The following is a 57,671-nucleotide window of genomic DNA, read 5'->3' as shown; positions in this document are numbered from 1 at the left end:
ACGATGCCGAACTGCAACTGGGTGGTCTGCAGATAATCGCCGTTGCGCGCGTTGTAGCCCAGGCCGAACAGCAGCGCGGCGGCATACGGGCGGTCGTCCGGGATCAGCTCGCGGCGGCTGAAATCGGTCGGAGTGAAGATGCCCTGGGCGAAGGTGGCGATCATGTTGCGCTGTTCGAAGCCTTCGGGCTGCAGCGCATCGAGATGGCGATTGACCCAGCGCGCGAGCCGCGGAATGCACGGGTCATCGGTGTAGTCGGCCAGGTTCGGCGACACCAGGGTGAGTTGCACGCCATTGCTGTAGCCCTGGTCCTGGCCGCCGAACAAATCGTTGTCCAGGCGCAGGTTGACGGTGGGCGGCAGGCGCGTGTGGCCGTTGGTGCAGGCCTCGCGGCCGTCGGCGCGGGCCTGGCCGCAGTGCACGAGAGCAGCGGCGAACAGGACGCAGAGCGGCAGTGCAGTGGAGCGCATGGGCGGGTTCGGCAGTCTGGGCCGCGGCGCGGGCGGGCGCGCAGCGGACGATTGGTAGGAGCGGCGGGACAACGGAGGCGGCCGCCTCGGCGGAGATCGGGCTCCCATTCCCGCGCGCGCTGGACCACGGCGGATCGGCGCCAAAGTTCGCACGGATCGTGGCGGTCGCGGCTTGCAGGACTGTGACGGATTGTCCCGCGAATGATACTTGAGTCGATCTTATGCGCGACGGCCGCATGACATCGGCTGGACGAGGCCCGTCGGCAGCGGCCAGGCGCGGCGCGGGTTTTGCCTCGTCACGGGATCGCGTGCGGCGCGCGAAATACCTCTCGGCGACGGCCTTCGGCCCGGAAAACGTATCCACCGACAGCCGGGCCACAAGCGACGCGGGTTACGAAATCGGCGGCAGCTCGTAATCGAACGAATAGAAATGCGCCCCGCCCTCGCGAATTTCGATCTTCATGCTGCCGGTCAAGCCGCTGAGCTCATCGCTGCCCGAATCGGGCACCACGGTCACGCTCAGATCCGGCGCGCCGCGATCCATCAGCCCGCGATGCAGCAGCAGGAAACTGCCGCTGCGCCCGGCCAGACGGCCTTCGACTTTTTCCAGCGCGACATAACCGGCCGAACCCTTGACCGGCGTCATCGCCGCGAGCATTTCGCCGCGGCTGGCGGCGTCCAGCTCGCCGTGGAATTGCTTGTCGATCGCCATGCGGCCGAACTTGCCTTCGGCTTCCTCGTGGACCGGCTGAGGGCTCAGCTTGACGTTGAACGGGCCTTCGATGTGCGGCATGGCGATGCTCCAAGCGGCGATGGGCGCGAGCAGCTCGCGCCAGGCGTTGCAGATTAGGCCTTAGTTTCCGTCTCGCCTAGCGCACAGCGCAGACGAGGCGGCGAGCAAAGCAGCTCCGCGACCGGCGAGGCGCCGCGGCTTGCAGATCGGCACCAGCGCCACCACGGCGCCGACTCACTGCGGCAACTTGCCGCAGCCCGGTGCGCGGCCTCGCCGCTAGCATCGTGCGCTTGTCCGCCGCCACGGCGGCCGCCCCTTGGTCTTCCAGTCGCGCCGCGTCCCGGCCGCTCGCGTCCGCGCGGCTACGACGCGGCACGGCCCGCTCTTATCGCCCCGCATGCACATACCGACTTCCCATTCGCTCCGTTCCATCGCGCCGGCCACTTTGCTGCTGAGCTGCGCGCTGCTGGCCTGCGCCGCATTCGACGCGGCCGCCGCTGACGCCACGAACGCAGCCGATACTTTTTCCGAATCCGCCGACGCCGACCCCGGCACCACCCTCGACGCCGTGCGCGTGCACGCGCAGCGCGACAGCACGCGCGACGCCTCGGTCGCCACCGCCAGCCGGCTGGGCCTGGACCCCGACGAACTGCCCGCCACCCTCGACGTGCTAGACCGCGACGACATCCAGGCGCGCGGTCTGCGCGACAGCGTCGAGGTGCTGCGCGCGATGCCCGGAGTGATGGCCGGCAACCTGCCCGGGCAACCGGGCGTGGCCTCGATGCGCGGCTTCGCCAGCGGCGCGGTGTCGTATTTGTTCGACGGCGTGCGCCTGACCAGCTCGGGGTTTTCCTCGCGCAACTGGGACAGCTTCAACTTCGAACGCGTCGAAGTGCTCAAGGGCCCGGCCTCGGTGCTGTACGGCGAAGGCGTGTTGGCCGGCGCGATCAACTTCGTGCCCAAGAGCGCGCAGCTGGACGGTCGCAGCGGCGAAGTCCTGCTCGGTTACGGCAGTCACGACAGCGCGCGACTGGGCCTGGACGGCAATCTGCCGTTGAGCGATACGCTGGCGGTGCGCGGCGTACTCAGCGCCAATCGCTCCGATGGCCACGTCGACGACACCGCGTCGCAGGCGCAGGCGTTCAGCGGCTCGCTGCTGTGGCAACCGCGCGACACGCTGTCGGCGCGGGTCGCGCTCGATTACCAGCGCGACGATTTCGACACCGCGTATTTCGGCGCGCCGCTGGTGCCGTTGGCGGTCGCGGCCGATCCCAGCGGTTTGGTCGATAACGACGCCGGCTTGGTCATCGACCGGGCCGCGCGCGACCGCAACTACAACGTCCGCGACGGCCGCATGGATTCGCGCTCGTACTGGCTGCGCACCCGCCTGGACTACCAATTGAGCGAGCAATGGTCGCTGCGCAACGAGGCCAGCGGCTTCGACGCGCGCCGGCGCTGGGACAACAGCGAGGACTTCAGCTACGACCCGGCCAGCGGCCTGCTCGCTCGCAGCAGCGCGCGCATCCATCACCGGCACAAGGTCTGGAACGAACGCCTGAGCCTGCGCCACGACGGCCGCCTGGGCGGTCGTCGGCATCTGTTCGCGGCCGGGATCGAATACAGCGATACCGATTTCTTCAACCTGCGCCGTTTCGGCCAGGCCGCGCCGGTCGACTTGCTCGCGCAGGACCGCGGCGAATTGCTCGCCGACAGCGCGGCCGCTTACCGCGACGGCCGCAACGACTTCAGCACCCGCGTGCGGGTCGCGGCGGTGTTCGTCGAAGACGCGTTGAACCTGAGCCCGCGCTGGCTGCTGGTCGGCGGCCTGCGTCACGAACGCATCGCGTTGAACCGGCGCAACCTGGATCTCGACAGCGGCCTGAGCAGCCGCTTCGATCGCGACTTCAGCCCGACCTCGTGGCGTCTTGGCAGCGTGTTCGACCTGCGTCCCGGCACTCAGTTGTACGCGCAGTACAGCAGCGCGGTGCTGCCGGTGAGTTCGCTGCTGACCATCAACCAGCGCAACAACGCCTTCGACCTGAGCCAGGGCGATTCGATCGAGGTCGGCATTCGCGCCGCATTGTTCGAGCAGCGCCTGCACCTGACCGCGGCCGCGTATCGCCTGCGCCAGGACGACATCCTGACCCGCGACCCCTTGCAGCCGCAGATCAGCGTACAGAACGGCCGCCAATCCTCGCGCGGGATCGAGTTCTCGCTGAGCGCGCAGGCGACCTCGCGCCTGCGCATCGACGCCAACGCCGCGCTGCTGTCGGCGCGCTTCGATCGCCTGATCGAGGCCGGCGGCGCCGATCGCGACGGCAATCGCCCGTCCAACGTGCCCGAGCGGACCGCCGGCGTGGACCTGTTCTACCGCGCCGACGGCTCGCCGCTGAGCCTGAGCCTCGGTCTGCGCCATGTCGGCGACTTCTACACCGACAACGCCAACCGCTATCGGGTGCGCGCCCACACCATCGCCGATGCCTCGGCCTCGCTCGATACCGACCACGGCCGCTACACCGCGCGGGTCCGCAACCTCACCGACGCGTTCTATGCCGATTGGTCCGGCTACAGCGCAAGCCAGGTCTACCTCGGCGCGCCGCGCTCGCTGGAACTGAGCTGGTCGAGGTCGTTCTGAGATGAGCGACGCCACCGCAAGCGAACGCCAGCAACTCGGCCGCGCGTCCTACCGCGCGGTGTGGCGCTGGCATTTCTACGCCGGGTTGTTCGTCGCGCCGCTGCTGCTGATCCTCGCGATCACCGGCGCGATCTATCTGTTCAACGATGAGATCGAAGACGCCGTACATGCTTCGCTGCGTTTCGCACCGCAACGCGAGGCCGACCTGCCGCTGTCGCGATTGATCGACGCCGCGCGGCGCGCGCATCCCGGCGCGGTGACCCGCATCAACCTGCCCTCCGATCCGCGGCGCACCGCGCAGGTGTTCGTGACGCCCGTGCACGGCGAACCACTGCGGGTGTTCGTCGATCCGGGCACCGCGCGGGTCCACGGGTCGTTCGTCTACACCCACACCCTGGTCGGATTCGCCGACACCATGCATGGTTCCTTGATGCTCGGCCGGGTCGGCGATGCGATCGTCGAGCTCGCCGCGTGCTGGGCGCTGCTGCTGATCGCGACCGGCCTGTACCTGTGGTGGCCGCGCGAGCGCGGCTGGCGCCATGCGCTGTGGCCGGACTGGCGCGCGCGCGGCCGGGTGTTCTGGCGCAGCCTGCATTCGAGCATCGGCGCCTGGGTCGCGGCGCTGATCGTGTTCCTGATCCTGACCGGCCTGCCCTGGGCCGGCGTGTGGGGCGATCTGTTGCGCGCGGGCACCCAGCAACTGGGCATCGGCTATCCGGCCGAACATCGCCATCACGGCCCGGCGGCGGCGAAACCGACGCCCACGGTGGCCGAGGCGATCGGCGAAACCCCGTGGACCTTACGCGATGCGCCGATGCCGGCCTCGATGCATGCACACCATGCGCATGATGGCGCGAGCGCGATCCGGTCCGATATCGGCATCGATGCGGTCGTGCGCGTACTGGCCGCGCAAGGACTGCGCGGCGATTACCGGCTGTCGCTGCCGCAATCCGACGAGGGCGTCTACACCGCGGTGGTGTATCCGAACCGGCCGCAAGGCCAATACACCGTGCATATCGATCGCTACAGCGGCGCGGTTATCGGACGCACCGGTTTCGCCGACTACGGCTGGGCCGCGCAGGCGGTCGAGCTGGGCGTGCAGTTGCACATGGGCAATTACTTCGGCCGCGCCAATCAGATCGTGATGCTGCTGCCATGCATCGGCATCGTGGTGCTGAGTGTCAGCGGCGTGTGGATGTGGTGGCGAAGGCGCCCGCGCGGTCGCCTGGGTGCGCCGTCGGGGCCGTCGCCGACGCAGTTGCGCACGATCGCGATCATCGCGCTGGGCTGCGGGGTGCTGTTCCCCTTGCTCGGGGCATCGCTGTTGCTGGTGGTTGCGATCGATCGTTGGGTGATTGCGAGGATTCCATGGTTGGCGGCGGCGACGCGCTGAATCTGTTGAGTCGAGGTTCTTTGCGAGGTCTTTTGTGAGAGGGGCTTCAGCCCCGACGCTCTTGGCTCGGTTCGCCGGAAAGCCGGAGCGGGTTTGCATGAAGGCTGCCACGATCCGAGAGCAAAGCGTCGGGGCTGAAGCCCCTCCCACAAAAGGCCTCGCGCAGGGACCTCACGCGAGAGACCTTCGATAGCGGCTTTCAGCCAACGGCCTGCGCGATAAAGCAACTACCGGCTTCGGTCCAGCGCACCGAAGCCGGTAGCGCCACCCGTCCGGCGGCGCCGGTGCATCCGGTCCGGCTTACTGAGCCCGGGCCGAAGCCTCGTCGCACCACGTCGTCGGCTGGGTCATCGCGCCCGACGGAGGGGCGGGTCGCGATGTCGCGGCGGCGAGTCGCGGCGCGGGACGCCGCTTGCTCGCCTGGTTTGCGGTGCCGCGCGAGGCGACACGCTGGGTCTTGGAGATCGGTCGCGCGCCACGCGGCTTGGCCTTGGCCTTTGCCACCGTTCGCGAGGGCGTTGCCTTGGCGGCGGGACGAACCTTGCACTGACCGAACGCAGCCGGTTGCGCGGCGCTCTGGGCCGAAGCACCCGCCTCGGATGCGGCCACCGCACCCGCGGCAGCGCCGGCCGACTGCGCGGCATGGGCTGCCGACGCATTCGATCCGGCCGCCGCCGCGGTCGCCGCTCCCGATCCACTCGCCCCTGATGCTGAGTTATTAGCGGCCGCTGCCGAGGCACCGGCCGAACGTTCGGCTGAAATCGCCGCGGCCGCGGTGCCTGCCGCGGCTGCGGCCGCAGCCGCCGGACCGGCCGAATGCGAGCCCGAGCTAGTCGCGCCCGACACCGGCGAAGACGACGCAGACGCGGCCGGCAACGAACCCGCCGCGGAAGCAGCCGCGCCCGCGCCAGGATCGCGCGCCGACGCCGCATCGACCGAGCCGCGATCAACCGAACCACGCTCGCTCGCCGCCACACTCGTGGTCACCGGCGCCGCGCGCGCCGCCGCCACCGCCGACGACCCGCCCCAACCCAGCCGCAGACCGATATTGAGCGAATGCGCGCGATCGTCGCTGCCGATGTCGCCACGGTATTCGATGAAGCCACTGCTGACCGGGCTCATGCGATACGCGAGGCCCAGACCGACGTTCCAGCGATTGCGTTCGGCCGCGAAGCCGCTCACGCCGAAGCCCGGCACGGTCGCGCCGGCGAAGGCATTGCGCGCGAACGGCTGATCGTCCTGCAGATCGTGCAGATAGCGGATATCGGCGGTCGGCGTGAGCTTGCGCGCGGCGCTGCCCGGCACGCCGGAGAAACGCACACCGATGCCGGCGGTGGTGGTGTCGAAGCTGCCGGTCGCCACGATCAGGTTCGCATCGCCCGCGCCCTGTTCAGTGAAAGTCACCGATTCGACCTTGTTGTAGTACACGCCGAGCAAGGGCTCAACGCGCACGCTCGCGCCGTCCCAGCGCCAGCCGGCTTCGAGCATGGCGTACACGCCGTCGTTGCTGAAATGCGCATCGCTACGGCGGTTGAACGTGCCCACCGAGATCTCGCGTTCGGCGTCGAAACTGGCGTAGCTGTAACCGGCCGCGCCCTGGGTCCAGAAGCCGCCGGGCGCATACAGCCAGTGGATGCCGACGTTGAACAGATCGCCGTCGACCTTGTCGTGGCGACGGTCGGTTTCCATCTTCGAATGAGCCATGCCGATGTGGCCGCCGAAACGGAAATGTTCGCCGGGCGAACCCTCCAGGCCGATCGCGATGCCGCCGACGGTGTTGTCGATGCCGTCCAGGCCGTCGCCGTCGAACTCGGCGCGGCCGCCGTACGCGGTCGCCCACACCGTGCCGAGCGTGCTTTCGTCCTCGGTGCCGGCATCGCGCGCGCGATCGAGTTGGCGCGCCACGCTGCGCTGCATCTGCTCGGCGTTGTAGCGTTGCGCGCTGGCGATCGAAGCGTAGGTCTCGCCGCTGAGCGTGTCGAACGCGCGCGGCGCCTGCGCGGCGCTGAGCCCGCGCGCGGCCGCGATCAGGGTCGGCAACTGGCCGGTGTCGGCGTCGGCGATCGCCTGCAGGGCGTTGGCCACCGATTGCTGATTACCGCTCAAGCCGGGGAACTGATTGAAGCGGATGCCGGTGCCGCCGGCATCGTGCTCGCTCAGGCGCAGAAACACGTCGTTGCCGATCGTCACCAGGCTCGCGTCGAGGAACGGCAACGCGGTCTGGCTGACGCCGCTGAACGCACCGCTCAAGGTTCCGGCATCGACGATGCGGTAGTCGGTCACCGGCGCGTAGCTGCCGGCTTGCGGAATCGCCACCACCTGGCCGCCGTTCAAGGTCGCCGTGCCGGCGACGATCACGCTGTCGGTCGCGCCCGCGCCGGTCTGGCGCAGCTGCAAACTGGCGCCGGGGTTCACGGTCAGGCTGGCGACATTGAGCGAAGCGCCGGCCGCCGCGGTGCCCGCCGCAGCGCCGCTGCCGCCGACGACACCGGATGGCGCGAGCACGCCGCCCAAGGTCAACGCACCGGCTAGCGCGCCATCGCCGATCAACGCGCCGCCCGCGGCGACGTTGGCATTGCCGCCGAGGTTGCCGTTGAGGACGAGGTTGCCGCCAATCGAAGTGCTGTCGAACGCGCCGGTCGCGCCGCTCGGCAGGATCAGGGTGCCGCCCGCGCCGACGCCCAGATTTTCGAAACCGCTCAAGGCCGCGCCCGGCAACGTGCCTTCGCCGCTGCCGATAACCGAAAACGTATCGCTGCCTGCACCGGCGTTGATCGCGCCGGTGATGCCGGCCAGTTGCGTCGGCGATGCGTTCAACACATCGTTGCCGCCGCCGAGATTGACCGCGCCGGCGACCGCGCCGGTCACGCTGAGGTTGTCTACCCCAGAGCTGAAGTTGGCGGTCGTGCCCGCGGCCGAGGCGAGGCCGGCGTTGATCGGATTGGCGACGTTGAGCGTGCCTCCCTGGATCGACAGACCGCCGGTGAAACCGAGCACCGCGCCGTTGAGGCCGAGCGCACCGGCACCGGTCTTGATCAAGGTGCCGCTGCCGGCGACCGTGCCGTTCAAATCCAGACCGTTGGCGCCGACGATGCTCAAGGCACTGCCGGCGCCGATATTGACCGCGTTGGCGAGCGCGAGCCCGGGCAGGCCGGCGCTCAGATTCGCAGTGCCACCGATGTTGAGCGCGCCGCTGCCGAGCGCGCCGGCATTGCCGAGCGACAAGGTGCCCGCGCCGAGATTGAAGCCGCCGCTGAAGCTGTTCGCCGCGCCCAGCGACAAGGTGCCGGTGCCGTTGAAGCCCAGACTGCCGGCGCCGCCGATCGTGCCGCCGAGGCTGAGATCGTTGCTGCCGCCGATGCCCAGTTGCGCGCCCGCGGCGAGGTTGATGCCGTTGCCGAGCGCGATGTCGGGCACGGTCGCGGTCAAGCCCGCGTTCGCGCCGACGTTGAGCGCGCCGCTGCCGAGCGCGAGGTTGTTGCCGACGCCGAGCGTGCCCGCGTTGAGCGCGACGCCGCCGGCGAAGGTATTGGCGCCGCTAAGGTTCAACGCACCGGTGCCACTCATCGCCAGGCCGCCCGCGCCGCCGATGCCACCGCCGAGCGACAGATCGTTGCCACCGTTGACGCCCAAGGTCACGCCGGCGCCGAGATTGACCGCATTGCCCAGCGCGATGCCCGGTGCGCTCGCATTGAGGTTCGCATTGCCGCCGACATTGAGCGCGCCGCTGCCGAGCGCGGTATTGGCGCCGACGCTCAGCGAACCGCCGCCGAGATTGAAGCCGCCGCTGAAGCTGTTGCTGCCGCCCAGGCTCAGGGTCGCCGGCCCGTTGAAACTCAAGCCGCCCGCGCCGGCGATCGCGCCGTTCAAACCCAGGTTGTTGGCGCCGCCGAGGTTCAAGGCCGCATTGAGATTGATCGCGTTGCCCAGGTTCACCCCCGCGCCCGCGTTGAGCGTGGCCGCGCCGTTGACCGCGAGCGCGCCGCTGCCGAGCGCGGTGTCGGTGCCGACGTTGAGCGTGCCGGCCTGCAGATCCAGCCCGCCGCTGAAGCTGTTGGCGCCGTTGAGCGACAACGCGCCCGCGCCGGTCTTGATCAGCGAACCGCCGCCGGCGATCGCGCCGCCCAGGCTCAGATCGGCCGCGCCGCCGAGCGACAGCCCCGCGCCCGCACCGAGATTGATCGCGTTGCCGAGATTGAGCGCCGCGCCGGTGCTGGCCAGGCTCGCATTGCCGGTGACGTTGAGCGCACCTGTGCCGAGCGAGGCGCTGCCGCCGAGCAGCAGATTGCCCGAACCCAACGACACGCCGCCGCCGAAGCTGTTGGCGCCGCCGAGCGTGAAGCTGCCTGGACCGTTGATCGACAAACCACCCGCGCCGCTGATCGCGCCGCCGAGATTGAGCGCATTCGCTCCGCCCAGGCCCAGGGTCGCGCCCGCGCCGAGGGTGACGTTGTTGGCCAGCGCGATGCCCGGCAGGCCCGCGCTCAAGCTAGCGCTGCCACTGACATTGAGTCCGCCCAGGCCCAGCGCGAGATTGTTGCCGACGCTCAAGCTGCCGCTGGCCAGATCGACACCGCCAGCGAAGCTGTTCGCACCGTTCAGCGCGAGCGTGCCGCTGCCGTTGAACGCCAGCCCACCCGCGCCGCTGATCAATCCGCCGAGCGCGATATCGTTGCCGCCGCCGATGCCGAGCCCGGCGTTGAGCACCACCGCGTTGCCGAGATTGACCCCGGCATTCGCATTCAAGGTCGCCGCGCCGTTGACCGTCAACGCGCCCAGCCCGAGCGAGGTGTTGGTGCCGACACTCAAGCCGCCGGCTTGCAGATTCAAGCCACCGGCGAAGCTGTTGGCGCCGCCAAGCGTCAGATTGGCCGCGCCGTTCTTGGTCAAACCGCCCAGACCGCTGAGCGTGCCGTTGAGCGCGAGATTGGCGCTGCCGCCGATGCCGAGCCCGGCGTTGAGGTTGAAGTTGTTGCTCAGGCTCACCGCCGCGTTCGCGTCCAGGTTGCCCGCGCCGCTGACCGTGACCGCGCCGCTGCCGAGCGCGGTGTTGTTGCCGACCACCAACGCGCCGCCGCCGAGATTGAATCCGCCGGTAAAGGTGTTGGCGCCGTTGAGGGTGAGGCCCGGCGCGCCGGCCAGACTGATGCCGCCCGCGCCGCTGATGCCGCCGTTGAGGGTCAACGCACCGCCGCCACCGCCGGCACCGAAGTTCAAGGTGTTGTTGAGCACGATCGCGTTGTTCAAGGCGACGCCGGCCGCGCCGGTCAGCGTACCCGCGCCATTGACCGTCAACGCGCCGGTGCCGAGCGCGCCGCTGTTGCCCAGATCGATCGAACCGGCCTGCAGGATGGTGCCGCCGCTGTAGTTGTTGCTGCCGGTCAGCGACAGCGCGCCACTGTTGAGAGTAAGACTGCCGGCGCCGCCGATATTGCCGCCGAGGGTCAACGCGCCCGCGCCGTTGAGCGTCAGCGCGCCGTTGAGCTGGACCTGATTGGTGAGCGTGCCGGTGAACGCGGTGTTGAGCGTCGCCGGTCCGCCGACCAGGAACAGACCGGTGCCGAGCGAATTCGCGTTGCCCAGGGTCAGGCCGCCGCCATTGAGCGCGAGACCGCCGCTGAAGTTGTTGTTGCCGAGCAGCGACAAAGTGCCCGCGCCGTTCTTGATCAGACCGCCGACGCCGCTGATCGTGCCGCCCAGACTCAGCGCGTTCGCGCCCTGCACGATCAGCCCGCCGGTCAGGTTCACGTTCTGCGCGAGCGTCAAACCAGGCAGCGAGGCCTCGATCGCGCCGCCGTTCGCGGTCAGCGGGCCCAAGCCAAACGACAGCGCGTTGTCGAAGATCGACAGGCCGCCGTTGAGCGTGGCGCCGCCGCTGACCACCGCGCCGCTCAAGGTCCAAGTGCCGCTGTTGACGGTGAGGTTTTCGAAATTGAGGTATTGCAGGCCGGAGATCGAACCGGTGCCGCTAGTGCCCGAACCCGGACCAGCGACGGTGTTCTGCAGCACCAGGGTATCGCTGCCGCCGATGCCGGCATCGACCGTGCCGGTCGCCGCGAAGGTAAGCAGACCAGGCGGCAAGGTTGGGGTCGGCACGCCGACCGGCGGCAGCGGGATCAGCGGATTGGCCAGCGAGGAGCCGGTGACCGCGACGAAGGTGTCGTTGCTCAGGGTGGTGCCGAGCGAAACGCTGCCGTTGATAGTGCCGGCGTTGACGAAGGTATTGCCGCCGCTGCCGGGGCTGGCGAAGGAAACCCGCCCGGTGATGGTGCCGGTGTTGGTGAAGTTGACGTTGCCGCCGCCGTAGATCGCCACCGCGATCGAGTTGGCCGGATCGAACAGACCCAGCGCGCTGACGCCGATCGTGCCCGAATTAGTGATGGTGGTGGTGCCACTGTTGGCGACCACCATCGCGGTGCCGCGCAGGCCGAAGGTGCCGTCGAAGGTGCCTTCGATCGAACCTTGGTTGTTGACGGTGACGTTGCCGTTGGTCGGCGCGATCAGATTGCCGATGGTCAGCGCGCGCGCCAGCACCAGCGAACCGGCGGCGTTGGCGTCGATCGCGCCGAGGTTGTTGAGGGTGATGTTGTTGCCGCCCAGGGTCATCGCGGTGCCGCCGGGCAGCGTGCTCATGATCGCGCCGGACTGCACGGTGACGTTGAGGTTGTTGGCGCCGCTCAGGAACGAATTGGGATTGGGCGGCAGCAGGATCGGCACGCCGGTGCAACTGACGTTGTCGCCGTCCACCGGCGCGGCCGGTGTGCAGGCCGCGGCGGCCTGGCCGCTGTAGAACTGCAGCGCGATCAGCAGCGGAATCGCTTGCGCGACGCCGAGGCTCAGGGGATGAAAGCGAAGACGACGTTGCGCGCGTGCGGGCATGACCGATTCTCCATTGGCCGATCAAGGACTCGGACGGGACGGTCGAAGGACGAGAACCTTCGGCCATGGCGGCATCGCGCCGCGTCGCGTCCGCGCAGCCGCGGCCAGGGCGATCAGGGCCCCGACATCCGACAGCGACGAGTGGTTTCGACAGCGTTACAAAGCGAGCCGGCTCGTGATTAGAAGAGAACGAAACCCCGATGCAAGTCTGGGCAATCGCTTAGCAATTTATTAGCGCGGAGCTTCCGTGCAACTCACAAACGATCACCCGAAGCTGAGCGCATTCATGGTGATGTACGAGGCTCACGCATGCTCACCAAGTGTCATGGGTCGCGTGAAAGATCGCGCCGTGTTTTCCAGCCTCTTGGTCTTTGCTGTCCCCCCCTTTGGAAAAGGGGGCTGGGGATCTGCTTTCGCATCGCCTACGTATTCCCAAGTCGTCATTCCCGCGAAGGCGGGAATCCAGTGACTTTAGCGAAGACCATCCTGTGCCGACGCGCTTGTTCGTTTCGCGGGCTGTCTGATACGTGGATCTTTCGCACGAAAAGCCCTGGATTCCCGCCTTCGCGGGAATGACGAACGTGAGCACGACCAGTAAGCGAACCTGGCACTGCAAACGAAAACGGCCCGGATGCTTGCGCATCCGGGCCTCGGGACAACTGGCCTACCAGTGAGTCGCAGCCGCGCCACAGCGCGTGCTGCGACCGCCGTCGCGATCAAACCAGAGTCAAAGTCACATCAATATTGCCGCGGGTCGCATTGGAATACGGGCAGACCACATGAGCCTTGTCGATCAACTCCTGCGCCTGCTCGCGCGGCAGGCCCGGCAGCGAGATCTTGAGTTCGACTTCGATGCCGAAGCCGGTCGGGATCTGGCCGATGCCGACGCTGCCGTCGACCGACGCGTCGGCCGGGAACGCGATCTTCTCGCGACCGGCGACGAACTTCAGCGCGCCGATGAAGCAGGCCGAGTAACCCGCCGCGAACAGCTGCTCGGGGTTGGTGCCTTCGCCGCCGGCGCCGCCAAGTTCGCGCGGCGTGGTCAGCTTGATGTCGAGAACGTTGTCGGACGAAACGGCGCGGCCGTCGCGGCCGCCGGTGACGTGAGCGTGGGCGGTGTAGAGGACTTTTTCGATGGACATGGCAATGCTCCGTGGACAGGGGATGGTGCGGGGATGAGGTGGGTTGCTACGTTGATGTTCGGTTACTTGTGTTTCAATATCTCGCTATTCAATAGCGCGCTATTTCAAAATGTGACTTCGACGCCGGTCGCGGCGAACGTCAGCCATTGCGGATCAGGTTCTCGCGCAGCGACTCCAGCTGCGTCTTCAACACCGTGAGCTGCTCGACCGTGCAGCCCTCCAGCGCGCACGACATGCCGGCCGGCACGCCCTGGGCCTTGGTCTTGAGCGCGCGCCCGGCCTTGCTCAGCTCGATGATGACCTGGCGCTCGTCGCTGGCCGCGCGGGTGCGGGTCAGCAGGCCTGCGGTTTCCAGGCGCTTGAGCAGCGGGGTCAGCGTGGCCGAGTCCAGGAACAGGCGCTCGCCGATCTCCGACACCGTGACCCGGTCGCGCTCCCACAGCACCATCATCACCAGGTACTGCGGATAGGTCAGGCCCAGCTTGGTAAGCAGCTTGCGGTACACCTTGTTCAAGGCCAGCGAGGCCGAATACAGGGCGAAACACAGCTGGTCGTCCAGCAGCAGGGTCGGCTGCGGCGGCTTGGCGGCGGTGGCGGCGGTCTTCTTCATGGCCCGAAATTTACATAGCGCGCTATTTAATAGCAAGCACTATTCGCAAGATCCTGCGGTCCACATCGTTCCACCCGTGCCGCGAATCCCCGGCGGCCCCCTGTAAGAGCGGCGCGAGCCGCGACCGCGCCACCCAACACCCCGCGCCCCTCACACCCAGGCCTGCACCCCATCCTCAAGGCGCCCCGACCGCACTCCCCGGCAAATACATCCGCCCAATCGCCAACGCCAACCGATACGGCTCGGGATCATTGCGATTGCTCAGCACCACCACCGTCAGCCGCCGCCGCGGCCAGCGCACGATCACATTGCGAAAGCCCATGGTCTCGCCCGAATGCCACAAGGTCTCGCCGGTGATGCGCCAGCCATAGCCGTATCCGACATCGGCCACGTCGGTCGGCGTGTGCGCGGTGAAGGCCAGCGCGCGCGATGCGTCGCTGAGCAGACGGTCGTCGTACAAGGCCGCATCCCACTTCGCCAGATCGTCGATCGACGAATAAATGCCACCGTCGCCAAGCACCGCGCTGGTCGAACTCTGATCGGTGCGCACCCACCGGCCCTGCTCATCGCTGTAACCGTAGGCGCGATGCGCCACCTCGGACACGCCGCGCTCATACGCCACCGTGTCGCGCATGCCCAGCGGGAGGAAGATGCGCTCGCGCAGGAAGCTGGCGAAGCTGCGCCCCGACGCGCGCTGCACGGTCAAGGCCAGCAGCGCGTAACCGCTGTTGCTGTAGCGATAGCCCTGCCCGGGCGCGAAGTAGGTTCGATCCTGGCCTTCGAGCACCTGCAGCACATCGAGGTCGTGCATCTGCCGCTGATCGGCGTCGAAGCTCGTCGGCATCACGTCTTCGTAATCGATCAGGCCGGACTGATGGCTGAGGATCTGCCGGATGGTGATCGCATCGGCGGCCTTGGGCAGCGACGGCAACCAGCGCTTGATCGGATCGTCCAGGCCGAGCGTCCCGTCCTGCGCCAGCAGCAGCACCGCCGCGGCGGTGAACTGCTTGCTCACCGAGGCCAGGCGGTAATTGGTCTGCGCGCTCGCGGCTTCGCCGGTCTCGACCACCGCCAAGCCGTACCCGCGCCGCAGCAGCGCGTGACCGTCGCGCAGGACCAATACGCTGGCGCCGGGGACCTGGCCCTGGTAGTCGCGCATCAAGGTATCGACTTCGCGTTGCAGCGCATCGGTCCCCTGCGCCTGTGGATGCGGCGTCATCGCGCAGGCGCTCAACAGCGCGCCGATACCCAAGCTCGCGATCAAGCGCCGCACCGGCCAATGCATGCCGCGTCCGCAGTTCATGCCGATAGTCAGGATCACGCTGCCACCTCATGCAAGGGGATGTCGTTGCGCCGGTCCACGCGGGCCGCGCTCACCGCACCGGGAAGTCGAACGCGGTCTCCGGCGTGGGCTCGGGCTTGTAGGTGTAATGCCACCACTCCAGCGGATAGTTCTCGAACCCTTCGCGCCGCATCGCCGCGCGCAGCCGTTCGCGGTTGCCGCGCTGGATCGCGTTGGCATGCGGCGAATCGGTATGCGCCAGCTCGTCGAAGTAGTCGAAGCCCGTGCCCATGTCCAACAATGCGTAGCGGCCGTCGCGCAGTTCCATCAGGCTCAGGTCCAGGGTCGCGCCGCGACTGTGGCCGGAGGTCGGCGAGATGTAATCGCCAAGCAAGACGCTTTTTTCGAGTTTGGGGTAGTAACGCGACTTCGTAGCCTGATCGCCGAGATCGCCGGCCCAGCGCACGAAATCCTGCACCGCGCGCACCGGCCGATAGCAATCGAAGATATGCAGGCGCAGTCCTTGCGGGCGCAATTCACGCTCGACCCGCGCCAGCGCCTGCGCGACCGACCGGTGCAGATAGCAACCGGCGGCCTCGTAGCCGATCACCGGCCGGCCGACGAAGTTGTCGCTGCCGGCGTAGCGGATCTCCAGCGACATGTCGGGCACCAGCGAGCGGATCTCGACCATGCCCGCGGCCGCCGCATCGCTCGCGGTGGACACGCGCGGGGCGACCGCTCGCGCCGCGGCCGTGGCGACCGGCGCGGATGCGGTGGCGTCATGGCCCTTCGGTGGCAGCGCATCCGGCGAGCGCACCGCGGCGACGCAACCGATCAGCACCAGCAGCGCGCAGGCTTCAACCGCAATCGCCGATACGCGCGAACGCCAGGTCCTCGTAGTCGTAGCTGAAGTCCGCATCCGGATCGACCTTGCTCATGACAAAAGTGGCGGTGGAGCCGCTGCCGGAAAAATCAATCCAGGCCTCGGTATCGACTTCCTCGGCGTCCCAGTCGACCAGCAGGCGCGGGCCGACCCGGACGATCTTACCGGTCAGCAGCGGCGACTTGCGTGCGGCGAATTGCACATCGCGGTCTCGCCCGCAGACCCGCACCTCGCCGAACCACGGGTCGCGGTAGACGCCAAGATACGCGGCCAGTTCCTTCGACTTGACCGGCTTGCGCGCAGACGTATCCGGCGCGCGATTGCGCGCGGGCGCCTGCGCCTCGCGCGAGATCGCATCCATGTACCAGGGCGCGTCGCGCGGCGAATCCGGCGCGGTGAAGTGCTGGGTCAACATCTGATCGAACACGCCGCGCGCATCGCCGGCATCGCCGTTGATCAACACCACGAAGCCGCTGCGCTTGTCCGGCAGCAGCGTCACCAGCGAGTACATGCCCATCAAGGTACCGGTATGCGAGACCTTGAATACACCGTCGGCATCGCTCAAACGCCACCCATAACCGTAGGCGGCGAAATGAGTGTTACTCCATTCGCGCTGGCGCTGCGACACGTTCATCGGCATCTGCGCGCGCCACAGCGCCGCGCGTTGCTCGGCCGACAGCCACGGCTTGCCGTCGACACCGGCGCGCTGCGGATCGAGCCAGGCACGCAGCCAGGTCGTCATATCGTTGAGGCTGCAGCGCACTCCGCCGGCCGGGTCCATGGTCGAAGCGTCGATGCGGGCCGGGTCGCGACGCACCGCGACATAACGTCCCTCGCGTTGCGAATGCGGTTGGGCCACGTCGCCGACCGCGTCGCGATCCCACGCGCCGATCTGGCAACGCGACAAACCCAGTGGTTCGAACACTTCCCGGCGCAGCACCGTCTCGTACGGCGCCCCGCCCGCGGCGGCGGCGACTTCGCCGGCGACGATATACAGCAAATTGTCGTAGTCGTAGCGCGAACGGAAGCTGTGGATCGGCTTGAGATAACGCAGCCCATGCAGGATATCGGCGCGGCTGAAACTGTTCGGCTCGGGCCACAGCATCAGATCGCCGGCGCCCGCGCGCAGGCCGCTGTTGTGGATCAGCAGGTCGCGCACCTGCATTTCGCGGCTGACCCAATCGTCGTGCATGCGGAAATCCGGCAGGTACTTCGTCACCGGATCGTCCCAGCGCAGCTTGCCGGCATCGACCAACCGCGCCAGCGCCGCGGTGGTCATCGACTTGGTGTTCGAGGCGATCTTGAACACCGTGTCGGGACCGATCTTTCCGCCCTCGCCCGCCACGAGTTCGCCGGAGGTGCGCCGATACACGACCTCACCGTTCTCGACCACGCCGATCGCGAAACCCGGCAGCCGATAGCGCGCCTGCACATGATCGACGATGCGGTCCAGCGCCGCCTCGCGCGTCTCCCGCGCCGACGACGATGGAACGGCGAAGGCACACGTCAAAAAAACCAGGGCCGTCCACCGCAGTGAGTCGCGTCGCATCGGTGGAGGCCCTGTCGAGGTAGAGAAAGCGCGGCCCTGCGTCACGGGGCCGCCAAGGGGTCGAGGGAACGGGTGCTCAGAAATCCACGGACACGGTCAACTGGGCGTAACGCGGCGACTGATAGCCGGTGCCGTACAGGTACTGCGGGTTCTTGAAGCCGATGTCCTGTTCGTACTCGTCGTCGACTTCGATCCTGCGCTGCTGGTTGAGCAGGTTGTACACCGCCAGCTTGACCCGCAGATTGGCCTGGGCGAATTGCTGCTGATAGCTCAGGCTGGCGCCCATGTCGAAGATCCACGGCGTGCGCCCGCCCGAACCGCGGCGGCGCAGCTCGTAGGTGCGCTCGGCGAAGTTGTCGGCCTGACAGTTCGCCACGCACACATAGAAGCTGTGGTAGCTGGTGCCGTCGAACGGGCTGCCCTTGCCGAAGGCGTTGATCGGCCGGCCCGACTGTGCGTTCAAGGTCGCGCCGACCGACCAGTTGTCGTTGATCGCATACGCGCCGCGCAGCTTGATCTGGTGACGGCGATCGTTCGGCAGCGGGCCGTCGCCGTTCAAGTTCACGAACGGATTGTCGAACGACTCGGTGCGCCCGGTGTTGTCGAAACCGAAGTCGGAATTCGACGGGCCTTCGGCGTTGCCCTCGCTCTTGGACCACGTGTACGACGCGTTGAACGCCCACTTGTCGTCCCAGGCGCGGTCGAGCATGAACTCCAGCGCGCGGTAGGTGCGCTTGGGCTTGACCCAGCCGCGCTCGCCGACATAGTTGCCGTCGGCGTCGTACAGGGCCCAACCGGCGCGCGAGGTGTCGATGTTGACGTAGCCGTCGTTGACGCCGTCGCAGTTGGTGTCGGTGTACAGCTTGACCGACTTGCCGGGATTGCCCATCACATAGCCGATCTCGCCGGGCGAGCCGTTGCACAGGATGCCGTTGGAGGTGATCTCCATGTCGTCGATGGCGTTGTGCAGGCGCCGGTAGATGCCGCGCACGCCCCACGACCAGGTCTCGTCGATCATCGACTGATAACCGAGGATGGCTTCGTCCTGATAGACCGGATCGATGTCGGCGTCGACTTCGCTGCGCAGGTCGCCGACGCTGCCATCGCCCTGGCTGTTGTCGACCGGGCCGATCTGCTGGCCGAGGATCGGCCGGTAATAGGTCGAACCGTTCTTCTCGAACGCTTCCAGCCCGGCCAGCGCGTAGTAGGTGCGCTCATCGAGGAAGGCGCCGGCCTGCTTGACGTTGATCTGGTTGACGATCGGCAGGTAATAGCGGCCCACGTTGCCGAAGATCTTGGAGCGGCCGTCGCCGTTGAAGTCCCAGGAGAAACCCAGGCGCGGCGCGAGCATGTCGTCGATCTTGATGTAGGTATTGCCCTCGCCGTCCTTGTTGTCGAAGCCTTCCATGCGCACGCCGACGTTGAGCATGAAGTCGGGAGTGATCTGCCAGTTGTCTTCGATGTAATACGCCGAGTTGATCGACTCGAACGTGCCGCTGACCTCCTGCTGACGCGCGCGCACGTAGGCGTTGACCCCGGCCGGCACCACCCCGCCGTTCTCGATGGTCGTGCCCGGCGTGGTCGAGTAGATCTGGAAGAACTTGCGCGACGGGCCGGGGTAGAAGCTCTCGTTGTCGGAGGTGTTGACCTCGCGGTCCAGGCCGAAGCGCAGCAGGTGATCGCCGAGCTGCCATTCGAAATCCAGGCGCGCGGCTTCGCGCTTGTCCAGGCCCTGTTCGATCAGCGCCGAGGACACGCAGCCGATCTGCGGCAGGCCCGACACCCGGCGATCCTGCACCGCATCGCATTCCAGGTCGTTCTGGCTGCTCTGGATGCGGTCGCGCTTGTTCTCGCCGTACAAGGCCTTCATCGAGAAGTTCTCGGTGAGGTAGCCGGTGTAGGTCAGCGCCCAGTTGGTGCCGCCGGCCTCGTTGAACTGGGTGTTGATGCGATTGCCGCGGCGGCCGTTGGCCAGGTCGAACTGGTAGTTGTCGGTGGTGGTTTCGTTCTTGTCGGAGAACGCCAGGAATTCGAGCAGATGCTTGTCGCTGATCTGCCAATCCAGCTTGGTGCCCCAGAACCCCTTGTCCGATTTGCCCTTGAAGAACGTGCTGCCGGCGTCGTTGGTGTTCTCGGGCTGGTAGTCGCGGAACTCGTACATCGCATAGAAGAACAGCTTGTCCTTCACGATCGGGCCGGACGCATGGACATTGAGATTGATGCGGTCGTACTGGTCGTGGCTGCGTATGCGGAACGGATCGCCGTCGCGGTCGTAGTGGTTTTCGCCCTTCGACTGCAGCGACTTGGGCTCCCATACCAGCTCGGCGCCGTACTTGAACTCGTTGCTGCCCGACTGGGTGACCGCGTTGATCACGCCGCCGGTGGTGCGGCCGAACTCGACCGAGTAACCGCCGGTCTTGACCTGGAATTCCTTGAAGAAGCCGAACGGCACCGAGGAGAACCCGACCCGCTTGTAGAAGTCGGTGACGTTGAGGCCGTTGATGTAGACCGCGTTCTCCGACACCGAGGAACCGCCGAAGGAAGCGCCGCCGTACTGGCCCTGGATCACGCCCGGCGCGAGCAAGGCCACCGACTGCGCGTCGCGGCCGACCGGGATGCGTTCGATCTCGGCCTTGGTCACGTTGGTCGCCGACTCGGTCGAGCGCACGTCCACCGGCGAGATCACCCGCGTGCCGATCACCTGCACCGCGCCGAGGTTGGTGGCGTCGCCGAGGTTGATGTTGGCTTCGTTGCCCAGGCTGACCACGACCTCGATCGGCGCGCCGACCGCGGCGCCGTCCTTGCTCGCCTGCAATTGGTAGGTGCCGATCGGCAGGAACGGGAAGCGGTAGTTGCCGTTCGCATCGGCCTTGACCGTGCGGGTGAAACCGGTGTCGACGCTGCGCACCGTCACTTCGGCGCCGGCGGCCACCCGACCGGCGAGCGAGCCGTCGGTGTTGGCGGCCAGCGCCGGCTGCACCGCCATCGAAGCAAGGCAGATCCCCATCGCCATGCACAGTGCGGACTTACCCAAGGTCTTGCCTTTCATTGCGTACTGCCTCCCCAGAATAGTGTTGAGCGCTGCCGCCGACGCTTAGTCCTTCGTCGTCAGCACCTGCGCGCTGTAGTCGTAATCCCATTGGTCGAAGTAGAGATTTCCCCCTTCCCACTCGACCTCGCCGCGTTGCGAGTCCACCGTTTCGGAACGTTCGTGCCGCTTGGCCGGAACGAACTGCCGGCCGTAGTCGTCGTTGTAGGCGATCCGATACGCATCGAATCCGCCGAAATAGAAATTCGCCAGTTGCGGATCGGGCGAATCGAAACGGCCGGTGGTCACGTCCACCGGCACCCAGCCGTACGGGGCCAGGTACATCCAGGCCCAGTCGTGCATGTTGGTGTAGCCGTTGTCGCCGAACACCCAACCCGACTGCCAGCGCGCCGGGATGCCGTTCAGACGCAACAAGGTCATCAGCAACAAGGTCTGCTGGCCGCAGTCGGCATGGCCGGCGTGCAAGGCGTAGTCGGAGATGTTGGAGATGGTCGAGTACTCGCGCGCGCCGGCCCACGGGATGCGGTCGACCGCGGCATAGAGTTTCTGCGCGATCCGATACGGATGGGTTTCGTCGCCGACCACTTCGCGCGAGAACTTGCGCAGCGCATCGGTGTAGACGATATGCGGCGGGCGTTCGCCCAGATGATCGCGGGTCGCGTCGTTGATCGGCGCGGGCACGACCTTGTCAGGATCGATCACGCGGTACTGGCCTAACACGGTGAGCTCGTAACTGGTTTCGAACCGGGTCGGCTGTCCGGCCTTGGCGACCTGCTGCAGATAGACGGTGCGCATCGCGGTCGACTCGGGCGCGATCGTATGCGCGGCCGGCGTGCTGCTGATAAAACGAATGGCTTCCTGTTGATGCGGCAGCGCGCGCGGATACGGCAGCCAGACGCGCAGCATCTTGCCGGCCGGCACCGCATCGGCATTCACCGTCAGCGAGTGAGTGACGCGCACCCGCCGCGGCGCGGCGTAGCCCAGGCCACTGCGCAGCGCGCCATCGCGGACTTCGGCCTGATGCGCGTTCAAGGTTTCCATCGGCCCGACGCTGAGCGGCTTGGCGCCGGGCTTGCGGCGCGCCAGCGCGGCGGCGTCGAGCCGGAACAGGTTCGACGGCGCGCGCTGGAAGTAGCGCTTGTCGCCGTCGATGATCATGTATTCGAGCAGGCCGCGCCGATCCCATTCTTCGAACTCGGCATCGCGCAGGTCCGGGATCTGTTCGCGCAGCTTGGCCTTGGCCTGGGCTTGGTCGAGGGTGAAATCCAGACGGATGCGACGCATGCGTTCGACCTGCTCGTCCAGCGCGCGGCGCTGGTCGGCATCCAGATTCGGCCGAGCGCGCGCCTGGGCGATGCCGGCGCGCGCGCCTTCGAAGTGGCCGACGTCAATCAACGACACGATCGCGGCGAGGCGTTCGTCGGCGTCGCGGCGTTGTTCCTGTGCATGCACCGAACCGATCTGCGTGCTCAGCACCAGCGCCGGCAGCGCGAACATCAGCCCGAGCGCAAGCGCGGCCGCGCGGCCACGCCGCGAAAACGAGACGATGGCCCGCGCACGGGGAGCGATAAACAGCAGGTCAGTCACGGGATCCATACCTGGTGTCACCCATGCGGGGCCATCGGTTCATGGCTGTGTAACATGAGTGGCACAGGTGGTCAATAAATTATTCCCTATCTACTTTTACAAGGAAGTATGTATTCTGCGGTTCGACCCGCTGGCGCCGCGTGCGCGACCGGGTCGGTGCCGGACGACCGGCATCGAGCCTGTGACGGCGCGCGGCCGGGCCGCGCAGCCGCCGGAGCATGACGCGATGGGTACCGCAGCAAGCCGCAACCTCGCCTTGATCGCCCGCAGCCATCGCGGTGTCGCGAGCGCATTCGTTCGCTGCGCTGCAGCACCGCGTTCAGGCGCGCCCCTCGCGATCCGCATCGCCGCCGCATGCCTGAGCGCGGTCTTGCTGTTGCCGGCCTGCGCGTTCGCGCGCAGCGCGACCGCCGCTGCCGCCTCGGGCATTCCCGCGACCGGCGTGATCGGCATCGAGGAGGGGCAATTGAACGCCGACTACTGGATTCGCCAACAGAGCAAGCCCGACGCGACGATCCTCGACCCGCGCGCGATCGCCGCGCAAAACCAGCGCCTGCACGAACTCGATGCATCGGTGCACGACATCGAGCATCTGCCCGCGCGCCTGAGCCAGGCGCAGGTGCGCGAGCGGATCGAGGCGATGTCGCAGCCGCGCGAGGAAACCCTGTACGACGAACGCGGCGAGGAAATTCCCGCCGCCACCCTCGCCGCGCTCGGCGACAACCTCGCGCTGGATGCGATTCCCGCCGATCAGGCCACGCGCTACGGCATGGTGGTGCGCCGCGCCGACCTGCGCACCTTCCCGACCCGATTGCGCGTGTTCAACGCCAAGGGCGACAGCGACATCGACCGGTTCCAGGAAAGCGCATTGTTCCCCGGCACGCCGGTGGCGATCGTGCATGCCAGCAAGGATGGCAAGTACTGGTTCGTGGTCAGCCCGCTGTACGCGGCCTGGGTCGAGAAGGACCGCGTCGCCGAAGGCGCGAAGGCGGCGATCTTCGGCTACACCCGCAAGACCCCGTATCTGGTGGTGACCGGCGCGAGCGCGCGCACCGTGCACACGCCCGAGCAGCCCGGCGTGTCCGACGTGCAGTTGGAAATGGGCGTGCGCGTGCCGCTGCTCGCCGACTGGCCCAGCGACAAGCCGGTCAACGGCCAGCACCACTACGCTTCGCACGTGATCGAGCTGCCGTACCGCGACGCTCAAGGCCGCCTGCAATTCTCGCCCGCGCTGCTGCCGCGCACCGCCGACATCTCGGCCGATTATCTGCCGCTGACCCAGGCCAACCTGGTGCGTCAGGGCTTCAAGTTCTTCGGCGAACGCTACGGCTGGGGCCATTCGTACAACACCCGCGATTGCAGCGGCTTCGTCTCCGAGATCTACCGCAGCTTCGGCGTGCAGTTGCCGCGCAACACCCGCGACCAGGCGGTCAGCCCGGCCTACAACCGCATCGATCTGGCCGAAGGCCTGAGCCACGAGGAGCGGCTGAAGATCGTCAAGCGCCTGGAAGTCGGCGACCTGATCTACATCCCCGGCCACGTCATGATGGTGGTCGGCCACGAAGACGGCTGGCCGTACGTGATCCACGACACCACCGGCATCACCTTCCGCGACCGCACCGGTGAACTGGCGCGGGTCCATCTCAACGGCGTGTCGGTGACCCCGCTGGTGCCGCTGCTGTTCAACCGCGAGCAGCCGACCGTGGACCGGATCACCAGCATTCAACGTATACGTCCTTGAGGCGACACTGCATGCCCGCGACCGCAGCGCCGTGTTCGCCTCATCGGGCCGATCGAACTCCGCCCGGCCCGCCGCGCTCCCATCACCGAATCACGATGAAACAAGCCAAGCCAACGACCACATGAAGATCACCGACATCCGATTCGGCATGCTGCGGGTCCCGCTCAAGACCCCGTTCAAGACCGCGCTGCGCACGGTCGACACGGTCGAGGACATCGTCATCACCATCCACACCGACACCGGCCACGTCGGTTATGGCGAAGCGCCGGCCACCGCGGTGATCACCGGCGACACCCACGGCTCGATCGTGGAAGCGATCCGCAAATTCATCTCGCCACGCCTGATCGGCCAGGAGATCGCCAACCTCAACCGCATCACCGGGCTGATCCAGGGCTCGCTGGAAAAGAACTCCAGCGCCAAGGCCGCAGTCGAGATCGCGGTCTACGACCTGTGGGGCCAGCTGTACGGCGCGCCGCTGTACAAGATGCTCGGCGGCGGCGATCCGGTGATCACCACCGACCTGACCATCAGCGTCGACTACATCGAGAAGATGGTCGCCGACTCGATCGCCGCGGTCGATCGCGGTTTCGAATCGCTGAAGATCAAGGTCGGCAAGGACATCGGCGTCGACATCGAACGGGTCAAGGCGATCTACGCCGCGGTCGAGGGCCGCGCGCTGCTGCGCCTGGACGCCAACCAGGGCTGGACCGCGAAACAGGCCGTGTACGCGCTGCAGACGCTGGAAGACGCGGGCGTGCGGCTGGAACTGGTCGAGCAACCGGTCAAGGCGCAGGACCTGGACGGGATGAAGTACGTCACCGACCGCGTCCACACCCCGATCATGGCCGACGAAAGCGTGTTCGGCCCGGCCGAGGTGATCGACCTGATCCGCATGCGCGCGGCCGACATCATCAACATCAAGCTGATGAAGACCGGCGGGCTGTCCAAGGCGATCCAGATCGCCGACATCTGCGCGATGTACGGGGTCGAATGCATGATCGGCTGCATGATCGAGACGTCCATCTCGGTCGCCGCCGCGGTGCATCTGGCGGTGGCCAAGTCGAACGTGATCACCAAGGTCGACCTCGACGGGCCGTCGCTGTGCGCGTTCAACCCGGTCGATGGCGGAGTGATCTTCAACGAGTCCGAAATTACCGTGACCGACGCCCCGGGCCTGGGCATCCGCGAAATCCGCGGGCTCGAACCGCTGACCGCGAGCGCCGCCTGAGCATGCTCGCCGCGGCAGGCCCTCGCGAAGCCCTCGCGCGGCCGGCCGTGAAGCCGGCTACGCTGTAGCCTTCCGCCGCGCCCGGGACCGGACCCCTGCCGATGTCGCCACTGCTCAAGATCCGCTCAGAACGCGACCAGATGTCGGCGATCGAGCGCCGCATCGCCGACTACCTGCTGGAGAACGCGCACCTGCTGCGCGACTACTCCTCGCAGCAGTTGGCCAACGCGCTCGGCATCAGCCAGTCCAGCGTGGTCAAGTTCAGCCAGAAACTCGGTTTCAAGGGTTATCCGGACCTCAAGTATTCGATCGGCGAGGCGGTCGCGCGCGGCGACGGCCACGACGACAACGGCGCCGCCGTGGCCGCGCCGAGCGATCCGCACGCGGCCCTGGCCGAGCGGCTGTGGCACGGCAAGGCGCGGGCCGAAGAGGAAACCCGGCTGATCAACCCGCCCGAGCGCATCGACGCGATCGCCGAACTGATCCAGGACGCGCGCCGTGTGTTCATCATCGGCCTGGGCGAGGACGGTATTCCGGCGCGCGCGCTGGCGATGAAGCTGGCGATGATCGGTATCCTCAGCGTCCACCATTTCGATCCGGTGCTGATGGCCGCGAGCACCGCGACCGCGACCGCCGACGACGTGCTGCTGGTGTTCTCCGAGCAAGGCAAGCTGACCTCGCTATGCCATCTGGCGCGGACCTTCGGCGAAGCCGGCGGCAAGATCGTGTCGGTGACCCGGCACACGCCCAATCCGCTGCGCGCGCATGCGGATTTTTCGCTGCTGGTGTCGGCGCACGACGAGCGCGCGCATGTCGAGCCGCTGCTGTACCAATCGGCGCTGCAGCACCTGCTCGATCTGATCTTCATTCTGCTGTGCGAACGCGGCCAGGGCCGCCTGAGCCAGCTCGACAGCAACGCCGAACGCATCCAGGACATGCTCGATACCTGAGCGCGGGGATGCAATGGCCAGCGAGGACGCGACATGGGCGGGATCGAAACGCTGCACCGATCGAACGACGCGTCGAACGCGGCGCACGGCCTGCGCCGATACTTCCGTCTCGCCCTGTTCGCGATAGCCGCCGCCGTGACCACCGCCTGCGCCGGCCTGGGCAACGACCGTGTTCCCGACGGCCCGGCGCAGGCGCAGCAACTGGTCCTGGTCACCACCGCCGACTGGGATGCGAACCAGGGTCGGATGCAGCGCTTCGAACGCGCCGGCGGGCAGTGGCACGCGGTCGGCGATGCCGGCGCGGTCACCATCGGCCGTGCCGGTTCGGCCTGGGGCCTGGGCCTGCACGCGCCGCAGACCGACGGACCGAGCAAGCGCGAAGGCGACGGCCGCGCGCCGGCCGGGATGTTCCGCATCGGCACCGCGTTCGGTTACGCCGACAATGTCGCCACCGCCCTGCCCTATGCGGCGACGAGCGCGTCGGATTACTGCATCGATGTCAGCCAGTCGCCGCTGTACAACCGCATCGTCGACGCCGACGAGGTCGGCGCGGCCGCGATCGAAGGTTCGACCGAACCGATGCGCCGCGACCTGCACGCCGACGGCGATCAGCGTTACCGCCAGGGCTTCGTGATCGAGCACAACGCCTCACGCGTGCCCGGCGCGGGCAGTTGCATCTTCGCCCACCTGTGGAAAGCGCCCGGCGAAACCACCGCCGGCTGCACCGCGATGGACGATGCGCGCATGAGCCAGCTGCTGGCGTGGTTGAAGCCGCAGGCGCAGCCGGTGTTCGTGTTGTTGCCGCGGGCGGAGTATCAAAAGCTGTGGAAGTCGTGGGGGTTGCCGCCGCCGGCGGATGCGTCGTGAGCGAAGTGCCACGGTCGCGGCTTACGCCGCTCCTACAGTCGGATACGTAGCCCAACCAGCCCCCTGTAGGAGCGGCGTAAGCCGCGACCACGCCACCGCGCCCCGCGACGCAGGCACGATGCTGAAGTCGTAACTCCGACTCCCAACTCGCCACTCGCGGGCCGCGAACAACGGCCCGCGACCCGCTTCGCCTCAGGAGGCAGCCTTACCCTTGCCCGCCTTCTTCTGCGCGGCCTTGGCCCGGCTCTCCTCGATAAACCGATCCACCCGCCGCTCCAGCACCGGCAACGGCACCGAACCCAGCGCCAGGATCGCGTCGTGGAACGCGCGGATGTCGAAGTCCGACCCCAGCGCCTTCTCGGCCTTTTCGCGCGACCGCACGATGCTCATCTCGCCCAGGTAATACGACAGCGCCTGCCCCGGCCAACCGATGTAACGATCCACCTCGGTCTCGATTTCGTGCTCGCTCAGCGCGGTGTTGTCGCGCAGGAACGCCTGCGCCTGTTCGCGCGTCCAGCCCAGGTGATGGATGCCGGTGTCGACCACCAGCCGGCTCGCGCGCCACATCTGATAGGTCAGGTAACCGAAGTAATCGTAAGGCGTGTCGTACAGCCCCATCTCGATGCCGAGCTTTTCCGAATACAGCGCCCAACCCTCGCCATACGCGGAGATATAGGTGTAACGGCGGAAATCCGGCAGGCCTTCGTGTTCGGCCGCCAGCGAGGTCTGCAGCGAATGACCCGGCGCGGATTCGTGCAAGGTCAGCGCCGGCAGATTGAACAGCGGACGCGACGGCAGGTCGTAGGTGTTGAGCAGGTACACGTCGCGACCGCCACGGCCGGCAGTGTAGAACGGCGCCAGGTCCGGCGGCACCGGACGGATCGCGAAACGCTGGCGCGGCAGCAGGCCGATGTAGTTGCCGATCTCGCCGTCGACGCGCTTGGCCAGCCACGAGGCGCGCATCAGCAACTCGTCGCCGGTCTTGGGATAGAACTTGGGATCGGTGCGCAGGTGATGCAGGAACTCGGGGAACGTACCCTTGAACCCGGTCTTGACGATGGTCTCGTCCATCTGCGCGCGGATCTTGGCGACCTCCTCCACGCCGATCTTGTGAATCTCCGCCGGCGACAGATCCAGCGTGGTGAATTCGCGGATCTTCGCGCGGTACAGCGCCTTGCCGTCGGGCATCGCCTCCGCGGCCAGGGTGGTGCGCGCCTGCTGCATGTATTCGTTCTGCATGAACGCAAGCAGCTTGCGATAGGCCGGCAGCACCGCTTCGTCGATCGCCTTGGCCGCCTGCGCGCGCAGTCGCGCCTGTTCGGCGGCGGGAATATTCGCCGGCATCTGCTTGAACGGGGTGTACAGCAGATTGTCCTCGAGCTTGGCGTCGACCACTTCCTTGATCGACACGTCGCGGCCGGTCAGGGTCACCCGCGGCACGCTGTAGCCGCGCTTGAGGCCGTCGCGCATGTTGCTGATCTGATCGTCGAAGTAACGCGGGATGTCGCGCAGCTTGCCGATGTAGCGTTCGTAGCCGACGACATCGCGGATCGGCCGGCGCGCGCCGAAACCCAGATTGGTCCAGAACGCGCTGTCGCTGTTGAACGGCATTTCCCAGTCGCGCAGCCGCTGATTGGCGAGCAGGCTCTGGATCTGCTGGCGAAACACTTCGTAGTTGACCTGATCCTCGTCGCCGAGCGCGGCCTTGTCGATCGCGTCGAGCTCGCTCATCACCTGCGCCCAATAACGCTCGCGCATCGCCTGGGTGGCCAGATCGACCTTGGGCAGGCGCGAGGCCGGCTGGCCCTGCACGTCCTCGTCGTCGCCGCCGGCGAACTGGGCCTGGCGCCACTTCCATTCGCGCGTGTACAGCGCTTTGAAGCGGGTGGCGGCCTCGCTGCTCGCGGTGATCGCGGCGGCGGCGGCCTGGGTGGGCGTCGCTTCGGCGGCGACGGCCGGGGTCAGGTTCAGGCCGAGCGCGAGCGCGGCGGTCAACACGGCCAAGGGCGCAGCGGACAGGTGTACGCGGGCGTAGCGGGAGCGGTTCGAGGTCATCGCAAGACTCGGATGGGTTGCGGACGGGTGTCGGCCATCATGCGGCAAAGCGCGCGGCCGCGGATGTGCCTGAAGTGTCTGCCGCCGGGCCGGCCGATCGCTCCGGGAACGACGCCGCGGCCGTCGTGCCGTGTCTCGATACCGCCGAGGGCGACGGCGCCGGACAGGCGACCGTCGCCATGAACTCGCGCGGGCCGACGATGCATGAATTTAGTCCATGAACGGCCGATCGATCGCCAGCGACGGCGGCGTGAACCAGGCCGCGCCATCTTCGGTGACGTAGAAATGATCTTCCAGGCGCACGCCGAAACGATCGGGCACCACGATCATCGGCTCGTTCGAACAGCAGTTGCCCGGCTCCAGGCCGCGGGTATTGCCGCGCACCAGATACGGCGCTTCGTGCACGCTCATGCCGCAGCCGTGACCGGTGCGATGCGGCAGGCCGGGCAAGCGGTAATCCGGCCCCAGGCCGCCGCGTTCTAGCACCTCGCGCGCGGCGCGATCGACCGCCTCGCCGCTGACGCCGGGACGCACCGCCGCGAACGCGGCCTGTTGCGCGGCCAGTTCCAGGTCCCAGATCCGCTGCTGCTGCGCGTCGGCGCGTCCGCAGATGTAAGTGCGGGTGATGTCGGACTGATAGCCCTGCACCGCGCAGCCCGTGTCGATCAGCACCAGTTCGCCCTCGCGCAGAGTCTGTTCGCCGGGAATGCCGTGCGGATACGCGGTGGCCTGGCCGAATTGGACGATGCAGAAGGTCGAGCCGTTGTCGGCGCCGAACGCGCGATGCGCTTCATCGATGAAGCGGCGTAGTTGAGTGGTGGTGACGCCGGGCTCGGCCAGGCCGGCGGCGAGGCGATGGGCCTGCAGGGTCATCGCGGTCGCCTGCTTCATCAACGCCAGTTCGGCCGGGGTTTTGGCCGCGCGGCAGCCATCGACGATGATGCTCGCATCGCTGAGGTCCAGCGCGGGCGCCGCCGCGCGCAGGCCGGTGAAGATCGCGAACGCCGCCGCCGGGTCCAGCGCCAGCCGGCTCGCGCCGCGGCTGCGCAGTCCGTCGACCACCAATGCGTACGGGTCTTCGTGTTCCTCCCAGTAGCGCGGCTGCGCCGGGATCTTCAACTCGTGCGCGAGCGAGCCGGATTCGAATCCCGGGCAGATCAACAGCGGATCGCCGTCCAGAGTCAGCAACATCGCGACCAGGCGCTCGCTCGCGCCCCAGGTGATGCCGGTGAAGTAACGCAGCGAAGTGCCGGCGCCGATCAACAACGCATCGCGCCCGTTCGCGCGCAGCAAGGCGCGCGCGCGTTCGATCCGCTGTTGATATTCGCCCTCGCCGATCGCCGGCGCGCGCTGCGTCCATGGGCCAAGTTGCGCGCGCGCCTGCTCCAGGCTCAGGCCGCCGATCTGCGATGCGCCGCGATTCATGTCGATGCTCCGATGTCGTCCGTTCGCCATTGTCCGTCGATGCAACGCGCCACCCCGCCGGGATTGCGGTCGCGCAGTTCCGGCGGCAGCAACGCGTCGTCGATCTGATCGTAGCAATGCAGCGCGGCGAAGCGCCGGATCGCCGCCGGCAGACCGACCGACGTAAAGCCCGGATGGCCGGTGCTCGGATACGGCCCGCCATGATTCATCGCCGCGCTGACCGCGACCCCGGTTGGCATGCGGTTGCCGATCAGCCGGCCCACGCGCGGCCGCAGTTGTACGGCCAACGCGGCTTGCACGTAGGCATCGTCGCCCGAGGCATAGATCGTCGCGGTCAGATTGCCTTCCAGGTTTTGCGCGATCGACAACATGTCGTAGTAATCGTCGCGCGTGCGCACGATCAGGCTGGCCGGCCCGAACGCCTCGCCGCGCAGACGCGCATCGGCGATGAAGGCTTCGGCGTCGATCGACCACAGCGCCGGCTGCACGCGATAACCCGCGTCGGCCGACTCCGCGCCGCCGCCGATCAGGCTCGCACCGGCCGCTCGCCACTGCGCCGTCGATTCGCGGAAGTGCTCGACCACGCCTTGGGAAAACAGCACGCCGGCCGGCGCCTGCGCGAACAAGGCCGCGGCCGCGTCGACGAAGGCATCGCCGAGCTCGCCGCGCGCGACCACCACCACGCCGGGATTGGTGCAGAACTGGCCGGCGCCCATCGTGCAGGACGCGAAGAACTCCTGCGCCAAAGCCGCGCCGCGTTCGCGCAAGGCGCCGGGCAGCACGAACACCGGGTTGATGCTCGACAGTTCCAGATACGCCGGCACGCCGGCCGCATCGGCCGCCGCCTTCAACGCCAACCCGGCACGACGGCTGCCGGTGAACGCCAGCGCGCCCAAGCGCGCGTCGCCGGCCAGTTGCAGGCCCAGCTCGGGCGGCAGGTGATACAGCAGCTGCAAGGCCGCGGCCGGCAAACCGGCCTGCGCCATCGCGCGATGCGCGAGTTCGGCCAGACGCTGGCTGGTCGCCGGATGCGAGGGATGAACCTTGGCGATCACTGGATTGCGCGCCGCGATCGCCGAGGCGAAATCGCTGCCGGCCACCGCGTTGAAGGCGAACGGGAAATTGTTCGGCCCGAACACCAGCACAGGCTTGTGCAGCGGCGCCAGATGGCTGCGCAGGCCGGCCGCGGTATCGATCGTCGGCTGGGTCCAGGAGCGCTCGCGCACCGCGCGCGCGGCCTGACGCAACTGTCCGGTGGTGCGCGGCAGTTCGACCTTGGCCAGGCGCGGCTCGATCGGCAGCGCGGTTTCCAGATGCGCGAGCGCGACCAGATCGGCCGCGTCGTGCTCGATCGCCAGCGCATACGCATCGAGGAAGTCGGCGATTTGCTGCGGATCGCAAGCGGCCAGTTCGTCGGCGACCGCCGCCGCCGAGGCCAGCGCGGCCTCGACATCGCCCGCGCCGGATATCGGAAACGCCGGCCCGACCGCTTCGCCGAGCGTCGGATCGAAGCCGCGGAAGTCGCCGCCGGCATCGCGCGATGCCTGCCAGCGGCCCTCGATCAATACCGGCGCGCGCGCGCTCACCTCAGCGCCCCGCGTTCGGGTGCACGGCGATCGCGTGTTCGATCACCGCCAACGCCGCCGCGCGCTCGGCGCCGTCGAGCACCAGCCGCGGCGCGCGCACGCGCTCGCTGCCCAGGCCGACGCGTTCCTGCACCAGCTTGATCAGCTGCACGAACTTCGGCACGGTGTCCAGGCGCAGCAGCGGCAGGAACCACGCGTACAACTTGGCCGCCGCGGGCGCGCCGCCGTCGCGGGCGAGTTCGAACAACCGCACCGATTCCTTCGGATAGGCGTTGACCAGACCGGCGATCCAGCCGGTCGCGCCCATCGCCACGCCCTCGACGATCGCATCGTCCATGCCGACCAGCAGGTCGAGACGATCGGCGAGCAAGGCCCGGATCGCCGCGAACCGGCGCACGTCGGCCGAGGATTCCTTGACCGCCTGCAGATTCGCGAACTGCGCGGCGAGTTCGGCGATCTGCTCGGGCACGAAATCGGTCTTGTACGCCACCGGGTTGTTGTAGAGCATGCACGGCAGATCGGTGGCGGCGATCACCGCGCTGACATGCGCCTTCATCTCGCGCCAATCGGTCGAGTAGACATACGGCGGCAGCACCATCAGGCCGGCGCAGCCGATCGCCTGCGCTTCGCGCGCCAGCCGCACCGCTTCGTCGGTCGACAGCGCGGCGATGCCGGGGATCACCGGCGCGCGGCCGTTCAAGGCCTTGACCAGGGTGCGCAGGATCGCGAGCTTGTCGTCGAAGCTCAGCGTCGCCGCCTCGCCGAGCGAGCCCAGCGGCACGATGCCGACGCAGCCGGCGTCGATCAAAGTGTTGGCGTGACGGCCGAGAAACTCGTGATCGATCGAACCGTCGGCGTTGAACGGCGTGGTGATCGCGGGGATGACGCCGCGCCAGAAGCTTGCGTTGGCCATGGGGTTGGTTCCTTGTGTTCGGGAATGAAGGGAAGGCGAAGGGAAGGACGAAGCGGGATCGGGCTAAGGCTTGGATTGCGCGGCCGACTCGCCCTCGGAAGAAAAAGACCCGGCGAGGCTGGCCAACCGGGTGGGGAAGACCGGCGGTCGCGCGCCATGCGCGGACGCCGCCGGTGTCGGGGGAACAGGATTCGGATTCGCCGCGTTCGAAGCGGCGGGCGCGTTATCGAACAGCCGCAACTCGGCCAGCGCCGCGCCGCAGATGCGGCCCTGGCAACTGCCCATGCCGCAGCGGGTCGCGAGCTTGGCCGCGCGCCAGTCGCGGTGATCGCGCACTTGCGACAGGCTCACGTCCTCGCAGCGACAGACCACGGTCTGCGGCGTCGCGGCGAGATGGATCTGCTTGCGCAGGGCGAAATGGCGCGGCAGCAGTTCGGCGAAGGCGCGGGCTTGATCGCGGCGCGCGCGCATCGCTTCGGCCTCTTTGTCGGCGCCCGCGGCGAAGCAACCGGCCATCGCGCCTTCGATGCGCGCCGTGTCGACGCCACCGATACCGCAGGCTTCGCCGGCCGCATACACATCGGCCACGCTGGTCATCAGGCGCGTGTCCACGCGCACATGCGGATGCCGGTCCTGCGCGGTCAATTCGCAGCCGAGCTGTTGCGCCAGTTCGGTATTGGCCACCAAGCCATAACCGACCGCCAGGTGATCGCAAGCGATGCGTTCGATGCCGCGCGCGCTTTCGATCTCGACCTCAGTCACGCGCTGATCGCCCGATGCGCTGCGCACCCAGGTGCCGCTGCGATACGGCACCCCGACCAGGCGCGCGCGCAGGCCCGCGGCCTGGACCAGCTTGGACGGCCAGCGCCACAACTGCATCGCGAAGCCGCGCAGTTGCGCGGCCGGCGCTTGTTCGCAGATCGCCAGCACATGCGCGCCATGCGCATGCAGGGTCGCCGCCGCGGCCAGCAACAGCGGACCGCTGCCGGCGATCAGCACGCGCTTGCCGGCGATCGGCCAGCCTTGCTTGACCAGCGCCTGCAATGCGCCGGCGCCGGTCACGCCCGGCAAGGTCCAGCCCGGAAACGGCAGCAGCAGTTCGCGCCCGCCGGTCGCCAGCACCAGGGCGCGGTAATGCAGTTCCATCGCGGTGCCGGCGTGCTCGATCAATACGCAGCCGGGCCGCGCCGCGACCACCTGCGCCTGTTGCAGGCCACGGATACGCGGTTGCGCCGACAATTCGGCGAAGGCTTCGCGCGCCGCCGCGACCGCCGGCTTGCGCAGGTCTTGTCGCCAGACCTGTCCACCGACGCGCGGCTGCATGTCGACCAACACCACGCTCGCGCCGTGCGCCGCGGCCGCAGATGCGGCGGCGAGCCCGGCCGGACCGGCGCCGATCACCAGCACATCGCAGCGCTCAGTCATCGCAGCGCACCTGCATGCCCTCGCGCGCGACGGTCAGGCAGGCGCGCTGATGCGCGACGCCGTCGATCGTCACCCGGCATTCGAAACACACGCCCATGCCGCACAGGGGTGCGCGCGGTTCGCCCGATCGCGAGCGGCGAAAACGCGACACGACCTCGCTGCGGGTCGCGATCGCCGCGGCGACGCTGGCCCCGGCCGGCACTTCGACCGCGACGCCGTCGATATGCACGCGCACGCTCGGCGCCGTCATTGCAGCACCCGCGCCGGCAGGAATGGCGCCGGATCGATCGCCGGCGCGCGGCCGAGCAACTGATCAATCAGCAACTGCGCGGTGCCCAATGCGGTGGTCACGCCCAGGCCCTCGTGGCCGGCGGCGACCCAGGTGTGCGCGCGATCGGCGACCGCGCCGATATACGGCCGGCCGTCGAAGGTGGTCGGGCGAAATCCCGTCCACACCCGCAGCGCCTGCAATTCGCGCAGCATCGGCACGAAGGCGAACGCGCGTTCGAGCATGCGCCGCAGCATCGCCGGCGACACCTCGCGATCGTCGACGCCGAACTCGCGCGAGGAACCGATCAGAATCTGTCCCGTAGGGCGCGGCTGCACATTGAACGCGACGCTGCTGTCGGCATCGCCGTGCGCACTGTCGGCATAGCCCAACTCCAGCAGTTGGTGCCGCACGCGGCCCGGATAGCGTTCGGTGATGACCAAATGACCCTTGCGCGAACGCATCGGCAACTGCGGCAACAACTCGGGCAAGGCGCAGCCGGTCGCGACCAAGACCGGACCGATCAAGCTGGAGCCATCGTCCAGACGCACGCCGTCGGCGCTCAACGCGACCGCGCGCCGACCCAGCACGCAATGGGCGCCGCCTTCGCGCGCCAGGCCGAGCAGATGCAGCGCGACCCGGGGCGGATACACCACCGCCTCGTCGGCCACCAGCATGCCGCCGCACAGACCCGCGACCAGCGCCGGTTCCAGGCGATACAACTCATCGGCATCGATCTGTCGCGCCTGCACGCCGGCCGCGGCCAGTCGCGCGATCTTGGCCGGAACGCTGGCGAACTCATTCGCCTCGCGCGCCACCCACAAGGTCCCGCAGCGGCTGAATTCGGCCTCGGGCAAGGTCGCGAAACGCTCCCAGAGGCCCAGCGAATAACGCGATAACGCCAGCTCGGCCGGATCGTCGTCCATCGCCACCAGATGCCCCATCGCCGCCGCGGTCGCGCCGCCGCCGACCGCGCCGGATTCGACCACCGCCACGCGCAGCCCCTCGCGCACGGCGAGTTCGGCGCAGGCGGTGCCGACGATGCCGGCGCCGATCACGATGAGGTCGAAGGCCGCCATCGCTCAGCGCGCCACCACGCCCCAGGCGAAGGGGTCGTTGTCGTCGATCAGCAATTGCGCGCGCGCGGTGATGTAGGCGCTGCCGGTGATGGTCGGCAGCACGCCGTGTTCGCTGAGGCGGTAACGGCCTTCGAACACGCTGCCGAGCACGCTTTCCTGTCGCCACACCGCATCCGGCGCGAGTTTGCCGTCGGCGGCCAGACACGCCAGCTTGGCGCTGGTGCCGGTGCCGCAGGGCGAGCGGTCGTAGGCCAGACCCGGGCACAGCACGAAGTTGCGTCCGTCGATGCCGGGCGTGGCCGACGCCGTTTCCAATTCGATGTGATCGATTTCGGCGCCGTCGGCGCCAGTGATCCCGGCCGCGACCAGAGCGTGGCGGATCGCTTCGGCGTACGCGGTCAATTCGCGTTGCGTGGCCAGCGAAATCTCACGCGTGGTCTTGGCGATATAGAACCAGTTGCCGCCCCAGGCGACATCGCCGCTGACTTCGCCGTAACCGTCGACCTGCACGCTGACGTTGGCGGCGTGACGACGGCTTTCGACGTTGTCGACCGAGACGCGTCCGTCTTCGTGCAATTCCGCGCCGACCGTGCCGACCGGCGTTTCGATCCTGTGCCGGCCCGGCGCGATTCGCCCCAGATGCTGCAAGGTGCGCACCAGCCCGATCGTGCCGTGTCCGCACATGCCCAGGTAACCGACGTTGTTGAAGAAGATCACCCCTGCGCAGGCATCGGCCGCCTGCGCCGGCAGCAACAGTGCGCCGACCACCGTGTCCGAGCCGCGCGGTTCGCAGGCGATCGCGCTGCGCCAGTGATCGAACTGCGCGCGCAAGCGCTCGCGCTGTTGCGCCAGGCTGCCGGCGCCGAGATCGGGGAATCCGGAGATCACCACGCGGGTGGGTTCGCCGCCGGTGTGCGAGTCGATGATGTCGAGGCTGTGCATCCGTCCATGCTCGCGGCCAGGCCGCTCGCGGTCTAGCGCAGCTTGCCGGCGCCGGATGCGGAATTCGGCATAATCGCTCAATCGCCGATCGTCTCCGCCGCCATGCCTTCGCCCACCGCCAGCCTTAACGACGCTTCGGTCCGCATCGACGCCGGCCTGATGCAGACCTTGTGCGACGCATTGCCGGACGTGGTGTTCTTCGTCAAGGACGCCGCCGGCCGCTACACCCACGCCAATCTGACCCTGGTGCGGCGCCTGGGCCTGAAGCGGCGCGAGGACGTGATCGGCCGCGCGGTCGCCGACCTGTTTCCCGCGCGCCTGGGCGGGCGCTACGCGCTGCAGGATCGACGCGTGCTCGCCGGCGACATCATCGAAAATCAGTTGGAAGTGCATCTGTACCCGAACCGGCAACCGGGCTGGTGCCTGACCGGCAAGCGGCCGCTGCCCTTGTCCGACGGCGGCTGCGGACTGGTCGGCCTGTCGCGCGACCTCGGCGCGCCCGACGGACGCGATCCCACCTATGAACGCCTGCGCCGGGTCACCGAACACATGCAGCAGCATTACGCCGGTCCGCTGCGCGTCACCGCGCTGGCGCAACTGGCGAACCTGTCGGTGGCGCAACTGGAGCGGCACTTCCAGCGTGTATTCCAGCTGACCCCGCAGCAGAGCTTGACCAAGCTGCGGATCGAAGCGGCGATGCACCATTTGCGTGGCGAGGCCAGCATCGCTCAGGTCGGGCTGGCCTGCGGTTTTTCCGATCAAAGCGCGTTCGCGCGGCAGTTCAAGGCGACAGTCGGAATGGCGCCGCGCGATTACCGGACCTTGCAGGCCGATCTCGGCGCAACGGTCGACTGATGCGCTGGCTTGATACGACGCCCGGCGAAACGGGTTGACCCGGCCGGGTGCGGCCCCGATCATCCGCGCGGGTCTTCGATGTCGGCAGTGGGCTATGCAAACGGACGATTGGCAAACGCTGGACGAGAATTTCGATGCCGACGACATCGCCGCGCTCGCGGCGCAAGGGCCGATCGCGGGACTGAGCCTGCACGCCAGCGGCCGCCTGAGCGCGACGCGCAGCAAATTGTTGCGCAAGCTGCCGTCGCTGCAGCAGTTCAACCTCAGTTGCGACGTCGGCCGCGCGGCGATGCGCGACGTGCTCGCCATCCCCGGGCTGCGCCAACTCGACGTCTTTCGCATCCTTCCGAACGGCCGCCCCTGCGGCTTCGCGCGGGCGAAGGACCTGCGTGTCTTCCGCGAACTGATCGGCCTGGCCGAAGCGGATCTGCTGGCAGTCGCGCGCTGTCCGGGCCTGATCGAACTCGGCATCCAGCGTTCGCGGCTGACGCCGCGATCGTTCGATGCCTTGATGGGAATGACCACGCTGCAAACGCTGGATATCGAGGCGACGCCGTTCGACGATGCGATGGCGGCGCAACTCGCGCGCTTGCCGGCGCTGACCAGTCTGCACGCCGGCCGGACCGCGATTTCGCGCGCCGGACTCGAGGCGATCTGCGAGTTGAAGCAGATGCGCGAACTGGACCTGTGGGCGACCTCGCTGAGCGTGGACGATCTGTATCTGCTGCGCGGCTTGCCGGCGCTGGAATACCTGTCGGTCGGCAGCTCCCAAGGTTACGACCCGGTCCCCATCGAAGCCTTGCTGCCGTTGCTGGATCAGCTGCCGAGTTTGCGGCGCCTGTGGCTCGATGGCGTGGCGGTTCCCGATTCGGTGAAAGCGCAGCTGACGGCGCGGTATTCGGATTTCCGGGTGACGTGTTTCGCTTCGAGTCTCGAATGATTCGCGGCGAACCGGGCAGACGCTGAAATCACGCGACCGATAGAGCGCTCGGCGACGCGATCCTGGGCGAGACAGGCTCCCGTTCCCGCGCCGCCCACACGCTGCCCGCTCACTCGCGCAACCGCCCGCTGTCCTCGAACGCGCCCACCACCGCATCGCTCAATCGCCGCGCGAGCGTTCCGTCCGGGTCCAGCTCCGGATCGAAGATCGTCAACTCCATGCCGATCGCCTTCGGGCTGGCCAGCAACGACGCGAGCAATGCGCGCAGTTGTTCGAAATCGAGGCCATCCGGGTTCGGCGAATCCACCGCCGGCATCACCCGCTGCGCGATCACGTCGGCATCGACGTGGATCCAATAGCCTTCGGTCGGCATCGCCTCCAGGCGCATGCGCGCTCGATCTCCGGCCTGTCGCGCGCCGTCGCGATGGATCGTATCGGCGTCGATGCTGTGGATTCCGGAGCGCTCGAAACTTTCGACGTCGTAGTCGCGGCGGTCGTCGTCGGTGCTCACCAGGCCCAGATGGACCACGTCCTCGCCGCGGAAATACGGCGACTGCCCGCGCAGATTCGACAACGCCGCCGGCCCGTGTCCGGTCGACAGGCCCAGGTCGAGCCCGGCCGCGGCGAAGTGGCCCTGATAGCGCCGGCGATCGCGCGCGAACGAGAAATCGTCGTGCGCGTCGACGAAGGCCAGCCCGTAACGGCCGCGTTGCTTCAAGGCCAGGCCGCTGCCCAGCAGCACGCTGCAATCGCCGCCGAGCATCAGTACGAAACGCTTGCGCTGCAGCCACGGCGACAGGCGATCGGCGAGGGTCTGGCTGTAGTCGGCGATCGCCGCGCCGTTGCGGAAACCGATCGTGTGATCGGGCTCGGGCGAATACGCCGGCGCCTCGACCCGGCCGCCATCGTGCGCGCGCAAACGCTGCAACAGACCGGTTGCGCGCAGTGCGTCGGGCATGCGCCGCACGCCGGGTTCCGCGCCGGGTCGCGGCGGGCGCAGACCCAGATTGCTTGGCGCATCGATAAGCACAAGCGGCGACTCGATCGGCATGACGGCCTCGGGTTCGGATCGTACAGATGCGGCCGACGCGCCGGACGGCGTGTCCGCGCAGGCGGTCAGCGCCGCGCACAGCAGCCAGGCGCCGGACAGCCATCGTTCGCGGGCATGACCCATCGTCTTAACCTTTAAATCGTTTTTCAAAGGTTATTGAGTTCCCTGCAAACCTGTCAACTCTCTTTTAACGGTTACCGACCGGCGGTCGTCACCGCGCGGGCGCAGCGGTAAAGCCCACGCGGTGCGGTAGCATTTCCGCCGACGCGTGCCGACCGGCGTCATCAGCGCCACGGCTCGGATCGGCGTTGGCCGGGCTGAGTCTGCTAACGGCCATCGCCACGCCGATGCCGGCACGCAGCGCAGCCCTCGACCCGGCCCTGCAGGCGCCGGTTGTTCGTCTGGCTGACCCTGCCGGCCGGACGCCCTGCGCCGACCAGCCTGCGTCATCGGATCGAATTCGAAACCACGAGCGGTACGAGACTTTGGGTCGACGGCGCGCGAGTAGCACTCGCCAGCGCGTCACCGGTGGTGCTGGGTCCGCCGTTGCGCGGCGGCCAATGGCTGGCCTACGAAGGTCCATCGAACTCGCAGTCGCATCACTGGGGCAGCCTGGTCGTGGCCAATGGCGAGGTCACCATTGCGCAACGCTATGCGCTCGATCTGATCGGCCTGGACGCGCGTGGTCATGCCGTGCGCGACGGCGTCGAGCCGCGCAACAGCAAGCATGCCGACTGGATCGGCTACGGCGCTGAGGTGCTGGCCGCGGCCGACGGCATCGTGCGAAGCGCGCGCGACGGCGAGGCCGAACATGCGCCGTTGTCGCCGCAGTCCGAACCGGCCACGCTGAGCGCCGACGCGCTGTACGGCAATTACGTAATCCTGGAAGTCGCGCCGCGCACCCATGTGCATTACGCGCATCTGCAGCGCGGCAGCGTGGCGGTGAAGACCGGCGAACGTGTGCGTCGCGGCCAGAGCCTCGGCCGGCTCGGCCGGCTCGGCCAGTCCGGCAATACCGGCGGACCGCATCTGCACCTGCGCGTGTCGAACGCACCCACCTTCGAGCAATCCGAAGGTCTGCCGTTCGTGTTCGACGCCTTCAGCTATTCGGGTACGCGATCGACCAGGCGCTGGATTCGACCTCGGCCTTCGACGCCAAGCCGCAAGCGCGGCGGGCGCAGATGCCGCTGGACAACGCGGTGATCGGATTCGGCGCCAAGCCCTGAACGACGGCTCGCCTCGTGGGCGGGTCTACACACCCACGAGCGCGCGATCTCTGGCGGCCGGCCTCAGTAGCGGTCGTTCAAGGCGAAGATCGGCTTGCGGTCCTTCCACTTGCCGTTGGTGAAGTCGGGGAATTCCAGGGTCTTGTGCTCGGCGATCGACTGCTCCGACAGCGGCGTGATCGCGCTCCAGGCGATCGCATCATAGATGTCGATCGGCATCGGCGCATCGGCCTTGAGCGCTTCGACGAAGGCGTTGATGACGAAGAAATCCATGCCGCCGTGGCCGGCGCCGGCGGCGGCGCCGGCGAAGCGCTGCCACAGCGGATGATCGTACTTGGCGAACCAGTCGGCGGCCTTGTCCCACTTGTGCGGCTGGCTCTTGCCTTCGATGTGGATCGACTCGTTGAGATCCATCCACAGGCCGTCGGTGCCCTGCACGCGGAAGCCCAGCGAATACGGACGCGGCAGCGAGGTGTCGTGCTGCAGCACGATGGTCTCGCCGTTCTCGCATAGCAATTGCGTCGTCACCAGATCGCCGAGCTTGAACTTGACCTTCGCGTTCGGATGCTCCGGCCCGGCCTTCTTGACGATGTAATCGTGCAGGCCGCGCGGCTTGCTCGAGAACGCGCTCAGATGGGTGAAGCGGTTGCCGCGATGGATGTCGATCGCCATCGCGCACGGGCCGATGCCATGGCTCGGGTACAGATCGCCGTCGCGCTTGACCGAATGCTCGGTGCGCCAGCGCGCTTCCGACCACGCCTTCGGGCCGAACTCGACGCCGCTGCCGTAGGGCTGATCGGGATTGCCGCTGTTGAACTTGACCCCGCGCAGATCGTGCTGATAACCGCCCTGCAGATGCACGATTTCGCCGAACAGGCCCTGCCGCACCATGTTGAGCGCGGCCAGCACGTCGCGGCGATAACACACGTTTTCGAGCAGCATGTACGGCGTGCCGGTGCTCTGCTGCGCGCGCAGCACCTGCCAATGATCGTCGAGGGTGATGCCGGCGACCACCTCGCACCCCACCGCGACCTTCGCCTGCATCGCCGCGATCGCCTGCGCGGCGTGGAATTCCCACGGCGTGGCGATGATCACCGCGTCCAGTCCGCCCTTGGCCAGCATCGCGCGGTAAGCGTCGAGGTTGCCGTCGGCGCCGTAGGTCGCCGGCTTGGCCTTGCCGGCCTTGGCGATCATCGCCAGCGAACGATCGAGCATGATCGGCTCGACATCGCACAGCGCGACCACGTCCACGTCCTCGCGGCGCAGCAATTCGGTCAGATGGACCTGGCCGCGCATGCCCACGCCGATCAGGCCGATCCGCAGCTTCGAGCGGGCGCGCGCGAACGCCGGAGTGAACGCGCTGCTGGCCAGCAGCGTGCTCGCGGTCGCGGAGGTGGCGAGAAAATCGCGTCGGTTCATGCGGGTGCCTCGATCGGTGCGTTGGAGTGGAGACGGAAGGATTTGAATACGGTTGGCGATGCGGAGCGCTTGGCGAGCGACGGGCTTCGATCCATATCTTTCGATCGGGCCTCATCCGCGTGCTCCGACTTTTGAATCGGCTTACGTGGTCCGCGAATGCGCTTCACGCCGCACAATGCATAAATACAGGCGTATTTGCTAGTCTCTGACCGCAATACGAAAGATCATTTTTTTGGATTTTCCAAAACGAAAGATGTGACGCAGTCTGACTACCGCCTCAAGCCCGGACGCGCATGATCGGCATGCTTCGATCGACGCTTGGCCGACGTCGATGCGATCGATGACATCCGAATTCACCTGGGAGCACCGCGATGAATGGAGCAGTCCGATGAACGACGCGCTGCGCGAACTCGCGCACCAGTGGCTGCAGCCCGGCATCAAGGGCCTGGCCCTGCGGCAGCCGCTGCGCCAGGACACGCTCGGCGAACTGGGCCTCAACGTACTCGACGGCTTGCTGTCCTACCCGGTCGCGGTGCTGCGGCAATCGACGCTGGACCACAACATCGCCTGGATGCGCGACTTCGTCGAACGCGCCGGCGCGCTGCTCGCGCCGCACGGCAAGACCACGATGAGCCCGCAGCTGTTCCAGGCCCAACTCGACGCCGGCGCCTGGGCGATCACCCTGGCGACCATTCCGCAGTTGCGCGTGGCCCATCGTTTCGGCGTCAAACGGGTGCTGCTGGCCAACCAGCCAGTGGCGATCGCCGATATCGAAAGCCTGGCCGCGCTGCTGCGCGACGAAGCCGATTTCCAGGCCTGGGTATTGGTCGATTCCAGTGCGGGCGTGCAGCGCCTGGATCAGGTGATGCAGCGCGTCGCGCCGCAGCGGCGCCTGCCGGTGCTGGTCGAACTCGGCGCCGATGGCGGACGCACCGGTGTGCGCGGTCTCGACGCGGCGATGCAGCTCGCGCGCGAGGTGCATGCGGCTTCGCATCTATTGCTGGCCGGGATTGAAGGCTACGAGGGCCTGTGGGTCGGCGCGGATCGCGATGCCGACTTGCAACGCGTGCATTCGTTGCTCACTCAGATGGTCGCCCTGACCCAGCGTTGCGATGCCGAACGATTATTCGACGGCGATGAGATCCTGATCAGCGCCGGCGGCTCGGCCTATTTCGACTTCGTCGCCGAAGCCTTCGACCGCGTGGGCGACACCTCGCGTCCGCTGCGGCGGATATTGCGGTCCGGCTGCTATCTGACTTCGGACCACGGCCTCTACCATGGACTGCAACAGGAAATGCGCACCCGTCACGACGCCAGTTTCCGCCACGGCCTGCAACCGGCGCTGGAGCTCTGGGCGATGGTGCAGTCGCGGCCCGAGCCCGGGCTGGCGTTGTTGACCCTCGGCAAGCGCGACGCGTCCTACGACATCGACCTGCCGCGCCCGCTGATCTGGCATCGCCCCGGGCAACCGGCGCCGCGGCCGATGCGCGATGCGCGCATCGTCAAGATGAACGATCAACATGCTTATCTGGAGTTGCCGGTCGAGCATCCGCTGCAGGTCGGCGACCTGGTCGGCTGCGGCATCTCGCATCCGTGCACCACCTTCGACAAGTGGCCGCTGATGTTGCTGACCGACGACGGCTATCGCGTCACCGGTGCGATCAATACGTTCTTCTGAGCAACGACGCCGGGTGTCCGCCTATCGCAATGCGGTGATGCGAATTGCGCTCGACGTAGTGACCCCGGCCGATCCGAGGCTGGCGAAGTCGAAGCGTCGACAGCCGTCAAGACGACACGGCCTGGCGCCGCTGCCTCAGTCGTTGGGGCGGTGCGCGTAGCTGATCGCGCGAGTGACTTGCCAGCGTTCGCCGACGCGATGCCAGACCAGGATGAACTCGCCGCGGCCCGCGCAGGTGGTTTCGCCGGTCGCGCAGAAGCGGTGTTCGCCGATCTCCATCGCGCCGAAGTCCTTGATCGGGTACACGCGCAAGGTTCCGGGGATCAACTCGCGGCGAAATTTTCCGCACACGTTCTTGCGCACGTTGCCGAGCATTTCCTCGCGCGCCCAGGTGACTCCGCCGTTGTCGTGGTAGAACTCGACCTTGTCGTCGAACAGGGCACGATGGCGCTCGAACTGGGCCGGTTCGTCGCAGCGGTTGAACGAATCGAACATCTGCGTGTCCAGCGCGGCGACGGTGTCGTACAGGGCGGAGCCGCCTTTCGCGGGGTCGTTCTTCGGTGCGGCGGGCTTGGCCGTTTCGACCGTGGCCGCCGGGGCTGCGGCCGCCTTGTCCGACGCGGCGAGCGCGGAGCCGGCCATGCCTGCGCAGAGCATCGCGGCCAGGGCCGCGGCTGGGACGAATCGGTTCATCGCGGGGATCTCGTGGCGGTGGATCGGCGCACCTTACGGCCGGCACGGCGCGGGCGCCTGTGCCATTCGACACCGGGCGATGGTTGGCCTGCCGATGGATAGACGCTGCGATTTCGCGATTGGTCCGAGGCACTGGGGTTTGCGTCCCATGCCCGAGAGGTTCAACCAATCTCATCGCTTCCGCCACTGAAGCGACCAATTACTTTGTTGTGACTTTTAGCTCAGCTTGGCTTGGGTTCGCTTGGCTTCGGCTTCGGTTCCGACAGTGGCATGGCCTTCGTGCTCAAGTTAGAAGTCTCGCAGTTCTTCTAGCACTGCGAAGCCACGGACTCGCGTTAGCAAACGCACACCCGAAGGGCGGCGCACATGGATGTGCGCCGTGCGCCACCGAGACAGGATGTCTCGTGTGGCGCATGCCCGCGTCTGCACCGCACGCGCGGGCCCTTGATTTACAAAAAGCGTTTTTCTTTGGTTAGCTTTCTTTTGTCGCTTTTGACAAAAGAAAGTAACTCGGCCGCTTGCGGACGAAAGCTGTTGCTGTTGCCTCAAAGGCTCTACAGCTTCAAAGCTTGAAGCTCTAAAGCTTTTAAAGCTGAAGCTAGATCAAAAGCTTCCGCCACTAAAGCGGCGGGTCGCTTTCTTTTGTCTAAAGCAACAAAAGTCCGTCCGGATTCCCTTCGGTCAAAAGGTAACCAAAGAAAAACGCTTTTCTTTGAATCAAGAGCCCGCACGATCGGTGCTGACGCAGGCATGCGCCACACGGGACATCCATGTCCCGGTGGCGCACGGCGTGCATCCTGCACGCCGCCCTTCGGGTGTGCTGTTGCTAACGCGAGTTACAGGCCTCGCAGCGCTGGATGAACTGCGCGACTTCAAGCTCAAGTCGAAGGTGCATGGCCTACCTGTAGGAGCGGCGCGAGCCGCGACCGCGGGAATGCGGCTACGACGCCGCTTGCGACGTCAGCGTAATGGCGCGGTCGCGGCTTGCGCCGCTCCTACAGGGAGCCATCGCGGTAACGACGCGAATGGTTCGTTCGATCGGAGCGAAAGGTGTCGGGTTCCGTTGCGCATCGAGAAAATGAACGCGTCGTGGGACGCCCACATCACCCGCATCAACGCAACGATTCCCGCCCATCCTGGATCGCCACCACACTCCCATCGTCGCGCGCGACATCGTCGTTGAGCACACGCGCCCCGCCGCTACCCGTTAACGCCATGGCGTCCGCGGGCAACGCCGCTGCCGCCGCAACCGAAACCGCGTCGCTCGCCGGCTCGCCCTCGTCGAGCATCGCTTTGCGCACCTCGGCGAGCATCGGCAGGATGTTGTAGAACGCGTTGGCGACCGACTTGCGCCCCAGCGCGCTGTAGCGATCGCCCTGGGTCAGCGCGAACCAAGTTGCCGCATGCAACGCGTGGATGGCGCGGCGGGTCTGCGGACCGCCCGCGGGGGTGTTGTCGAGGCTCATGGTGCGCTCCTGGGTGGCCGCTGAAGTCGCGGAATACAGACTAACCGCGCGCCAGATCAGATCCTGCGACTGGCTGTGTCCGCACGCACGAAAACGCGCATCGGGGCCGATCCGCGATCGCCGCGGCGGCGCGTGTCATCGCCTGCGAACGGGCAGTGGGAATCTGCGGGCCCGGCGGCGCATGCCGCGCCGCGTTGCGCACAAGGATGCGAACGTCATGACCGATCTGATCGACCAGGCCCAGTTGTTCGAGGCCATCAACCTGGCCCAATCCCTGCAGGCGCGCCAGCAGGCCGCCGAAACGCTGGTGCGGCCGGCGCCGGTCGGGTATTGCCTCAGCCAGACCTGTCTGGAGCCGTTCGACGGCGAACCCGAGCGCCTGTACTGCGGCCCAGCCTGCGCGCAATCGCATCACCAGCAGATGCAGCGCGACCGGCATCGTCCGCGGCGCGGTTGATAGCGGCGGCAAATACAGCCGCGCGCCTGGCGAGTAGCATGGCGGCATGGTCAAACATGCCGGCTCGGTGTTTTCCGTCGATGTCACCGGCCTGCAGGCGCGGGCCGGGCAGCCTGCGTACGCGCGCATCTGCGAACGCATGCGCGCCGCGATCGTCAGCGGCGCCCTGCCGCCGAATGCGCGCCTGCCGTCGGGCCGCACCCTCGCGCAGGACTTCGGCGTGGCCCGCAACACCGTCGACTGGGCGCTGGATCAATTGGTCGCCGACGGCTACATCGTGCGCCGCCGCGGCGCCGGCAGTTTCGTCGCCGCGCAATTGCCCGAACGCGACCTGATGCCGTCCGCGCGCGCGGCGAACACCGCGGCCGACACCGCGCCCCGCCGTCTGTCGCATCGCGCGAATGCGTTGCGTGCGTATCCCGGTCATTACGAATCGGCATCGGCGCGGGCGTTCACTCCATCGTTGCCACCAATCGACCTGTTTCCGCGCGAGGTCTGGAATCGGCTGCTGCTGCGCGAAGCCGGCAAGGCCGGCGGCGAGTACTGGGAATACGGCGCCAGCAACGGCCTGCCGGCGCTGCGCGGCGCGATCGCCGCGCACGCGTCGGCGATGCGCGCGGTGCGTTGTTCGCCCGAGCAGGTGATCGTGGTCACCAGCACCCAGCAGGCGGTGGAACTGGCCGGCAAGGTGGTCGCCGACCCGGGCGATCGCGCCTGGTGCGAGACGCCCGGCTATCAGCCGGTGCAGCACTGCCTGCGCGCGGTCGGTCTGGAGGTAGTGCCGGTGCCGGTCGACGAACACGGGCTGGATGTCGCGGCCGGCGTGGCGCGCGCGCCCGATGCGCGCCTGGCCTATGTCACGCCCGCGCATCAGTACCCGCTGGGCTGCGAGATGTCGTTGCCGCGGCGCGAGGCGCTGCTCGCGTGGGCGCGGCAACGCGACGCGTATGTGATCGAAGACGATTACGACGGCGACTATCGCTATCAGGGTCGCCCGATCGCCTCGCTGCAGGGCCTGGACGACACCGGCCGGGTGATCTACGTCGGCAGCTTCAACAAGATCCTGTTTCCGGGCCTGCGCATCGCCTATGCGATCGTGCCCGAGCCGCTGGTCGCCGCCTTCGTCGACGCCAAGCACACAGCCGACGGCCACACCACGCTGCTGGCGCAGGGCGTGCTCGCCGCGTTCATCCACGAAGGCCATCTCGCCCGCCATCTGCGCAACACCCGCGCGATCTACGACGAGCGGCGCCTGGCGTTTCTCGAACACGCACGCGCCTTGGAGGACGTGCTGGAATTCGGCCCGACCATTGCCGGCATGCATGTCGCCGCATGGTTCAAGGGCGCGATGCGCATCGACGACCGCACCGTCGCCGAGGCTTGCGCGCGCGACGGCGTCGTGGTCCATCCGCTGTCGAAATACGGCCAATGCGAACGACCGCCATGCCAGCACGGCGGACTGGTCTTCGGTTTCGCTGGCGCGACGCCGGCGCAGTCGCGCGCGGGATTGCAGGTGGTGCGGCGCGCGATCGAAACGGCCGGCGCCTGAGCCGCAGACGCGGCGATCAGATCGCGATGTCGTGCGCCGCGGCCTGCTGCACCGTCACCCGGTCGCGGCCGCCGGCCTTGCTCGCGTACAGCGCGGCGTCGGCGCGTTCGAGCAGTTGATCGAAGCTTTCGCCCGGACGCAGCTCGGCCACGCCCAAACTCAGGCTCAACGGCAGAACCCGGCCGTTGATGCTCGGCGGATTGGCGCTGATGGTGCGGCGCAGATGCTCGGCCACCACCAGCCCCTGCTCCAGGCGCGTGCCCGGCAGGCCGACCAGGATTTCGTCGCCGCCGTAGCGGCCGCACAGGTCGGTCGCGCGCAAGCGGTTGCGGGTGCGTTCGGCGACCGTGCGCAGCGCTTCGTCGCCGGCGCTGTGGCCGTGTTCGTCGTTGATGCGCTTGAAATGGTCGATGTCGAAGAACACCACGGTCAGCGGCCGCGAGGCGCGGTGCGCTTCGGTGATCGCCTGACGCATGCCTTCCTCGATCGCCGCGCGGGTCATCACGCTGGTCAGGCGGTCGTAGGTGGCGCGGTGCTTGGCGCTGTCGTGATCGCGGCGCAGTTGCTGCAGCTTCGCCGCCAGGCCGAGCAACAGGCCCAGGCCGCCGAGCACCAGACCGACCGGATAGGCGTATTCGAGCCAGCCGTACGACGGCCACCAACGCTGATACGCGCCGACCAGCACGATCAACACCGCCATCAGCGGCGTCCACGCCAGCATCAGGAAATAGGCTTCGCGCTGACGCCGGCCGATCGCGACCGCACTGGCGTAGACGATCGCGCCGATCACCACCAGCAGCACCACGTTGCCGAACGAGGCGCTGGCCCGCCAGGTGTGGATCATCGACACCAGCAACAGGCCGCCGAGCAGCCAGCTGCAGATGTTGAGCAGCTTCGCCACCGGCGCCTGGGTCGCGCGCAGATCGAGGAAGAACATCAGGAAACGCACGCTGGCCAATACCGCCGCGGTGTTCAGAACCACGTTGGTGCGGCGGTCCGGCATGATGTCGCCCAGCCACGGAATCATCCGCGTCTCGCCGCCCTCCACCGCCAGATTGAGGGTCTGCACCACCAGGGTCAGGCACAGATACGCGTAGCCGCGTTCTTTCAGACCGATCCAGAAACCGAACGCGAGCAGCGCGATCACCCCGAGCGCGGTCAGCACCACGCTGCGCAGGGCGATGTGGCTCATGTCCTGGCGATGCACCGCGTCCAGCGGCATCACCAGCAAGCTCGACGCGGTGACGTCGGCGGCGGCGGCGCGCAGATAGATCACCTCGCCCTTGTGCAGGCCGCCTTCCAGCGGAAACACCAGGAACCGCGAGGAGTGGCGGAAGTCGGCGGCCTTGCCGTGGATCGAGCGGCGCACCGGCGTGGTCGCGCCCGCTCGCCAGATGCCGACGAACTTGCGGTACGGCTGGGTCAGCACGAGTTGCGGCGCGTTGTCGCCGGGCACGTCCTGGGTCGAGACCAGTCGCCACCAATGCCAGTTGCGGTCGAGCACGGCGATCTCGTTGCCCTGCACCGGCACGAAGCGCGCGTCGTAATCGCCGGCCAGCACGCGCGCGGGCGGCGGGTCGGTCGACGGCTCCAGGCGCGATAAGGCGAACGGCTGCGCCGATGCCACCGCCGCGGCCGTGAGACCGAGCAGGATCAGCGCGAGCTGCCAGATGGAGCGCCAGAACCGATGCATTGCCTTGCGAAGACTTCCCCCCTAAACCTCGCCGAGCATAGCCCAGGCACCCTCGCCCAGACCTTGCGCCACGGCCCGGCTCGGACCCAGGACTGCGACCTGGATTGCAATCGCGGGCGCCGATCGGGCCGGTTCGCCGGCGTTGCCGCTCAGCGCAGGTAGCGCGCGGCGGTCAATCCGTCCAGGCTGATCTGCGGCGCGCGGCCGCTGATCAGGTCGGCCATCACCCGTCCGGTGCCGGCGGCCATGGTCCAGCCCAGGGTGCCGTGGCCGGTGGCGAGGTACAGATTCGAATACGGCGTAGCGCCGAGCACCGGCGTGCCGTCGGGCGTCATCGGCCGCAGCCCGCTCCAGAATTCGGCGCGGCGCGCATCGCCGCCGCGCGGGAACAGATCGGTCAATACATGCAGCAAAGTGTCGCGGCGCGCGTCGTGCAGGCGGCGGTCGTAACCGGCCAGTTCGGCGGTGCCGCCGACCCGGATGCGGTCGCCCAGGCGGGTCACCGCGACCTTGTGGGTTTCGTCCATGATCGTCGAATCCGGCGCGTGCTGCGGATCGACGATCGGCACGGTGATCGAATACCCCTTGACCGGATACACCGGGATACGGATGCCGATCGGCGCGAGCAGCAGCGGCGAGTAACTGCCCAGGGCGAGCAGGCAAGCATCTGCGTGCAGCACGCCGGCATCGGTCTGCACGCCCGCGATCATCCCGCCGTGGGTCTGCAACGCCTGGATGTTCACGCCGAAACGGAACTCCACGCCGATCGCTTCGGCCATGCGCGCCAGGGTCTGGGTGAACTTGAAGCAGTCGCCGGTCTCATCGCCGGGCAAGCGCAACGCGCCGACGAACTTGTGCTTGACCTGCGCCAGCGCCGGTTCGTACTGGAGGTAATCGTCGCGCCCGAGCAACTGGAAGGCGACGCCGTACTCGCGCAGGATCTCGATGTCCTTGCCGCTGTCGTCGAGCTGCTTCTGGCTGCGGAACAATTGCAGCGTGCCCTGCTGGCGATCGTCGTAGCCGATGCCGGTGTCGGCGCGCAGTTCGCGCAGGCAATCGCGGCTGTACTCGGCCAGCCGCACCATGCGCGCCTTGTTGATGCGGTATCGCGCCTGGGTGCAGTTGCGCAGCATCGCCATGCACCAGCCGAGCATCGCCGGGTCGAGCAGGTCGCGGATCACCAGCGGACGGTGCCGCATCGCCAGCCATTTGATCGCCTTCAGCGGCACGCCCGGCCCGGCCCAGGGCGCGGCATAACCCGGCGACACCTCGCCGGCGTTGGCGAAACTGGTTTCCATCGCCGGCGCGGGCTGGCGATCGACGACGGTGACTTGGTGGCCGGCCCTGGCCAGGTAGTACGCGGCGGTGGTTCCGATCACGCCGCTGCCCAGCACTAGAACCTTGATGGCCGTCTCCCGCTCGTGCTCAACCGAAGGGACGGAGCCCTGCGGTGAGTTAAAGGAAGAGCGATCGTAACAGTTGGCTCTGTCGCCCGGCTTTATCGCCCGGCTTTTATCGCTATTACCGGTTCGCGCGACGCCGAAGCATCCACAGCGCAGCCAGCGCCAGCCCGGCGCTCAGGAACCGCAGCGAGTTGCCGATCCAGCCGGTAGCCGCGGTGTCGGACACCGCGAACACCGTCCACGCCGCGTTCAACGACACGTGCAGCACCCAACCGCTCCAGATCGTCTCGCCGTCGAGCGCATCGAGCGCGGCGAACACCAGCGCGCCGACGAAAGTGATCGCGAAAATCTGCAAGGCCATGCCGCCGTCGGCGCCGGCCGACCACCAATGCACCAGCCCGAACACCAGCGCCTGGACCAGATACGCCGCCGGTCGCCGCCAAGCCAGCGCGCGGCGGACGAAGACGAAACCGAAACCGCGGAACACGATTTCTTCGAGCAAGGGAAACAGCGCCGCCAGCATCAAGAGATCCAGCAGCGACCACTCGCTCGACACGTGGCCGATCCAGGCCAGGCCGATCCAGCACGGCAAGCTCGCCAGCGCGGTCAGCGCCGGGCCTTTCCAGCCGTTCCAGCGCAGGCCCAGGTCGCGCGGCAGTTCGGCCCGGCGACGGCTCAACCCCATCGCCGCGGCCACCACGATCGCCACCGCCAGCGCGTTGTCGAGAATCGAGCCGCCGTACGCGAACGGCAGGCCGGGGATTTTCAGTCCCAGCGCGGCGGTGATGTCGCGGAACTGCAGGGCGACCACCAGCGCCACGACGGCGACGAGGCTGGCTGTGAAGGTTCGCGAAGAGCGCGCTGAGTCCATGTGATCGATGCTCCGTGCCTGATTCCGGCCGGAGCATAGGCCGGCGCGCGACGCCGGGCACAGTGACGATAGGTGGGGTTGCTTACGGCGGTTGCCGTTCTCGGCCGTCCGAAGAAAGACGGACCAGCCACGTCGGGGCCCATGCCGGGTCAATGCGCTGTTCGCCGTTGTCTTGGCGGTGTACTCAGCCGAGTTCCTGCGCGAGTCCGATCAGAATCCCTTCCGGCCCGCGGATGTAGCACAGCCGATACACGTCCTGATAATCGACCACCTCGCCTACCAGCTGCGCGCCGCGCTTATACAAGCGTTCGAGCGTCTCGTTGAGATCGTCCACGGCGAACATGACGCGCAGATAGCCCAATGCGTTGACCGGCGCGGTGCGGTGATCGGCGACCACGGCCGGCCGAAGAAAGCGGGACAGTTCGAGCCGGCTGTGGCCGTCCGGCGTGCGCATCATCGCGACCTCGACATGCTGATCGCCCAGGCCGGTGACGCGTCCGGCCCATTCGCCTTCGATCGTGCCGCGGCCTTCGAGTTCGAGGCCGAGTTCGCGAAAGAAATCGATCGTCGCTTCGAGGTCTTCGACGACGATTCCTACATTGTCCATCCGCTTGAGCGCCATGGTTGCAGTCTCCACGGTGTCGTTTGGCTGACAACGGGCTGGGCGCCCGCAACCCGCGGATGATGCCATGGCGATCCGCGCTCGGATCCAGACTCGCTGCACGCAGTGGTTGCGCGACGGAGTTGCCACCGGCCTGCGAGAGTCGGCGGCAGTCACGCTTGCATCGCACCACGACGCTCGCGAGGTTCACGCCATGCCGAACACCGATCGCCGCGACCCGGACGACCCAGCCGCGGCCTGGTCAGCGTTTCAAGGGGCCGCGCAGCACGAGAACGGCGCGGCGATCAGTACGTTACGAATACGGGTGTTGCGCTTCATCGTCTTTCTCCCTGGCGCCGCGCACTACGCTTACTTCGAAAACGCCGAGCGCATCCTGGCCACGTCGCGCGATGCCGACGAGGCCAGCAAGAAACTGGTCGATCTGGAAAACGCCGCATCGGTGACCGGCGCATACGACCGGCCGCGGTGTCGGCGTATATCGCCGCGACTGACCCGCATCGTCCGCGCGAGCGTGTAAACCTTGCGCTGCGTCCGATCCGGGAAGTGACCGCGCCAGCGGCCCGGAAGCGTGGCGCGGGCAGCGGCGGGGAAGCGTGATCGACCCGGCAAACGCCCGTCGGCGACGCCGCTAGTCTCGGCCGATATCCCCTCGCACGCATGGCATCCGACATGGTCGACATCCATCACCCCGGGCCGTACTTCGCGATGATGCTGGCGGCGCTCGCATTCGCCTCGCTGCCGCTGTTCCGCGGCGCCGACCGCGACGGGCCGCAGCCGGACAAGCGCACCGACACCCTCGACGGTTTGCGCGGCTTCCTCGCCCTGAGCGTGTTCGCGGCGCATACGGTCGTGCATTACGAATACTTGCGCAGCGGCGTGTGGAAACCGTCGAGCGCGCAGTTCTACAACGTCGCCGGGCTGTTGGGCGTGTGTCTGTTCTTCATGGTCACCGGCTTCCTGTTCTGGACCAAGCTGCTCAAGGCCGGCGGCCGTCCGGGCTGGCGGGCGCTGTATATCGGCCGGGTGTTTCGGCTGGGGCCGGTGTATCTGGCGGTGGTGCTGACGATGATCGGCGTGGTCGCCTATCGCACCGACTTCCGCTTGCAGGTGCCGGCATCGGAAGCGATCGCGTCGACCTTGGCCTGGCTCTCGCTCGGCATCGTGCCGCCGCCACCGACGATCAACGGCTATGCCGATACCGGCACCATCCTCGCCGGGGTGACCTGGACCTTGTTCTTCGAATGGCTGTTCTATTTCTCGTTGCCGCTGCTGGCGGTGTTCGTGCGTCGCGGCCGGCATCTGGCGTTCACCGGCGCACTGGTCGCGGTCTGCCTGCTGACCATCGTCGCGGCGACCTGGAACGGCGGTTTCGAAGCGGGGGTCAAACCGCGTCCGGTGTTGATGCTGGCGGTGCTGGCCGAACTGGTCCTGCTGTTCGCTTCGGGCATGTTCGTCGCCTCGCTATTGCATGCCGGCATCGGCGAACGGCTGCGCCTGCAGCGACGCCGCTGGGCGGTGCTGGCCTTGCTGTGCCTGGCGCTGGTGTTCGCCGCGATGCTCGACATGCGCAACCTCGGGATGCTGTCGTTGCTCGCGCTGTGTCCGCTGGCCGCGACCTTCCTGTGGATCGTGTGCGCGGGCAATCGCTTGTTCGGGGTGTTGGCGTGGCCGGCGTCGCGGCGGCTGAGCGGGCTGAGTTACGGCATCTATCTGGGCCAGGGGCTGGCGCTGCTGGCGGTGTTCGCGATCCCCGGCGTCAAGGCGTATGCAATGAGCGGCACGCTGGCGTTCTGGCTGGTCAACATCGGCTGCGCGCTGGTGCTGGTGACCGGCGCGCTGGCGGTCCATCTGTGGATCGAGGAACCGGGCATCCGCATGGGCAGGCGCTGGGCGCAGCGGCTGCGCGCGCGGTCCGATGCGCTGGTGCCGCTGGCCTCGACCGGCTAGCCGCGCGCGCCGGCATCGGCGAAGACCGGATCGGCGAAGACGGGTTCGCCGCACAACGTTCGAACGCGAGCGCGGCGGCCACGGACGATGTGCAACTCGGCACACACGACATAAATGGCTCACCTGAAACCGAAGCGGTATGCTGCGCCCTCCCGACCGGCGCCGCCTCGATGACCGCCGCTGCTCCACCCGACATCACTCAGCTGTTGCAAAACTGGCGCGCGGGCGATTCCGACGCCGAAACGCAATTGCTCGAACAGATCTACCCGGTGCTGCGCCGTCTGGCCCAGCAACGCCTGACCCGCAGCGGGCAGCTGACCCTGGTCGCCACCGAACTGGCGAACGATGCCTATTTCAAGTTGGTCGAGCAGCGCGAAGCGGAGTTCCAGAACCGCGTGCATTTCTATGCGATCGCCGCGCACGTGATCCGCCGGCTGCTGGTCGATCATCTGCGCGAGCGCTCCGCGCTCAAGCGCGGCGGCGATGTCCTGCGCGTCACCCTGCAGGCCGGGCAGGAGGTCGCCGCGGTCACCCCCGATCTGGCCGACGCGCTCGACCTCGATCGCCTGCTCGAACGCCTGGAACGCATCAACGCGCGCGCCGCCAAGGGCGTGGAACTGCGTTTCTTCGGCGGCCTGACCATCGAAGAGACCGCCGAAGCCATCGGCGTCTCGCTGCCGACCGCCAAGCGCGACTGGCAGTTCGCCCGCGCCTGGCTGCACGGCCAACTGTCCCCGCCGACTTCCTGATCCCAGGCCGTTCGCCATGCAGACTTCCACTTCGATCTGGTCGCAGGCCGCCGATGTGTTCGTGCGCGCGCTGGATCTCGATCCGGAGCGGCGCGGCGCTTTCATCGACGAACAATGCGCGGGGCAAACCGATCCGGACGCATTGCGCGAAGCGGTCGCGCGCCTGATCGACGCGCACCACCGCCTGGACGAATCCGCCGACGCCGACGCGTCCGACGCCTGGCAGGGCGCGGCCGCCGCGGCCGCCGCGCAATGGATCGAGCACGACGCCGAACAGCTGGAACCGGGCAGCCGCGCCGGGCCGTTCGTGATCGAACGCGAGCTCGGGGTCGGCGGCATGGGCCGGGTGTATCTGGCGCGGCGCGGAATCGACGAAGGCGAACAGCGCGTGGCGCTCAAGGTCGCCGCGTTCCATCGCCTGGCGCCGCAGGTGCGCCAGCGCCTGCGCCGCGAACGGCAATTGCTGGCGACGTTGGAGCATCCCAACATCGCGCGGCTGATCGATGCCGGCGAGTTGCCGCCGGACCGGCCCTACTTCGCCATGGAGTACGTCGACGGCGAACCGATCGTGCAGCATTGCGACCGGCTCGAACTGCCGCTGCGCGCGCGCATCGAACTGGTCGTGCAGGTGCTGTCGGCGGTGGAGTACGCGCATCAACGGCTGGTGCTGCATCGCGATATCAAGGCCGGCAACGTGCTGGTCGACCGCGACGGCCGGCCCAAGCTGCTCGACTTCGGCATCGCCAAGGCGCTGACCGGAGTCGACGCGCCGGTCAGCATGGCCACCGCCGACGCGCAGGCGTTCTTCTCGCCGGCCAGCGCCGCGCCGGAGCAGGTACTCGGCGCCGCCACCGATGTCGCGACCGACGTCTACGCGCTCGGCGCGTTGATGTACGAACTGTTCGCCGGCGAGTTGCCGCTGACCCTGGAAGACGCCAACCCGGCGCTGATGGCGCACGCGATCGTGCACACCGTGCCGGCCCTGCCGAGTCGCGCGGTGGCTCGGCTCGACAAGCAGTCGCCCGAACGCGCCGCGCAGATCGCGCGGCAGCGCCGCAGCGCCAGCGCACAGGCGCTGGTGCGGCAATTGCAAGGCGACCTGGATGCGATCGTCGCGCGCTGTCTGCGTAAGGAACCCGAGCAGCGCTACGCCAGCGTCGAGCGCCTCGCCGCCGATCTGCGCGCGGTGTTGGAATCGCGGCCGATCGCCGCGCGCCGCACCGAGTCGCTGTATCGGCTGGGCAAGTTCGCGCGCCGCCACGTCGCCGCGCTGACCTTGGCCGCGATCGCCTGCGCGCTGACCGTCGGCTTCGTCACCAGCACCGTGCTGCAGTCGCGGCAACTCGCGATCGCGCGCGATCGCGCCGAGGCGCGGCGCGCCCAGGCCGAAGACGTCACTCAATTCATGATCGACCTGTTCCGCGCCTCCGACCCGGCCCAGGCGCGCGGACGCGATCCGGGCGCGCGCGAACTGCTGGCGCGCGGCTCGCAGCGGCTGCAGGCGATCGACGATCCCGAAACCCACGCCGCGCTGGCCGCGGCGATCGCCGACATCGATCTGTCGCTGGCCGACTACGACGGCGCCGAGCGGCATTCGGCCGAAGCGCTGCGGCTGCTGCAAGGTCTGCCGCACGCGGACCCGACCGATTTGCGCGCGGTCTACCGCTTGCGCGCGCGCGTGGCCATGACCCGCGCCGATTACCCGCGCGCGCGCGGCCATCTCGAACAAGCGCTGCGCGCGCTGCCCGACGCCGCCAGCGGCGACAGCGCCGCGATCGCCGACGAGCGCCTGTTGCTGCGACGCCTGCAGGCCGAACTGGAACAGGCGCAAGGGCGCCTGGATATCGCCTTGCGTCTGTGGGAATCGGTGGACGGCGAACACCAGCGCCGTTACGGCAACCGCGACCTGCGCAGCATCGAGACCCGCCAGGGTTGGGTCAGCGCCTTGCGCGCATCGGGCCAGCAACCGCGCGCGGCGCTGCTGCTGGCGCAATTGCCGGCGCTGGGGGCGAACGCGCAACCCGACACCCCGGAGGCGGCCGAATCGCTGTACAACCAAGCGCGACAAAAACGCGAACAGGGCGACTACCCCGCCGCCGAGCGCCTGGCCCAGGAATCGCTGCGGGTCAGGCTGAAACTGTACGGCGAGCGCCACGGTTACACCGCCGCGGCGATCAACCAGCTCGGCACGATCGCCCAGGCGCGCGGCGACTACGCCGCGACCGCGGCCTATTTCGAGCGCGCGTTGCAGATCAAGCGCGAACTCAAGGGCGAGCAGCATCCGCACGTGGCGTCGGCCGAATACAACCTCGGCCTGCTGCAGCATATGTATCTGCACGACGCGGTCGGCGGCGAACGCCA

At 67.7% G+C, this 57,671-nt stretch carries 43 protein-coding genes (2 of these 43 cut by a window edge); 17 read left to right on the top strand and 26 right to left on the bottom strand.

All coding sequences use genetic code 11. From position 1 onward, the window contains the following. Together AC3A4T_RS20580 and AC3A4T_RS20575 are read right to left on the bottom strand one after the other, a co-directional pair. A protein-coding gene (locus AC3A4T_RS20580; RefSeq protein ID WP_487677088.1) for a lipid A deacylase LpxR family protein crosses the window boundary here: on the bottom strand, positions 1 to 470 show its 5' end (the start). Its footprint begins 592 nt before the window's first position; 470 of the gene's 1,062 nt are visible here — the first part of the coding sequence; its start codon is at positions 468 to 470; its stop codon lies off the left edge, out of view. Positions 471 to 861: 391 nt separating this feature from the next. Continuing rightward, positions 862 to 1,263, bottom strand: a complete 402-nt coding sequence (locus AC3A4T_RS20575) for a DUF3224 domain-containing protein (RefSeq protein ID WP_487677087.1) — start codon at positions 1,261 to 1,263, stop codon at positions 862 to 864. Between the two features lie 337 nt (positions 1,264 to 1,600). Here AC3A4T_RS20575 and AC3A4T_RS20570 point away from each other — a divergent pair, with 337 nt between their 5' ends. From AC3A4T_RS20570 to AC3A4T_RS20560, 3 genes are read left to right on the top strand one after another with little or no spacing between them, the layout of a single operon-like run. Then, complete coding sequence (locus tag AC3A4T_RS20570) at positions 1,601 to 3,838, top strand: TonB-dependent receptor (protein ID WP_487677086.1); 2,238 nt, start codon at positions 1,601 to 1,603, stop codon at positions 3,836 to 3,838. A gap of 1 nt (position 3,839) precedes the next feature. Beyond that, positions 3,840 to 5,231, top strand: a complete 1,392-nt coding sequence (locus tag AC3A4T_RS20565; protein WP_487677085.1) for a PepSY-associated TM helix domain-containing protein — start codon at positions 3,840 to 3,842, stop codon at positions 5,229 to 5,231. Positions 5,232 to 5,265: 34 nt separating this feature from the next. After that, the gene (locus AC3A4T_RS20560) at positions 5,266 to 5,424 is read left to right on the top strand and encodes a DUF6053 domain-containing protein (RefSeq protein WP_487677084.1); all 159 of its coding nucleotides are present in this window, start codon (positions 5,266 to 5,268) and stop codon (positions 5,422 to 5,424) included. Positions 5,425 to 5,531: 107 nt separating this feature from the next. Here the strand turns inward: AC3A4T_RS20560 and AC3A4T_RS20555 are convergent, their stop codons facing one another. From AC3A4T_RS20555 to AC3A4T_RS20520, 8 genes are all read right to left on the bottom strand, one after another. After that, positions 5,532 to 12,110, bottom strand: coding sequence for an autotransporter domain-containing protein (locus tag AC3A4T_RS20555; RefSeq protein WP_487677083.1), 6,579 nt, complete (start codon positions 12,108 to 12,110; stop codon positions 5,532 to 5,534). 716 nt (positions 12,111 to 12,826) lie between these two features. Beyond that, positions 12,827 to 13,252, bottom strand: a complete 426-nt coding sequence (locus AC3A4T_RS20550; RefSeq protein ID WP_056106586.1) for an organic hydroperoxide resistance protein — start codon at positions 13,250 to 13,252, stop codon at positions 12,827 to 12,829. A 139-nt stretch (positions 13,253 to 13,391) separates the two neighbouring features. Continuing rightward, entirely contained in the window at positions 13,392 to 13,862 is a 471-nt protein-coding gene (locus tag AC3A4T_RS20545; protein WP_487677082.1) for a MarR family winged helix-turn-helix transcriptional regulator, read from the bottom strand. A gap of 175 nt (positions 13,863 to 14,037) precedes the next feature. Beyond that, on the bottom strand, positions 14,038 to 15,147 hold the full coding sequence (locus AC3A4T_RS20540) for a serine hydrolase domain-containing protein (protein ID WP_487677111.1): 1,110 nt from the start codon (positions 15,145 to 15,147) through the stop codon (positions 14,038 to 14,040). Positions 15,148 to 15,235: 88 nt separating this feature from the next. Continuing rightward, a complete protein-coding gene (locus AC3A4T_RS20535) occupies positions 15,236 to 16,063 on the bottom strand; it encodes a M15 family metallopeptidase (protein WP_487677081.1) in 828 nt (275 codons plus the stop codon). After that, complete coding sequence (locus AC3A4T_RS20530; protein WP_487677080.1) at positions 16,002 to 17,537, bottom strand: serine hydrolase domain-containing protein; 1,536 nt, start codon at positions 17,535 to 17,537, stop codon at positions 16,002 to 16,004. The genes AC3A4T_RS20535 and AC3A4T_RS20530 overlap by 62 nt, the downstream gene beginning before the upstream one ends. Positions 17,538 to 17,652: 115 nt before the next feature. Continuing rightward, positions 17,653 to 20,625, bottom strand: a complete 2,973-nt coding sequence (locus tag AC3A4T_RS20525; RefSeq protein ID WP_487677079.1) for a TonB-dependent receptor — start codon at positions 20,623 to 20,625, stop codon at positions 17,653 to 17,655. 45 nt (positions 20,626 to 20,670) lie between these two features. Beyond that, positions 20,671 to 22,122, bottom strand: a complete 1,452-nt coding sequence (locus AC3A4T_RS20520; protein ID WP_487677110.1) for a transglutaminase-like domain-containing protein — start codon at positions 22,120 to 22,122, stop codon at positions 20,671 to 20,673. A gap of 316 nt (positions 22,123 to 22,438) precedes the next feature. Between AC3A4T_RS20520 and AC3A4T_RS20515 the strand changes: the two genes are divergently transcribed. From AC3A4T_RS20515 to AC3A4T_RS20500, 4 genes are all read left to right on the top strand, one after another. Continuing rightward, positions 22,439 to 23,953 (top strand): C40 family peptidase, encoded by a 1,515-nt coding sequence (locus tag AC3A4T_RS20515; protein ID WP_487677078.1) that lies wholly within the window; start codon positions 22,439 to 22,441, stop codon positions 23,951 to 23,953. Positions 23,954 to 24,074: 121 nt separating this feature from the next. Continuing rightward, complete coding sequence (locus AC3A4T_RS20510) at positions 24,075 to 25,181, top strand: dipeptide epimerase (RefSeq protein ID WP_036113525.1); 1,107 nt, start codon at positions 24,075 to 24,077, stop codon at positions 25,179 to 25,181. A gap of 101 nt (positions 25,182 to 25,282) precedes the next feature. Then, complete coding sequence (locus AC3A4T_RS20505; protein ID WP_487677077.1) at positions 25,283 to 26,131, top strand: MurR/RpiR family transcriptional regulator; 849 nt, start codon at positions 25,283 to 25,285, stop codon at positions 26,129 to 26,131. 42 nt (positions 26,132 to 26,173) lie between these two features. Continuing rightward, positions 26,174 to 26,998, top strand: a complete 825-nt coding sequence (locus AC3A4T_RS20500; RefSeq protein ID WP_487677109.1) for a L,D-transpeptidase family protein — start codon at positions 26,174 to 26,176, stop codon at positions 26,996 to 26,998. A 192-nt stretch (positions 26,999 to 27,190) separates the two neighbouring features. On the opposite strand, the gene AC3A4T_RS20495 is transcribed toward AC3A4T_RS20500, so the two are convergent. The 8 genes from AC3A4T_RS20495 to AC3A4T_RS20460 form a co-directional block, all read right to left on the bottom strand. Beyond that, on the bottom strand, positions 27,191 to 29,053 hold the full coding sequence (locus AC3A4T_RS20495) for a DUF885 domain-containing protein (protein ID WP_487677076.1): 1,863 nt from the start codon (positions 29,051 to 29,053) through the stop codon (positions 27,191 to 27,193). Positions 29,054 to 29,263: 210 nt separating this feature from the next. Then, positions 29,264 to 30,478, bottom strand: coding sequence for a M24 family metallopeptidase (locus AC3A4T_RS20490; RefSeq protein WP_487677075.1), 1,215 nt, complete (start codon positions 30,476 to 30,478; stop codon positions 29,264 to 29,266). Next, positions 30,475 to 32,064: an aldehyde dehydrogenase family protein gene (locus tag AC3A4T_RS20485; RefSeq protein WP_487677074.1), complete on the bottom strand. Its 1,590-nt coding sequence runs from the start codon at positions 32,062 to 32,064 to the stop codon at positions 30,475 to 30,477. The genes AC3A4T_RS20490 and AC3A4T_RS20485 overlap by 4 nt, the downstream gene beginning before the upstream one ends. Position 32,065: 1 nt before the next feature. Then, complete coding sequence (locus AC3A4T_RS20480) at positions 32,066 to 32,977, bottom strand: dihydrodipicolinate synthase family protein (protein WP_487677073.1); 912 nt, start codon at positions 32,975 to 32,977, stop codon at positions 32,066 to 32,068. A gap of 63 nt (positions 32,978 to 33,040) precedes the next feature. Then, positions 33,041 to 34,402, bottom strand: a complete 1,362-nt coding sequence (locus tag AC3A4T_RS20475; protein ID WP_487677072.1) for an FAD/NAD(P)-dependent oxidoreductase — start codon at positions 34,400 to 34,402, stop codon at positions 33,041 to 33,043. Further along, a complete protein-coding gene (locus AC3A4T_RS20470) occupies positions 34,395 to 34,652 on the bottom strand; it encodes a 2Fe-2S iron-sulfur cluster-binding protein (protein ID WP_487677071.1) in 258 nt (85 codons plus the stop codon). The genes AC3A4T_RS20475 and AC3A4T_RS20470 overlap by 8 nt, the downstream gene beginning before the upstream one ends. Then, positions 34,649 to 35,749, bottom strand: coding sequence for an NAD(P)/FAD-dependent oxidoreductase (locus AC3A4T_RS20465; protein WP_487677070.1), 1,101 nt, complete (start codon positions 35,747 to 35,749; stop codon positions 34,649 to 34,651). Before AC3A4T_RS20465 ends, AC3A4T_RS20470 begins: the two co-directional genes overlap by 4 nt. Positions 35,750 to 35,752: 3 nt before the next feature. After that, positions 35,753 to 36,691, bottom strand: a complete 939-nt coding sequence (locus tag AC3A4T_RS20460) for a 4-hydroxyproline epimerase (RefSeq protein ID WP_487677069.1) — start codon at positions 36,689 to 36,691, stop codon at positions 35,753 to 35,755. Between the two features lie 102 nt (positions 36,692 to 36,793). On the opposite strand from AC3A4T_RS20460, the gene AC3A4T_RS20455 reads away from it, so the two are divergent. Then, the gene (locus tag AC3A4T_RS20455) at positions 36,794 to 37,546 is read left to right on the top strand and encodes a PAS domain-containing protein (protein ID WP_487677068.1); all 753 of its coding nucleotides are present in this window, start codon (positions 36,794 to 36,796) and stop codon (positions 37,544 to 37,546) included. A 94-nt stretch (positions 37,547 to 37,640) separates the two neighbouring features. After that, on the top strand, positions 37,641 to 38,486 hold the full coding sequence (locus AC3A4T_RS20450; RefSeq protein WP_487677067.1) for a hypothetical protein: 846 nt from the start codon (positions 37,641 to 37,643) through the stop codon (positions 38,484 to 38,486). 109 nt (positions 38,487 to 38,595) lie between these two features. Here AC3A4T_RS20450 and AC3A4T_RS20445 read toward each other — a convergent pair whose 3' ends face one another. Beyond that, positions 38,596 to 39,660, bottom strand: coding sequence for an arginase family protein (locus AC3A4T_RS20445; RefSeq protein ID WP_487677066.1), 1,065 nt, complete (start codon positions 39,658 to 39,660; stop codon positions 38,596 to 38,598). Between the two features lie 270 nt (positions 39,661 to 39,930). Between AC3A4T_RS20445 and AC3A4T_RS20440 the strand changes: the two genes are divergently transcribed. Beyond that, complete coding sequence (locus AC3A4T_RS20440) at positions 39,931 to 40,740, top strand: M23 family metallopeptidase (RefSeq protein ID WP_487677065.1); 810 nt, start codon at positions 39,931 to 39,933, stop codon at positions 40,738 to 40,740. Between the two features lie 86 nt (positions 40,741 to 40,826). Here the strand turns inward: AC3A4T_RS20440 and AC3A4T_RS20435 are convergent, their stop codons facing one another. Further along, positions 40,827 to 42,182, bottom strand: a complete 1,356-nt coding sequence (locus tag AC3A4T_RS20435; RefSeq protein WP_487677064.1) for a Gfo/Idh/MocA family protein — start codon at positions 42,180 to 42,182, stop codon at positions 40,827 to 40,829. A 388-nt stretch (positions 42,183 to 42,570) separates the two neighbouring features. Between AC3A4T_RS20435 and AC3A4T_RS20430 the strand changes: the two genes are divergently transcribed. Continuing rightward, complete coding sequence (locus tag AC3A4T_RS20430; protein ID WP_487677063.1) at positions 42,571 to 43,860, top strand: amino acid deaminase; 1,290 nt, start codon at positions 42,571 to 42,573, stop codon at positions 43,858 to 43,860. A 135-nt stretch (positions 43,861 to 43,995) separates the two neighbouring features. Here the strand turns inward: AC3A4T_RS20430 and AC3A4T_RS20425 are convergent, their stop codons facing one another. Further along, positions 43,996 to 44,553 carry a nuclear transport factor 2 family protein gene (locus AC3A4T_RS20425; RefSeq protein ID WP_487677062.1) on the bottom strand — a complete coding sequence of 186 codons (558 nt, stop codon included), beginning with the start codon at positions 44,551 to 44,553 and terminating at the stop codon, positions 43,996 to 43,998. Positions 44,554 to 45,665: 1,112 nt separating this feature from the next. After that, entirely contained in the window at positions 45,666 to 46,019 is a 354-nt protein-coding gene (locus tag AC3A4T_RS20420; RefSeq protein WP_487677061.1) for a hypothetical protein, read from the bottom strand. Positions 46,020 to 46,236: 217 nt separating this feature from the next. Between AC3A4T_RS20420 and AC3A4T_RS20415 the strand changes: the two genes are divergently transcribed. Further along, positions 46,237 to 46,476, top strand: coding sequence for a hypothetical protein (locus AC3A4T_RS20415; protein ID WP_157476051.1), 240 nt, complete (start codon positions 46,237 to 46,239; stop codon positions 46,474 to 46,476). 46 nt (positions 46,477 to 46,522) lie between these two features. After that, positions 46,523 to 48,025, top strand: coding sequence for a MocR-like pyridoxine biosynthesis transcription factor PdxR (gene pdxR, locus AC3A4T_RS20410; RefSeq protein ID WP_487677060.1), 1,503 nt, complete (start codon positions 46,523 to 46,525; stop codon positions 48,023 to 48,025). A gap of 16 nt (positions 48,026 to 48,041) precedes the next feature. Here pdxR and AC3A4T_RS20405 read toward each other — a convergent pair whose 3' ends face one another. The 4 genes from AC3A4T_RS20405 to AC3A4T_RS20390 all read right to left on the bottom strand — a co-directional run bounded on the left by AC3A4T_RS20405 (position 48,042) and on the right by AC3A4T_RS20390 (position 52,599). Next, positions 48,042 to 49,718, bottom strand: a complete 1,677-nt coding sequence (locus AC3A4T_RS20405) for a sensor domain-containing diguanylate cyclase (protein ID WP_487677059.1) — start codon at positions 49,716 to 49,718, stop codon at positions 48,042 to 48,044. Positions 49,719 to 49,867: 149 nt separating this feature from the next. Continuing rightward, positions 49,868 to 51,124, bottom strand: coding sequence for a D-amino acid dehydrogenase (locus AC3A4T_RS20400; protein WP_487677108.1), 1,257 nt, complete (start codon positions 51,122 to 51,124; stop codon positions 49,868 to 49,870). A gap of 115 nt (positions 51,125 to 51,239) precedes the next feature. Further along, positions 51,240 to 51,992: a CPBP family intramembrane glutamic endopeptidase gene (locus AC3A4T_RS20395; RefSeq protein WP_487677058.1), complete on the bottom strand. Its 753-nt coding sequence runs from the start codon at positions 51,990 to 51,992 to the stop codon at positions 51,240 to 51,242. A gap of 184 nt (positions 51,993 to 52,176) precedes the next feature. Then, entirely contained in the window at positions 52,177 to 52,599 is a 423-nt protein-coding gene (locus AC3A4T_RS20390) for a VOC family protein (RefSeq protein WP_487677057.1), read from the bottom strand. 208 nt (positions 52,600 to 52,807) lie between these two features. Here AC3A4T_RS20390 and AC3A4T_RS20385 point away from each other — a divergent pair, with 208 nt between their 5' ends. From AC3A4T_RS20385 to AC3A4T_RS20370, 4 genes are all read left to right on the top strand, one after another. Further along, entirely contained in the window at positions 52,808 to 53,131 is a 324-nt protein-coding gene (locus AC3A4T_RS20385; RefSeq protein WP_487677056.1) for a hypothetical protein, read from the top strand. Between the two features lie 152 nt (positions 53,132 to 53,283). After that, on the top strand, positions 53,284 to 54,561 hold the full coding sequence (locus AC3A4T_RS20380) for an acyltransferase family protein (RefSeq protein WP_487677055.1): 1,278 nt from the start codon (positions 53,284 to 53,286) through the stop codon (positions 54,559 to 54,561). A 170-nt stretch (positions 54,562 to 54,731) separates the two neighbouring features. After that, positions 54,732 to 55,310 (top strand): ECF-type sigma factor, encoded by a 579-nt coding sequence (locus AC3A4T_RS20375; protein ID WP_487677054.1) that lies wholly within the window; start codon positions 54,732 to 54,734, stop codon positions 55,308 to 55,310. Between the two features lie 16 nt (positions 55,311 to 55,326). Further along, on the top strand, positions 55,327 to 57,671 hold the 5' portion of the coding sequence (locus AC3A4T_RS20370; RefSeq protein ID WP_487677053.1) for a serine/threonine protein kinase. Its footprint extends 352 nt past the window's final position; the window shows 2,345 of its 2,697 coding nt (coding positions 1-2,345); it begins with the start codon at positions 55,327 to 55,329; the stop codon falls past the right edge of the window.

It is taken from the genome of Lysobacter sp. Soil_N_51 (assembly GCF_057655755.1).
The sequence above is the reverse complement of the archived record's forward strand: the minus strand, read 5'-3'. Positions and strand labels throughout refer to the sequence as shown.

Coding starts and splice junctions, on each gene's coding strand:
- AC3A4T_RS20550 (WP_056106586.1), bottom strand. CDS start 13,252: ATGTCCATCGAAAAAGTCCTCTACACCGCCCACGCTCACGTCACCGGC.
- AC3A4T_RS20570 (WP_487677086.1), top strand. CDS start 1,601: ATGCACATACCGACTTCCCATTCGCTCCGTTCCATCGCGCCGGCCACT.
- AC3A4T_RS20565 (WP_487677085.1), top strand. CDS start 3,840: ATGAGCGACGCCACCGCAAGCGAACGCCAGCAACTCGGCCGCGCGTCC.
- AC3A4T_RS20380 (WP_487677055.1), top strand. CDS start 53,284: ATGGTCGACATCCATCACCCCGGGCCGTACTTCGCGATGATGCTGGCG.
- AC3A4T_RS20425 (WP_487677062.1), bottom strand. CDS start 44,553: ATGAACCGATTCGTCCCAGCCGCGGCCCTGGCCGCGATGCTCTGCGCA.
- AC3A4T_RS20405 (WP_487677059.1), bottom strand. CDS start 49,718: ATGCATCGGTTCTGGCGCTCCATCTGGCAGCTCGCGCTGATCCTGCTC.
- AC3A4T_RS20540 (WP_487677111.1), bottom strand. CDS start 15,147: ATGCATTGGCCGGTGCGGCGCTTGATCGCGAGCTTGGGTATCGGCGCG.
- AC3A4T_RS20460 (WP_487677069.1), bottom strand. CDS start 36,691: ATGCACAGCCTCGACATCATCGACTCGCACACCGGCGGCGAACCCACC.
- AC3A4T_RS20545 (WP_487677082.1), bottom strand. CDS start 13,862: ATGAAGAAGACCGCCGCCACCGCCGCCAAGCCGCCGCAGCCGACCCTG.
- AC3A4T_RS20375 (WP_487677054.1), top strand. CDS start 54,732: ATGACCGCCGCTGCTCCACCCGACATCACTCAGCTGTTGCAAAACTGG.
- AC3A4T_RS20515 (WP_487677078.1), top strand. CDS start 22,439: ATGGGTACCGCAGCAAGCCGCAACCTCGCCTTGATCGCCCGCAGCCAT.
- AC3A4T_RS20535 (WP_487677081.1), bottom strand. CDS start 16,063: ATGCGGACTTCAGCTACGACTACGAGGACCTGGCGTTCGCGCGTATCG.
- AC3A4T_RS20385 (WP_487677056.1), top strand. CDS start 52,808: ATGCCGAACACCGATCGCCGCGACCCGGACGACCCAGCCGCGGCCTGG.
- AC3A4T_RS20555 (WP_487677083.1), bottom strand. CDS start 12,110: ATGCCCGCACGCGCGCAACGTCGTCTTCGCTTTCATCCCCTGAGCCTC.
- AC3A4T_RS20525 (WP_487677079.1), bottom strand. CDS start 20,625: ATGAAAGGCAAGACCTTGGGTAAGTCCGCACTGTGCATGGCGATGGGG.
- AC3A4T_RS20475 (WP_487677072.1), bottom strand. CDS start 34,402: ATGACTGAGCGCTGCGATGTGCTGGTGATCGGCGCCGGTCCGGCCGGG.
- AC3A4T_RS20510 (WP_036113525.1), top strand. CDS start 24,075: ATGAAGATCACCGACATCCGATTCGGCATGCTGCGGGTCCCGCTCAAG.
- AC3A4T_RS20430 (WP_487677063.1), top strand. CDS start 42,571: ATGAACGACGCGCTGCGCGAACTCGCGCACCAGTGGCTGCAGCCCGGC.
- AC3A4T_RS20505 (WP_487677077.1), top strand. CDS start 25,283: ATGTCGCCACTGCTCAAGATCCGCTCAGAACGCGACCAGATGTCGGCG.
- AC3A4T_RS20520 (WP_487677110.1), bottom strand. CDS start 22,122: ATGTTCGCGCTGCCGGCGCTGGTGCTGAGCACGCAGATCGGTTCGGTG.
- AC3A4T_RS20575 (WP_487677087.1), bottom strand. CDS start 1,263: ATGCCGCACATCGAAGGCCCGTTCAACGTCAAGCTGAGCCCTCAGCCG.
- AC3A4T_RS20395 (WP_487677058.1), bottom strand. CDS start 51,992: ATGGACTCAGCGCGCTCTTCGCGAACCTTCACAGCCAGCCTCGTCGCC.
- AC3A4T_RS20455 (WP_487677068.1), top strand. CDS start 36,794: ATGCCTTCGCCCACCGCCAGCCTTAACGACGCTTCGGTCCGCATCGAC.
- AC3A4T_RS20490 (WP_487677075.1), bottom strand. CDS start 30,478: ATGAATCGCGGCGCATCGCAGATCGGCGGCCTGAGCCTGGAGCAGGCG.
- AC3A4T_RS20420 (WP_487677061.1), bottom strand. CDS start 46,019: ATGAGCCTCGACAACACCCCCGCGGGCGGTCCGCAGACCCGCCGCGCC.
- AC3A4T_RS20480 (WP_487677073.1), bottom strand. CDS start 32,977: ATGGCCAACGCAAGCTTCTGGCGCGGCGTCATCCCCGCGATCACCACG.
- AC3A4T_RS20445 (WP_487677066.1), bottom strand. CDS start 39,660: ATGGGTCATGCCCGCGAACGATGGCTGTCCGGCGCCTGGCTGCTGTGC.
- AC3A4T_RS20390 (WP_487677057.1), bottom strand. CDS start 52,599: ATGGACAATGTAGGAATCGTCGTCGAAGACCTCGAAGCGACGATCGAT.
- AC3A4T_RS20435 (WP_487677064.1), bottom strand. CDS start 42,182: ATGAACCGACGCGATTTTCTCGCCACCTCCGCGACCGCGAGCACGCTG.
- AC3A4T_RS20415 (WP_157476051.1), top strand. CDS start 46,237: ATGACCGATCTGATCGACCAGGCCCAGTTGTTCGAGGCCATCAACCTG.
- AC3A4T_RS20450 (WP_487677067.1), top strand. CDS start 37,641: ATGCAAACGGACGATTGGCAAACGCTGGACGAGAATTTCGATGCCGAC.
- AC3A4T_RS20465 (WP_487677070.1), bottom strand. CDS start 35,749: ATGGCGGCCTTCGACCTCATCGTGATCGGCGCCGGCATCGTCGGCACC.
- AC3A4T_RS20470 (WP_487677071.1), bottom strand. CDS start 34,652: ATGACGGCGCCGAGCGTGCGCGTGCATATCGACGGCGTCGCGGTCGAA.
- AC3A4T_RS20495 (WP_487677076.1), bottom strand. CDS start 29,053: ATGACCTCGAACCGCTCCCGCTACGCCCGCGTACACCTGTCCGCTGCG.
- pdxR (WP_487677060.1), top strand. CDS start 46,523: ATGGTCAAACATGCCGGCTCGGTGTTTTCCGTCGATGTCACCGGCCTG.